The sequence below is a fragment of the Coprococcus sp. HPP0074 genome, assembly GCF_964238105.1.
Lineage (GTDB): Bacteria > Bacillota > Clostridia > Lachnospirales > Lachnospiraceae > Faecalimonas > Faecalimonas umbilicata.
Genome location: NZ_CAXSKS010000010.1, coordinates 1 through 57,671 on the forward strand (window position 1 = coordinate 1; position 57,671 = coordinate 57,671).

Consider the following 57,671-nt stretch of genomic DNA (forward strand, 5'->3'; position numbering starts at 1 on the left):
TTGGCTGTATCCTTCCCACTACTAGGGCGGATTAGGAACTTTCATCCATTAGCGACGTGCGCCGCAAGGCGCACACAAAAGAGGAAACAGACATCTTTGTCCATTTCCTCTCTGCTTTTTAAGCTGTTTCAATCAAAATTTCCTTCTGCCGCAATACCTCTTCTATCATATCCAACGTTTCTTCACTGTCTGCACTTACTTTATGATAATGATAGTTCGAGGTGATATTTTTCAGAGGACTTGATTTTCCACTTTTGATATCACCGATGAATTCCATAACCTTCCTTCTGGAATTAATATGTAATTCTGCTTCCATATGTCCATATACCCTATGATTGATCATTACATTTTCTACACAACCGCCCATATCTACAATCGAACAAAGCTCTTCTTCCAGCTGCTCATCCGTATGATTTACTTTAAACACACGGCTGACTGTTGCCGGTGTCTGCAAAATATATCCTCTGTTTGTAGAAAGAATATCATAACCTGCCGCCCGGATCAACGCAATATCCTGCACGATCACCTGACGGCTCACATTGTAGAGGGCTGCCAGCTTTTTCCCAGATACCGGTGCAGTACTCTCACGGATTTCGTGAATGATCTGTTCTCTTCTCTCTGTCCCTTGCAACCTGTTCCCTCCATCTCCTTCTTAATTCCACTTACGCATTTTCTAACGCGTGAAGATTTTTCAGGGAAATATCCAGAATTGGAGCGGAATGCGTCAATGCTCCACTGGAAATATAGTCAATTCCAAGAGAAGTCAGACGACCGATGTTTTCTTTTGTCACATTTCCGGAACATTCTGTCTCAGCACGTCCGTCGATGATGCTTATTGCCTTCTGCATCTCTTCTGTTGACATATTGTCAAGCATAATGATATCTGCCCCAGCTTCCACTGCTTCCCTCACCATATCAAGATTTTCTACTTCCACTTCTATCTTTCGAACAAACGGAGCGTATTCTTTCGCCATTTTCACTGCCGCAGTCACACTGCCCGCCGCCCCAATATGGTTATCTTTCAACAGCACTCCGTCAGACAAATTGTAGCGGTGATTATACCCTCCTCCGACACGGACTGCATATTTCTCAAAAATTCTCATATTCGGCGTTGTTTTTCTCGTATCAAGCAATTTTGTATCTGTACCTTCTAAAAGATCGGCAACCGAACGTGTATAAGATGCAATCCCACTCATCCTCTGAAGATAATTTAACGCAACACGCTCTCCAGAAAGAAGTACACGGATATCTCCTGTCACTTTTCCCATCAACTGTCCATTTGTCACTTTGTCCCCATCTTTGCAGAAAAATGTTACTTCCGTCTCTGCATCAAGCAATTTAAATACTCTTTCAAAAATTTCCAATCCTGCAATAATCCCATCCTGCTTGCAGATCAATTCTACTTCTCCTTTTACGGCTTCTTTCATCACCGCATTAGTTGTCACATCTTCACTTGAAATATCTTCTTTCAGCGCTTCCAGAATCAGGTGATCCACCTGAAGTGTCATTGTAATCTTATTCATGTCTTTTACCTCCCATATCTATTTCATATCACAACTGCTCTGATTGATTTTCTTATCTTTTGATTCTTTATCGATATCTTTTCTCAGATTCCCCGGAGATCTTTGTCGCTGCCCGCTTGGCAAATACAAGACTTTCCAGCAGCGAATTGCTCGCCAGTCTATTCGCCCCGTGCACACCGTTACAACTTGTCTCCCCTACTGCATAAAGATGTTCCATCGAAGTCTGGCTGTCCAGATCTACCCAGATACCTCCCATGAAGTAGTGCTGTGCAGGCACAACCGGAATACATTCTTTTGTCACATCGTATCCTTCCTCCAGACACCTCTGATAAATATTTGGAAAGTGACCGAGGATCGTTTCTTTTGGAATATGTTCCATCGAAAGCCATACGTAATCTGTTCCATCTTTTTCCATTTCTTCGTGGATCGCCTTTGTCACAACATCCCGCGGAAGCAATTCATTGACAAAACGCTCATGCTTCTTATTGTACAGCACTGCCCCTTCTCCTCTCACTGACTCCGAGATCAGAAAGCGTCTTCCTGGTTTTTTCGAATACAATGTCGTCGGATGGATCTGCACATAGTCCAGATGTTCCAACCGCACTTCGTGTTTCTTTGCGATTCGGATCGCATCTCCGGTCAAATGCGGAAAGTTTGTCGAATGCTGATAAGTCCCGCCGATTCCACCACTTGCAAGAATGGTATCTGCTGCATGGATATGCAATGTCCCTTGTTCATTTTCTGCAAGAATTCCAGTACATTTGCCATCTTCCTCAAGAATATCCGTCATTGTTGTATACTCAAAGATTGTCACATTTTTCCGCTCTTTTACACGTTCCAGCAACTTACTTGTAATTTCTTTTCCGGTAATATCCTTGTGAAATAAAATACGTGGACACGAATGTGCCCCTTCTCTCGTATACTTCAAACAACCGTCTTCCTGTTCAAAATCGACTCCAAATCCAATCAGATCGTCAATAATCTCTCTGGATTTTCGTATCATCAGATCTACGGATTCCTTTCGGTTCTCATAATGCCCTGCTTTCATCGTATCTTCGAAAAAGCTCTCGTAATCCTTTTCATCTCGGAGTACGCAGATTCCTCCCTGTGCAAGAAAAGAATCACTGCTCTCCAAATCCGATTTCGTGATCAGTACGACTTGTTTCTCCTCCGGCAGCCAAAGTGTGCTGAATAAACCTCCTACTCCAGTTCCCACTACAACTATGTCTGCACTTATCTCCATCTCTTTTTCCTCCAGTTCCTCTGTCTTTACTTTTTCCTACGTTCATTTTTTCTTATTTCGCGAGTTCTAACATCCGCTCCAGTGTCTTTCCTGATTCTTTACGCAGATCTTCTGTGATGTGAACTTCATTTTCGCCTGTCTGCAACACATGAAGAATTTTTTCCAGTGTGATCAGCTTCATATCCGGACAAACCGGTTCCGTCTCTGCAAAATAAAATTTCTTATCTGGATTCTGCTTCTCCAATTCATAGCGCACCCCATTTTCTGTACAGACAATAAACTCTTTGCAAGAGCTTTTGGCCGCATATGCAATAATTCCGGATGTACTTCCGATATAATCCGAAATCGCACACACAGCCTCCGGACATTCCGGATGTGTGAGAATCTCCGCCTGCGGATGTTGCTCTTTTACTTTCTTGATCTCCTCTAACTGCATATGCTCATGCACTGGGCAATATCCGTTATTAAATACAAATTCCTTCTCCGGCACCTGTTCTGCCACATATCTCGCCAGATTTTTATCCGGAATAAAGAAAATACGTTTATTTGGCAATGCCTTTACAATCTGCACTGCATTTGCGGAAGTTACGCAGACATCCGAATGTCTCTTTAACTCTGCAGTGGAATTGATATAACATACAACTGCCAGATCCTCATATTTTTCTCTCATCTTCTGAATGGTCTCTGCATCTGCCATATGTGCCATTGCACAATCCGCAGTCAGATCCGGCATCAGCACGGTCTTCTTTGGATTTAATATCTTCGCGCTTTCTCCCATGAAAGAAACGCCGCAAAATACGATTGTCTGTTCTTTTAACCCAACTGCAACTTTACTTAAATAAAATGAATCACCAATATAATCTGCAATCTCCTGTATCTCTGGATTCACATAATAATGGGCAAGGATGACTGCATTTTTCTTTTGTTTCCATTTTTTAATCTCTTCTACTATTTTCATTCTGTCTTCTCCTATCCTCTTCTCCACCTCAGTTCCTACCATTATAGCACCGTCCTTTACAAGTGACAAGACACCTGTTTTGACAAAAATAAATGGTCTGTACGTTATTTTCTTATCAATAATGTGCAAACCATTCTTTTTTAGTTGTCTCTTACTGTATTTCCTCTATTTCTTTGAAAAAATATGTTTCAAAAATACATACATCACAATGAGAAATGCACTGACATACCCAAACGCACCAAGTGCCGGAATCCCCCATATTTTTGGTTTCATATTCGTCGTACAGATAATGCTGGAGCTGATTAAAAGTGCCATCACCCACAACCCCATCACAATATTTCTCACAAGTCTCCGCAGCAATCGCTCCAATTCCCCAGATACATGAAGATCGAGGTTGATCTTTGTCTGTCCTCTCAAATTTCCCTGAATCAAATCTGCCACAAGGGAAGGTAGATCCAGCGCTTTGTGAATGGACCGGTAGAAACTTCTGCCTCCATTTTTCAATTCACTTTTCCAGTCCTTCTCTGTGAAAATTTTCCCTGCCATATGTCTGGAGGCAATCTCTACCATATTGATCTCCGGAGCAATGTCTGCCAGCACCCCCTCCATATGTGTCAGTCCACGCGCCAACATTGTCAGACCATGGGGCATGATGATCCGGTTCTCTTTCATCACTTCCATCAGATCTACCATCACTTCTGCCACATCAATGCTACCCATATCCGTCGTACCATATTTGGCGAGAAGTGCACTGATGTCCTCATAAAGTCTGCTCTGATCCGGCTTATCCCGAAATTCTCCAAGCGCCAAAACTGCCTCCTGAATCATTCCTACATCCCCTAGCGCAACACCTTGTACAGCCTTACCGACCAGTTTTCTGTCACGTTCAGTCAGCCGTCCCATCATCCCCATATCAATCCATACAATTTTACCACCACAAACCTTTACATTTCCAGAGTGAGGATCTGCGTGAAAGAATCCATCATCCATTACTTGTTTGATATAATTATCGATCAGTTTTGTTCCAATTTCTTCCAGATCGTATCCGTTCTCTTTTAATGCTGCTTTATCATCGATGCTCCACCCGTCAATATGTTCCATAACAAGCACATGCTGATTTGTGTACTCCTGATAAAGTTCTGGAACTTTCACAAACAGAATCCCTTTATTTCTCCGGGCAAACTCTTCCATATTGGAAGCCTCTGTCAGAAAATTCATCTCCTCCCTTGTCACAGCCCATAACTCATCGAGCACCATATCAAGATCTACCAGTTCTTTCAGGCTCACCGGGGGAACCAGCTTCACTGCGCGGTGCAGCAATCCAATATCCCTCGCCATCTTCTCATAGATCCCTCTGCGCTGTACTTTGATCACAACTTGCTTACCGTCTTTTAAAACAGCACGGTGCACCTGAGCGATGGATGCTGAACCAAGCGGTTTCTCCTCTATGGATGCAAAAATCTCTTCCCACGGACATCCATAGGCAGACTTTAGTACTTCCTCCACCTCTGCAAAGTTCATCGGAGCTACTTCTGAGCGAAGCTTCATCAGCTCATCACAGTATCTTTTTGGTAAAATATCTGAATGCATGGACATAATTTGTCCTAATTTAATAAAAGTAGGACCAAGATCCTCCAAAATCAAGCGAAGCTTCTCCGGTGAAAATCCTTTGGAAATCTCATGTCGATGCAAAATTGCAGTCATTTCTTTTAATCTTGTCCTGTATTCTCTGGATTCTTCTTTGCTCATCTACAACCTCATTCTGCTCTGTCATCACAGTCGTCTTTCTCACCATCACCTTCTGTAACATACAGTTTCTTTTTCAATTCTTCCAGCTGTTCCAGTGATAATTTTTCCAGCAGATCATCCACTTCTTCTGTGGAAGTCTGCTTTTCTGCTTTATGGACATTCTCCTGTACCGTCTTTTTGAGATTATGTTTTAACTCTTCATTTAACACCTTTCCCTGCTCCACAGTCAGCTCCCCTTTTTTTACCATCTCATCCAGAAGTTCCTTTGATTTCTCTGCTGTCACTGCTGCTGCTCCGATTCCTGCCAACAATAATTTCTTTACATTTTCTCCAAGTTTCTCCATAAAAATTTCCTCCCTATGACTATCTTTTCCAGATATCCTGTCTTATCCTACAAAAAGTTGTGCCGCCTTCGGCAAAAAAATAATCACTCCTGCAAATGCTGCCATGATAGCTGCAATCAGAACTGCACCTGCCGCAGTATCTTTCGCCAGCTTTGCAAGCGGCTTTTTCTCTTCGGTCACAAGATCAACTACTGCCTCCACCGCAGTATTTACAAGTTCCAAACCAAGAATCAGACCAAACAAAATCAGACAGATACACCACTCTGTTGCAGAAATATCAAAGAAAAATCCTGCCGCAGTCACACAGATAACTCCTAGACAATGGATCTTCATATTCCGCTCCTTCCTGATCCCGGTAAAAATGCCTTCAAACGCATACCTGAAACTTTGATACAACGGTTGTTTCTTTCCCATATTTTCACCTTCTTTAGTCCATTTAAAAAACGATTCCCTACGCTCCGAAAATATGATTCCAAAACACAAACAAAGCTATTTCATCTATTTTTATATGGATATTTTATACAAATTATAACACATTTTTCTGTTAATAACGATGTTTTTTATAATTTTTTCTGTTTTTTGTTTGAAGTTTCCTAAAACTTCTTATAACGAAAAAAGAACATGTCTGCAAATACTCACAGACATGCTCTTCTTTTAATAATTCATTTTATCCTGCTTGAAATCCGTTCCGCTATTCTTCAGAATCTTCCGATTTTTTTCTAAGTCCTACTGCTCCTGCAATTCCACTTCCGATTAACATTACTCCTAATCCAAAAATCGAAGCCGGATCTCCTGTTTTTGGAACCTCAGATTTCTTCTTTTTGTCCTCGTTCTTTTCCTCTTCTTTATTCGGTTTCTGCTCTGGCTTCTGTTCCGGCTTCTGCTCTGGTTTCTGTTCCGGATCTACTGTTTCCTCTTTCTCAATCCTCTCCGCCGTTACAAGAAGATTATTCAGTGCTTCCACTCTCTCCTGGAGCACAGCCTTCTCTGTATCCGGATTTGCAAGAAGTTCCTTCAACTCATTGTAAAGCGCCTCCATCTTGTCAAAGTCCTCTTTTGTAAATCCTCCGGCTTTGCCGACATTTTTTCTCTCGGATTCAAGAATCTTTTCCATATCTTCCATGAAATTCTTCATAGAATCTTCCAATTTCATAACAGTACTCTTCGCAAACTCTATCTGCTGTAATGCCTCATACAGTTTCTCCACGTCTGTCTCATTGGATACAGAAAGAGCTTTTGCCTGATCATAGGACTCGACATAAAATCCTGTTGTATTCTTATCATAATTTTCTGGGTGTGCTTTAATATCTTCATACAAATCTTTGTATTCTTTATCTGCAACTTTACTTGCCAATGCCTCTTTTATTTTCTCAGCAGACATTGAGATCTCTGTCATTTTCTGATTTGCCATATTCAGCTTTTCTATTGCTTCATTCCAGTTCGCACTGTCGGCAGCCTTTTGTGCTTCATCAAGCAATGTTTGAATTATAGCCAGATCCTGATCTGCATACAGGCCGGAAACTTTTAACTGTTCCAGCATCTGACGAGATTCCTCTATCAGCTTCATCACTCCACTTTCTGAAACGACCGGCGTCTGTAACAACTGCTTCAACATTGCCACTGCCTGAGCCGTCTCTGCTTGCGTCATCGCTTCTATCTTATTTCTGTCAATCGTTGCAAGTACATTCTTCAAAGCTTGAATATAATCTGGAGCATATACTTCTGTCTGTGATACAACCTGATCTGCCAACGCAATCAATTCATAAAGTTCTGATTTGTCTACCACCTCTGGAATGAGTTCAAGACCATTTACAGCATTGACAAAACGTTCAAAAATTCCATAAATCTGTGCTCCATCTGGATCATAATATTTCATAGGATCTGCGCGAAGTGCCAGCATCTCCGCTTTCGCAGCTTCATATACCTTCCATGACTGTTCCGTATACATCAAAGGTCCAAAAATAACCTCATCTGCATCTGCCAAAAGTCCATCCACTTCTGCCTGCACCATTGCAATAAATTCAGCTTCCGTCATGCTCTCTTTTTCTTCTTTATTCTGTTCGAGCCCCGGCTGCTGTGCTTCCTGACCACTTTCAGTCTCTGGCTGCTGTACCTCTTGTTGTTCTTCCTTCTCCGGCTGTTGTGTCTGAAGTTCTTCTCCCGTTACCGGTTGCTGATCTTGCTCTTCTCCGACCACCGGCTGCTGTGTTTGTTGTTCTTCTTGCTGTGGTGCAGAGAGATCCTCCTGTGTCTGAGACTCAGCTTCAGCATTCTGACTTTCTTTTTCCGCTTCCGTGCCTGCTGTCTGTGCCTCTGCAGCCATAACAGTGATGCCCGATGTACCAACAGTCCCCACTGCCATAACAATTGCCAATCCCAATGCTGCTAATTGCTTTCTCTTCATATCCACTTCCTCCTTTATTCCGGTTTTTCTGATACTGTCAATATAACATTTGTTGTGTATTTTGTCTATTTTTTTATTCTATATATTTCATTTTTATTTATTTTGTATATTTTTTTCTTCTTTTTTCATTCTAAAGCTAATGTTATTTCGACATTTTTACAAAAACATTAACTTTTGTCTTAATTTTTCAAACTTTTTGTATATCTTCTTATTTTTATTTTATATACGCATCCTTCCACTTCTACCTGTCACCTGCTATTTGACTTTTTTTTCTCTCTCCTTTATAATATTTTTATTACATATGTAAGATTTGGAGGATTACTATGAAAAAATTGCCACAAATTTCAGAAGCCGAATATGAAGTTATGAAAATCGTATGGAAATACGCACCGATCAATACAAATGAGATTACTGAAAAACTCACACGTACTACTTCCTGGAGCCCCAAAACAATCCAAACCCTGATTAAGCGCCTTACGACAAAGGGAGCTCTTTCCTACGAAAAGCACGGACGTATTTTTGTCTACTCACCACTGGTAAAGGAAAATGAATACATTTGTCAGGAAAGTTCTTCTTTTTTGAATCGCTATTATAATGGTGATATCACCGCTATGCTGTCTTCCTACATTGAAAATGACCGATTATCAGACAGTGAAATCGCTACTCTTCGTTCTATTCTTTCCAAAGGAAAAGGAGGACAGTAACATGGCTGATTTTATGATTCGTTTTCTTCTGTCAAACTTGTTTCTTGGAATTTTCATCGGGATACTTGCATTCTGCAAATGGATATTTCGCAGGACACTCTCCAGTCAAATGCAGTACCATCTTTGGTTCCTTCTCTTCTTTTTCCTGCTTGTTCCTTTTGTCCCGGTATGCTCTTTTTCTCTGCCCGCACAAATTTCTTCATTTTTCAGTACATTTTCCTCCCAGAAAGGATTTGCCCACCACCCTCTCACAGACAGCCCTCTTTCTTCCACATTTTCAAACACCTCTGAATGGATGAATGATTTTACAATATCTATAAGCAGGCAGGTTCCTTCCATTGCAGGACAGATTCTTTTTTTGCTATGGTGCACAGGGATTGGGATCATGTTCATTTTTTTCATCCGTTCTGTCCGGCAGCTATATCACTTAAGCAGTACAGCACTTCCTCTGGAAAATGCTGAAATTTCTTCTTTGTATATAAGCTGCCTGAAAGAGCTTGGTATTACGCGGAACATCCCCGTCTATACCACTGCCTTTCTTCCATCACCTGCGATTACCGGAATCTTTCAACCTCGCATTTACCTTCCACTTCGTCTGATTTCCGGTTATCCCCACAGTGCCCTCCGCTACATTCTCCTGCACGAATTGCAGCACTATCGCCAAAAAGATGGCCTGTTGAATCTTTTTCTAAATATTTTCTGTGCACTCTACTGGTTCAATCCGGCTGTCTGGTATGTCCTTCATGAAATACGCATCGACCGTGAAATCGCCTGTGATACTTCTGTTTTGGAAACCGTAGGCGAAACTTCCTGTCAGGAGTATGGTTCCGCTTTAATTAATTTTGCTGAGACACTTTCTCACATTCCCCTTTCCTTCTCTGTCGGACTTGGCGGATCGATGCCGCAAATGAAGCGGAGAATCCTTAATATCGCCTCCTATCAAGCTCCCACACCATGGAAAAAGGCGAAAGGCTACGTCCTGGTTCTGGTGATTTCTCTACTGTTGATCAGTATGTCCCCTGTGTTGTCTATGCAGGCCGCAAAGGAAACTTCCTTCCGCCCAGATACCTCGGACAGCATTGTTTCTACCATTGATCTTTCTTCTTATTTCAGAGATTATGAAGGTACTTTTGTCTTATATGATTTGCAAAAGGATCATTACCAAATTTATCATCCCGAACAGGCATACAAAAGAATTTCCCCGGATTCTACCTACAAACTCTATAGTGCTCTGTTCGGATTGGAAGAAAAAATCATTACTCCAAAATATTCCATGATCCCATGGGATCACAATCATTATCCGTTTGATGCCTGGAATAAAAACCATACCTTGCACTCTGCAATGTCTGCTTCGGTCAACTGGTATTTCCAGACAATCGACAAAAAACTGGGGCACGGCAAAATCCGTTCTTACCTACAGCAGATTCATTATGGGAACGAATCGATCGATCAATCTGATTCTTACTGGATGGAGTCTTCCTTAAAAATTTCTGCCTTCGAACAAGTCAGCCTGCTGACAGATTTCTATCAAAATACCTTTGCTTTTAATCCGGAACATATTGCTGCCGTAAAAGATTCCATCCGCCTGATTACACACGGCAAAAACACACTTTATGGAAAAACAGGAACCGGTAATGTCAATGGGCAAAATGTAAATGGTTGGTTCATCGGATATATCGAAAACTCACAAAATACATATTTTTTTGCCACAAATATTCAGGCAGAACAGCAGGCCTCCGGAAGCACTGCATCACAGATTACACTGGATCTATTAGAGGATATGGGAATTTGGAATTGACTATATCCTTGAAACTATAAAAACCCCTTACGCTTTCATTGCGTAAGGGGTTCTGTTATTGAAACTAATGAAGTTTCCACACCTGTTCTATACGGTGTATTACTTGTTATTGATAGCAGCCTGTGCAGCAGCTAATCTTGCGATCGGCACACGGAATGGTGAGCAAGATACATAGTCTAATCCAATCTTATGGCAGAATTCTACGGAACTTGGATCTCCACCGTGCTCTCCACAGATACCTACATGTAAATCTGGATTTGCCGGTCTTCCTAATTTCACAGCTGTCTCCATTAATTTACCTACACCGATCTGGTCTAATTTTGCAAATGGATCGTTCTCGAAGATTTTTGCATCGTAGTATCCTTCTAAGAATTTACCAGCATCATCACGAGAGAATCCGAATGTCATCTGTGTTAAGTCGTTTGTACCGAAGCAGAAGAAATCAGCTTCTTTTGCAATCTCATCAGCTGTAAGAGCAGCTCTTGGAATCTCGATCATTGTACCTACATGGTATTTTAATTCAACACCAGCAGCTTCGATCTCAGCATCTGCTGTCTCTACAACAACTTTCTTCACATATTTTAATTCTTTGATATCTCCGATTAACGGAATCATGATCTCTGGGCAAACATCCCAGTCAGCATGTGCTTTCTGTACATTGATTGCTGCACGGATCACAGCTCTTGTCTGCATTCTTGCGATTTCTGGATAAGTAACTGCAAGACGGCATCCACGATGTCCCATCATTGGGTTGAATTCATGTAAAGAATCAATGATTGCTTTGATCTGTTCAACTGTTTTTCCCTGAGTATCAGCAAGTTTCTTAATATCTTCCTCTGTTGTAGGAACGAATTCGTGTAACGGTGGATCTAAGAAACGGATTGTTACCGGATTACCTTCTAATGCTTCATATAAAGCTTCGAAGTCTCCCTGCTGTTCTGGAAGGATCTTCTCAAGAGCAGCTTCTCTTTCTTCTAATGTCTCAGAACAGATCATTTCACGGAATGCATCAATTCTGTTTCCTTCAAAGAACATATGCTCTGTACGGCAAAGTCCGATACCTTCAGCGCCAAGCTCACGAGCTTTTCTTGCATCTGCCGGAGTATCCGCATTTGTTCTTACTCCTAATGTTCTATATTTATCAGCCCATCCCATGATTCTTCCGAATTCACCAGCGATTGTAGCGTCTACTGTCGGGATGATTCCGTCGTAGATGTTACCTGTAGAACCGTCAAGAGAGATTGGATCTCCTTCATGGTATTCTTTTCCAGCTAATGTAAATTTCTTGTTTGCTTCATCCATTGTGATGTCACCACATCCAGATACACAGCATGTACCCATACCACGAGCAACAACGGCAGCGTGAGATGTCATACCACCACGAACTGTTAAGATACCCTGAGCAGCTTTCATACCTTCAATATCTTCCGGTGATGTCTCAAGACGAACAAGAACAACTTTTTCTCCTCTTGCAGCCCACTCTTTTGCATCTTCTGCTGTGAAGACGATCTTACCGCAAGCAGCTCCTGGAGATGCTCCTAAAGCTTTTCCAACTGGTACAGCTTTCTTTAATTCTGCAGCATCAAACTGTGGGTGAAGTAATGTATCTAAGTTACGAGGATCGATCATTGCAACAGCTTTCTCTTCTGTGATCATTCCTTCGTCTACTAAATCACAAGCGATCTTTAAAGCAGCCTGAGCTGTTCTCTTACCGTTACGTGTCTGTAACATGTAGAGTTTCTTATCTTCGATTGTGAATTCCATATCCTGCATATCTCTGTAGTGATCTTCCAAAGTCTTGCAGATTCCTACGAACTGTTCGTAAACTTCCGGCATAACTTCTTTTAACTGGTCAATCTTCTGTGGTGTACGAACACCTGCAACAACGTCTTCACCCTGAGCGTTCATTAAGAACTCACCCATTAAGTGTTTCTCTCCTGTTGCTGGGTCACGAGTAAATGCAACACCTGTACCAGATGTCTCTCCCATGTTACCGAATGCCATCATCTGTACGTTTACAGCTGTTCCCCAAGAATATGGGATATCGTTGTCACGACGGTAAACGTTAGCACGTGGGTTATCCCAAGAACGGAATACAGCTTTTACAGCACCCATTAACTGTTCTTTTGGATCTGTAGGGAATTCTTCCCCAATCTTTTCTTTATATTCAGCTTTGAACTGTTCAGCAAGTTTCTGTAAATCTTCTGCTGTGAGGTCAACGTCCTGAGTTACACCTTTTTCAGCTTTCATCTCGTCGATCAGTTCTTCAAAATATTTTTTACCGACTTCCATAACTACGTCAGAGTACATCTGGATAAATCTTCTGTAGCAATCCCATGCCCAACGTGGATTTCCTGATTTTTCAGCTAATACTTTGACAACTTCTTCATTTAATCCGAGGTTTAAGATTGTATCCATCATACCTGGCATAGAAGCTCTTGCTCCAGAACGAACAGATACAAGAAGTGGATTTTCTTTGTCACCGAATTTCTTTCCAGTAACTTCTTCCATTTTAACAATTGCGTCCATGATCTGTTCCATGATCTCATCGTTAATTTTTCTTCCATCTTCATAATATTGTGTACAAGCATCTGTTGTGATTGTGAATCCCTGTGGCACTGGAAGACCTAACTTTGTCATCTCTGCAAGGTTAGCACCTTTACCGCCAAGAGTGTTTCTCATGCTTGCGTCACCTTCGGTGAACATATAAACCCATTTTGCCATGTCTAAACGACCTCCTAAAAATATTTTGCTTTAGTATAAAACATGAAAAATACGACTTTTTGCCATGAAGTCGTTCATCTTTTATATATCCAATAACGGTTTCCCCCGCTATCTGTATATCATTTTATCTGTTTTACTTCGGATAGTCAAGGACTTTCTTGGTAAAAACTACTGTTTTGTTACTTTTTTATCAAAGAATCTTCTATCTGTTCTTACTCTCACCCTCGAAGTGTTGCAATCAACCGTTTGGTATATAAAAGCAGGTCCAATCCATCTGTAATATTTCTCACACAGATATCTGCTTTTGCCCCAAGTTTCCCACACATTCCTTCTTCTCCCATCACAGCAACAGACAGCCCTGCAATTTGGCACATTTCCAGATCATTTCTTCCGTTTCCTATGCAGACACAGTAATCAGCGCCAAGCGTTTCCACAATCTTTCGCTTTTCCTCTGCCGCTTCACTTGTCGGAAATGTATGTATTTGTACCGGAAGTTGCTGACACAATTTCCTCACAGTCCCATGTGTATCTGCAGTCACAATGTAGATTTTCAACTGTTCCGAAAGCTGTTGCAAACGCTCAGCAACCCCTTTTTGCAATGTCCCATCCAATGCAATTGTTCCATTATAATCCAGGATCAAATACCTCATCTGCAGTTTCTGATATCCCGGGATTTCCACTGTAATTCCTCGCTGCTGTTTTGGCATAGTTTCTTTCTCTGCCTGCTTTGTCTCTCTCATCGTTTCCTTCCCTCTCCCATTCCCTCTTGCAAGAGATTTAGTCTATCACCTTCACGGATGTCATGACCGGCTGCTCTTCTGTCGGAATCGTGCCGTTATTGTCTGTCGGTTCTGCATCTTCACAGATTCTATCTACAACATCCATGCCTTCTGTCACATATCCAAATGCCGCATAACTTCCGTCCAGATGTTTGCTGTCCTCATGGACGATAAAGAACTGGGAACTTGCGCTGTCGTTTGCGCGAGAACGCGCCATGGAAATCGCACCCCTCGTATGTAAAAGATTGTTTTCCACTCCGTTTTGAGAAAATTCACCTTTGATCGTCTGATCAGATCCTCCGGTGCCATCGCCTCTTGGATCTCCGCCTTGGATCATAAATCCACTCATAATTCTGTGAAAAGTCAGTCCGTCATAAAAACCTTTCTTTGCAAGATTTACAAAATTTGTCACTGTGATCGGCGCTGCATCTGCATCCAGTTCCACTTTAATCGTCCCATAATCCTTCACCTGTATTTCTACATGATGCTTTCCGGTAAGAAGATTCTCTTCACCGCCTTCTGTTTCCTTTTCTGTCTTCGTTGTATCTTTTGAGGCTTCTTCCTTCCCTTTTCCACATCCTGCAAATATACTCATTCCTAAAAGGATTGCAAGCAAGATCGATACTGTCTTCTTCATCTTAATTTTTCTCCTGTCACTCATATTTTTTAAGTTTCCCCTATCATAGCATAGTTTTGCCAGAATGTAATCTCATTTTATCTTCTATCCTTATTATTCTCTGTTACAATTTTTTGTATAATGCTTTCAATATCCTGTCCCGTAATAGAAATATCTACAATCTCTCCATATTTTCCAAGTTCTACCATGATCTCCATTGGATTCTTTTCCTCCGGACGATATATGATTTCTAAATGGTAATCATCTACAACCTTAACATTCATCCCTGCCGCTTTTGAACTTCTAGCCATTTCCACTGCATTTTTCTTTACTTCCACTGTAATCCGCTTAAATTCTGTAAACTCTTTGCGGATGTGCTCCATATCCGAATCCACAACAATTTTTCCTTTATTAATCAGGATAATTCTCTTACAGAGTGCTTCTATATCTTGGAAATCATGAGAAGTAACGATAAACGTTGTCTTTTTTTCCTCATTCATCTGTTTGATAAATGCACGTATCCGCTGTTTTGACTCCGCATCCAATCCAATTGTCGGTTCATCTAAATACACAATTTTAGGATTATGCAAAAATGCTGCCGTAATATTGCAACGCATTCTTTGTCCTAAGGATAATTGCCTCTCCGGCACATTCAAAAGTTTCTCCAGTCCTAAAATATCTCGAAATTTTTCAATATTCTCTTCAAATATCGGTTTCGGAATTTCATAGAGTCTTTGCAGCACACGAAAAGACTCTATAATAGGAACATCCCACCATAACTGGGAACGATTTCCGAACACCACCCCGATCTGCTTATTATTCTGGATCCGCTTCTTGATCGGTTCTATCCCATCTACAATGATTTTTCCGGACGTAGGGGTAAGTACACCTGAAAGCATCTTGATTGTTGTTGATTTTCCACTTCCATTCGGACCTACATATCCCACTGATTCTCCACGTTCTATCTGGAAATTAATATCATCCACCGCACAAAAATTATCAAACTGTGGAGTCAAAAAACCTTTCACTCCGCCAATCAACCCCGGCTGTACGATTTTTCTTTTATATTCCTTACATAAATGCTGCACTTCTATCATCTTCACCGTTCTTAATTCCTCTCATTTATATCACATTTGTATTATAAGCACTGATTCCAATGCTATTCCTTTTAAGTACCTGTACTATCATATTTTTTCATTCCACAACACCAAATGAGCACTGAGGCCAGCGCAAAGAGCAATGTCACTGCCAAAAGCCACATCGGTACACACATCTTTGTTTTCCCAAGTAAATACATTGCCGGATAATATCCAATAAAGCCGAACGGTATCACTACGGTAAAAAGCACTTGAAAAACTGCCGGAAATATATTAATCGGATATTTTGCAAATTCACGAAAAGTCTGTATAAGATCTGCAATCTCATTTCCCTGGACAAGCCAGAAATTAAGCGCATTAAAAATCAAATAGAGGGAAGAATTCAAAATTGTGCCCATCACGAGAAACTCGATTAAAAATGCGATCAAACTAATCGAACACTCTACCCCTGATTTTGCGAGTGACCAAATCATCAAAGAACACGGCAGAAAAAAACTGACTAACGACGCAAATTCCATTCGAAATGTCAGCATTTGAAACAAAACAGAAGCCGGACGTATCAAAAAAATATCCAACTTTCCTTTCCTAACAAAACTCCCAATGCTCCATACATTATCTAAAAGTCCCCGGCTAATAGCCTCCGTCATTGCACCCAGGGAAAATATCAAGCAAACACCATATATACTCCACTCCCCAAGATTACCAACTACATTTGCGATTGCAAATACGCCAAGAAATCCTGCTGCTTCCCTCGCAACAATAGAGATCAAGCGAATAGTACTATCCATCGGATATTGTACAAGGCATAACATCCCTATTCTTAAAAATGCCTGATACAGTCGAAAATAATATTTCAATCTTTTCACTCTTCTATCCTCCTTGGACAATCACTTTCCGAATCACCATATGATACAACAAATGCGCTAATGCTCCCATTACAATACACCAAAATATCTGAAGTCCCATATATCCCATACATTCTTCCAATCCATATTTCCCAAGAAAAATATTTAACGGAACTGATACCATACCCGCAAATGGAAGAAGTCCAAATACCCTTGCAACTCCTTCCGGAAATAGAGCTAATGGTACAACCCCGCCAGATAATATGGACAATACTGCCGTCTTTGTAAATGCCATGCCAAACATACTGAGTGTATAAAAAGAAGCTAGTCCAACCATAAATTCCACATAAAATAAAATTACCAGCGCCAGCAACACACTAATTAAAAACAAAAGAAATTCCCCGGCTCCTGCCGGACCTACTCCTCTCAGTATAAAAAAAGAAATGAAAGAAACCGGAATTCCCTTCCATAAAATAAAATATGCAAACTCTCCACTGCGCCGTGCAAATAATGTATAAAACAAAGTCACCGGACGTAAAAGTTCTGTCCCAATCGTTCCTTCATATACCCACTCTGCAAATTGCATATTAATTCCACCTGCAAACTGTGACGACAAAACCTTGGACAAAATGACATACGTTATCATCTCCCCCATCGTAAATCCAACAAGTTCATTCTCTCCCATAAACACAATTTTCCATAAAAAATAGTAACTGAAAATAGACACAAGTGTACCAATCGTATTAAACCACACTGCTTTCGTGTATGCCATCTTTTCCAAAAATGTCATTCTCACAAGATAATAAAATTTTTTCATTGACATCTCCCCCACTTGGCTTTTTATACTGTTTTTTTGTACAAAAAATGCACGATTATAGAACCGTGCATTTTTTACTTTTCGTCTTCTGATATTTCTATTACATATTCGATTAAATTTTTAGCCTTTGATACCAGACTGTGCAACACCTTCGATAAACTGTTTCTGGAAGATGAAGAACAGTACGATCATCGGAATAACTGCCATTACGGCACCTGCCATCTGTGCCGGGTAGTTTGTAGCATATTGTCCTTTCAGTGTAGAAAGTGCTGGAGCTAATGTCATCTTAGCCGGATCTGTGTTAACGATCAATGGCCACATGAAGTCATTCCATGCAAATTTTGCTGTAAAGATTACCAGCGCTACGATACCTGGCTGTACTAACGGAAGCATGATCTTTCCAAAAATCTGGAATCTGTTACATCCGTCAAGCAATGCTGCTTCTTCCAATTCCTTTGGCAGTGACATAAAGAACTGTCTCAATAAGAACGTACCAAATGCACTGAACAAGTTCGGGAGGAAGAGACCCGGTAAGGTATTGATCAATCCTAAATTCTGAATGATCAAGTACTGTGGGATTAAGAAAATCTGTCCCGGTACCATTAAGATAGATAACAAGATCATGAAAATCGCATTTTTAAATGGAAAATCAATTCTTGCAAACCCATAAGCTGCCATTGTACAAAATGCAACCTGTACCAATACCGTAATGATGGTTACCACAATCGTATTGATATATACTTTTCCGAACGGCAGAATCTCAAGTACATATTTATAAGAGTCGAACTGCCAATGTTCCGGTAAAATTGACGGCGGTATCTGCATAGATTCCGGCAATGTCTTAAATGATGTAAACACCATCCAGAGGAATGGGAATACTGTGACTGCAATACCTGCGATCAAAAGAATGTGTATAAGCAAATGATTTCTTGTAGATGTCTTTTTCATCGTATTTCCTCCTTTCCTCTAATCGTAGTTTACCCATTTCTTCTGTCCGACCAGCTGGATCACTGTGATGATCATGATCACTGCGAACATAAAGATAGAAATTGCTGCTGCATAACCTTTTTCTCCATACATAAACGCATTCTGATAGAACAAAACATTCATGGTCTTTACTTTGTTGAACGCCGGGTTCGTTACTGGATCGACCATCATATAGATGCTGTCGAATACCTGGAACGCACCGATCAGACCTGTGATCATTACGAAAAAGATCGTTGGAGAAAGTAACGGGATTGTAATCTTAAAGAACTGTTTTACTGGTCCTGCTCCGTCGATTGCCGCTGCTTCATAGTAAGATCTTGAAATTCCCTGCATACCCGCAAGAAGAATGATCATATTATAACCGACACTTCCCCAGATTGCCACGATCATTACGCAGAACAATGCGGTATGCGGGTTTGTAAGCCAGCTCTGCCCTTCGATTCCAAAGATTCCAAGAACCGTATTTAAAATACCGAAGTCTCCGTGGAAGATCAGTTTCCATACAAGTGCTACTGCTACTGACATCGTTACTGATGGCAGGAAGTAGATTGTCCGATAAAAAGAAGTTCCTTTGATCTTGGAGTTTAAGAGGGATGCCACTAACAGTGACAGCGCCAGCCCGATCGGCACTGTCACAACGGCATATAAAAGTGTATTTTTCATGGCGAGCATCAGATCTGGTTCTTGGAACAGACGTTGATAGTTGCTGATTCCGCAGAAGGTTGCCATGTTAAATTTGTTTACATCATTAAAACTGAACCAGAAGTTCTGGATAAACGGAAATACATAGAAGATCAGAAGTCCGATCGTAACCGGCGCAATAAATACGTAGCCTGCTACCCAGTCTTTCTTCTCACGTCTGCTCGCTTTCCGCCTTACTTTTTTCTTTCCTTCGCCCATTTGTATCTACCTACTTTACTTTGCGTTCATTTCATCAAGAATTGCATCTGCCTCTGGCTTAATGTTCTTACAAGCCTCTTCTAATGTGATTTCTCCCTGCCAAGCCTGCTCTAAGTAAGTTTTTTCAACCTGAGAAAGTTTTGCAGTCACTTTACAGTGAGGAAGTAATTCTGTGTTCGGTACATTGTCAAGGAATACCTGAAGATTTAAGTCTTTATGTGTATCTAAGAATAATTCCTGGCAGTCATTTCTAGCAGAGATAACTGTACCTGATTTTCCTTGGATTTCCTGAGCTTCTTTGCTTCCTAACCATAATGCGAAGTCTTTTGCTTCTTCTGGATGTTTTGTATTTGCAGATACAGAGAATGCAAGACCATTGATGATATCTTTATCTACACCATTGAAAGAAGGTCTTTTTACGATTCCGTATTTTCCTTCTAATGTTTTATTATAAGAAGGAATCATGTAGTTTCCTGAGAAGTACATTGCTAACTGTCCGCCCTGGAACATACTGTCTGGATCTGTATCTGTCATCTGCTGTAATGTTGGTGAAAGTCCGTCTAATACAAGATCTAACCATGGCTGGATACCTTCGATTGTCTCTTTTTTATCCCATCCTGTTTCTGTGTTATCTTCATTTAAGAAATATCCACCGTTTGCGAATACAGCTGCATCATATGTAGTCTGTCCGGAGTTACGGTTAATTGCTGTCGGATAAACTCCGTCCGGAAGCCCTGCTGCTTGTAAGTCTTCACAAGTTTTTCTGAAATCTTCAAATGTCCATCCATCTGTTGGATAAGCAACTCCTGCCTGATCAAAGATTTCTTTGTTGTAGAATACGGCATTTGTATCGAAATCTTTCGGGATTCCGTATAATTTACCTTCTACTGTATATCCATCTACCAGTGGTGCCGGGAAATTATCATGCACCTTTAAGTCTGACTCTTTCTCTGCATCTGTTAAATCCATTAAAATTCCTGCGTCTGCATATTCTTCTACATGAAGCACGTTCATAGTGATGATATCCGGAGCAGATCCACCTGTTGCGCTCGCCTCTAATTTTGTCCAGTACTCATTCCATGTTGTAAGCTGTGTCTTCACTGTTACATTTGGATTTTCTTTTGAGTATGCCTCTGCCATCTGTTTCATAACCGGCTCTTGGTCAGAATCCCACACACTCATCACAAGCTCAACTTTTCCATCTTTGCTTCCGCCTTTGTCGCTTCCACCACATCCAGCTAACAATGTAGTTCCTGTTGTCGCAACTAATCCTAAAGCGACTAATTTTTTCAGATTCTTTTTCATTGAAATCATCCTCCTTTTGGTTTATATCATGCGGCAGTTATTTGCCGCCTGGTAACAAATTTGTATTATATACTATCTTCTATAAGTATCCAGTTCGATTACTGCTCCACCATTTAATCTGGACTCCTCAGCAGCCAATGCACAATAATGACTCTCCACAGATTGTTCCACAGAAGTTGTGCTCTTTGTCGGGCCTGACTCATTGATCAACATATCAAGAAATTCTTCGATCATCCGGTTGTCGCCGCCGCCGTGTCCTGAAAAATCAGTTGCCAATGTGCGTACATCTATCACTTCCGGTTCTTTTCCAAACACATTGACTTGAATGGTATTTTCTCCCATATCGGCGATAATCTCACCTAAAGTTCCCATGATCTTCGCATATCGATTTCCGGCAGCTGTATATGCCGTAAACGCACACATTGTATGGCTGATCGTCGATCCATCTGTCATGTTTAAATTAACAACTTGATGGTCTACTACATTATTGTCACAGTGATATACACATCGTCCATACGGTCCCGTCTGAAGTGCTTCGCGTACACTTTCCACTGTTGGGTGAAGTGCCACCACATTGACCGGCCAGTCTGTATTTCCATTTTGAACACCTGTCACAGGATCTGTAATATAAATTTTCTCTGCATCATACGGACACTGATCTTTCACTTTACATCCGTCCATGCATCTGTGCGCCGCTCCTTCCGGTGCTTTATCTTCCCGGAACAAATAGGTATTTCCGAAAGAAGATACCGATTTACAAGTCTTTCCTGTCAGCCATAATAAAATATCCATATCATGACAGCACTTCTGAAGAATCATTGGACTTGTCGTATTAGAATTTCTCCAGTTTCCTCTGACAAAGCTGTGTGCCTGATGCCAATACCCTACATTTTCTACCGAATTCACAGATACTATTTCACCAATCGTTCCTTCATCGATCAGACCTTTGATCTTCGTATAAAATGGAGTATATCTGAGAACGTGACAGACAATTACCTTTCTATCACATTCCTGTGCAACCTTCACAATCTCTCTGCATTCATCCAGATCCGGCGAAATCGGTTTTTCCAGTAATAGGTGATATCCTTTTCTCAATGCCGGAATTGCCTGTCCTACATGTTGTCTGTCCTGTGTTGTAATAAACATCACATCTGCAAGTTTTTCTCTGGCGATCATCTCCTCCGCACTCTGAAAGCACATCTCCTCCGGAATCTGATATTCTGCTGCAACCGCTTTTACTTTCTCTGGATCAATATCTGCAATTGCCACAATCTCCATCTTTTCTGGAAACAGCTTTGCCGTTGGTGCATATGTATCTTTCCCTCGGCTTCCAAGCCCTGCCAGCGCAACTTTTATTCTCTTACTCATCTTTCTTCTCCTCTGTTATAAGTTTGTTTGAATACTCGATTCTTGGTTGTCTGTTGTCTATATTCGTTCTTTATTTATTCTTATTATATATTTTATTGCACATAAATGCTTACAAGATAATCTCCTAAACTTGTCTTATTGTCCTGTATTTGTCATTTAGGATATTTTATATTCCTTTTTCTGTTCTCCTCTGTCCATTTTGACGAGAAATGTTTTCAAAATCCGTCTTACTTTTCTCTGCTCCTGCTCATCCTTAGTCTTTCCTGCATTCGTCAAATTCAACAGACAGATTTTTCTCTGCACAGCAAAGCAGCCTTTTTGTAAAAATTGAATCAAAAAAGACAAGGAATCCCTTCGATCTTTTTTGATCTATTTCCTTGTCTTTTCTCATTCTGTACTTATCTGTCTCTGTTTTTATCGAATCTGGTATGTCTGTGCCTGGAAATCTACCGTAACAACTGTTCCGTCAGCAAATGTTGTTCTCTGTACTTCTGGATTTCCATCTACCATCTCATGGCGCACCATCTCACATTTCGCAACTTTCTCATGCAGATCCGATACGACTTTACATCTCTTAATCTGATCTTCGATGCTAATTTCCACTCCTCCTGCGAAAGAACCGTCTGTATTCTGATATGCACCATCTCTCACAAGATATGGAGCACCTCCATTTAATACTGCATACAGCATGTAGTCTTCTTCCTCACTTACCTTGTCCATCATCCATGGCTCGATCAGACAGTCATGATAAACAAGATTAAATAACGGCACCGGAATTCCTTTCTTTGGACTTCCCGGTCGATCCAGCATGAAGTCATATGGCGCATAATGGCAAAATACGAGACTTGGGATTGCCCAGTCGTTCACTTCCTCAGAACTTGGAAGAATTCCTTTTGACAGAAGATACTCAAAGCATGCATTTCTGTATTCGTAACATTCTCTTCTTGTCATCTTATGCCATGGATGAGAACACTCATCCCCTTCATTACATGTGAATACATCCAGGTAAGCACAATCCAGTTTAATTCCATTGTCCATGATTTCTGTAAAGTTTCGTTTCACGTAAAACGGAGCCTGTGTCGCACAGAGATATGTCTGCGGACCTCCTGCCCAGCGCGCATGACTTGGAATTGTCCCATCTGCGAGACGTGTCGCAAAATTCTCATCAAATGTTTTTGCTGCGTAGTAGTAATCTCTGTACTGGTCGTGGATTCCAAATAAATATCCGCATTCATGCATCGTGTCGGACAGTTCTTTCATCGCTTTCCATCCGCCTGCTTTCTCACATGCTGGAAGGTAATCCGGGTGCTGATTATCATATCCTGGTTCTGCCCATCCATCTAGATGCAGGTATAATTTTTCCACACCAAGTTCATGGAATTTTTTAATCTCTTCTGTTCTCACGGAGAATGGCGTCAGATGATTGTTCTTATCCGGATTCTCTGCATCATAGAAATCAGAGTTTGTCATTACCTGTGTCTTAATTCCCTTATGTAAAAATGCAGATCCGATCAGTTGATCAATAGAAGGAGTCTTCACTGCCTTCTCTGCCAGAGATTTGAATCTTCCCTTTTCGATCACATAGTTTCTGTAAATCTTGCAGAGATCATTGTAATCACAATCCTTGACAAAGCTGTATTTCATCACGCGGCGGTAATCCATCTTGCCCAGACTTGGCTCCCAGCGGATTCCCACATGAGTGTATGGTCCTTCTGCCGGATGTTCTGTATAATATGCTGCATTCCACGGCTGTTCACAAATTGCAATATATCCTGCGCGATCCTTCACCTGTCCAAACCATGGCATATATGCACCTGCAGTTCCCATAAAACCATCAAATACAACTTTATCCACTGCTGTTTTCCATGTATTTGGCACCAGCAATCCCTGTTGCCAGTTCAAAAGTGTATACCAGCTGTCTTTCTTCTCATCAAACTCCATGTATCCCGGCCAGTACACGGATTTTACTTTAACTGTCTCTGTGGAAAGTGGTACCCACTCAAAAAATACATCTCCTGACACCTCTTCGATCCATACGATTGTGTCAAATGCGATGCCTGCATCTGCTCCATTTAGCTCAAATCCCTCAAAATGGCTTAAGATTCCATGTCCGATTCCTGTCTTCCACTCCTCGTGTGAAATCTTCTTCGCATCTGCAAAATAGATTGTTCCTTCCTCACATTCCATGCGTGGACGGAATCCTTCTCCCCAGTTCCAGCTATCTCCTTCATGTGTGATCGTAAATGACAATCTGCTCTCGTCAAAGCGGATCTCCGTTCCTTTTGTATAAATGTTCTCCAACTTTTATACCCTCTCTTTCTTTATGATTCCTGCTGCCGTTCACACAGCGAACAATAACAACATCTCTTCTATCTATTATATATTGTTCTGTGGAAAACCGCTTATTTTATCATCTATGCTTATTGTCTTATTATCCAATTTCTGATAGAATACCAAGTAAAAAACAGAACCTATTTCAAAAAAACAATCACTGAGAATCATTTGCAACCGGCAAATGATCACACTGGAGGAAAGATACAATGGGATATGTCAGTACACGCATGAAAAAAGAAATCAATATCGAGAGCATTGTCACCATACACTATTTTGAATATATGAAAAATTTCGTCTTTCAAGGAGAATCTCACGATTTTTGGGAACTACTCTATGTAGATAAAGGAGAAGTATCTGTTCGCGCAGAAAATGAATGGCTCACACTCCACGCAGGGGATATTATCTTTCATCGACCAAATGAATTTCATGCCTTTGAGTCCATTGGCGAAAAAGCTCCAAACCTTGTCGCGATCTCCTTCTACTGCTTTTCACCCGCCATGCACTTGTTCCAGAAACTACACACCACTCTGACTTTAGAAGAACGTACGATCATCTCACAGATCATTGCTGAGGCAAGACTTGCATTTTCTACCCCGCTTCATGAGCCGCGCATCGAACAAGTTCATATTTCCGAGGAAGCTCCTTTTGGCGCACAGCAATTGATCACCCTTTACCTCGAACTGTTTCTGATCACAATCCAGCGAAACAGATCCTCCTCCGGTCAGTTAGAACATTCTCCTGAACCACCGCTCATGGAATCTCCCGCCAATATTACGGCAAAACAGAACCAGTTTCAACAGATTTCGACTTATATGGAAGAACATATCTGCGACCACCTGACAGTTCCACTAATCTGCTCCCAATTCTCGATCAGCCGTTCTGCCTTACAGGCACTGTTCCACAAAGAAAAAAACTGCGGTGCGATCGAATATTTCAGTCAGATGAAGATTGAATACGCAAAAGAAATCATTCGGATCGGAACAATGAACTTCACAGAGATTGCTCATTACCTGTCTTATAGTTCCCTCCAGTATTTCTCCAAACAATTCAAGAAAGCAACCGGGATGTCCCCACTGGAATATTCTTCTTCGGTAAAAGGAATCTCCAATGCATTCTCGCATTCAACAAAAGAAAAGCTGCATCCATAAGTTCTTCGCCTAATGTAAAATCCCCCCTTTTTAGAATTTACCGCTTTCACAGTGCTTCTAAAAAGAGGGGATTTCTATTTTCTATTCTATTTTAGCAATCTCTGCCTTTGCTTCCTGATCTTATGCATCTTTTAAGAATGCTTTGTATCCTTTTACAGCTTCGTATACGTCTACCTTACTTGTAATCTCCCATGGAGCGTGCATGCAAAGTACAGCCACACCACTATCGATCACGTTCATGACATGTCTTGCAAGAACGTATGCGATTGTTCCGCCGCCTCCGACGTCTACTGCACCGAGTTCTGCTGTCTGGAATGCAACGTTGTTGTCATCCATGATCTTGCGAAGTTCTGCAACATATTCTGCGTTGGCATCGTTAGATCCACCTTTTCCGCCGCTTCCTGTATATTTATTAAACACAAGACCGTGTGCAAAGAATGCAGAATTTTTCTTCTCGAAGCTTGCTGCATATAACGGATCAAATGCAGCACTTACATCTGAAGAAAGCATCTTAGAATTTGCCATTGCACGGCGGAACTTCACTTCTGAGTATCCTTCCACAACATCCATCAGTTCTACGACTGCATTCTCAAAGAATTTAGATGTCATACCAGTTGCTCCGACACTTCCGATTTCTTCTTTGTCCACAAGGATACAGCATGCTGTTCTCTTCACATCTTTTGTCTCTAACATTGCGAGTAAAGATGTAAATGCACAAACTCTGTCATCCTGTCCGTATGCCATAATCATACTTCTGTCAATTCCACATTCTCTTGCCTTTCCAGCCGGAACGATCTCAAGCTCTGCTGAGAGGAAATCTTCTTCTTCGATGTTATAGTTCTCTTTTAATAACTTTAATACGCCTGCTTTGACAGCGTCTTTTTCTTCTCCTTCTAATGGCTTGTTGGCAATCAAAAGATCTAATTTTTCACCTTCGATCACAGTTCTTGCCGGTTTATCCAGCTGTTCTCTTGATAAATGTACAAGAAGATCTGTAATCACAAGTACCGGATCATCTTCTTTTTCACCGATTACGATCTCAACTTTTGTTCCATCTTTTCTCACTACGACTCCGTGAAGTGCAAGTGGTGTTGCTACCCACTGGTATTTTTTGATTCCGCCATAGTAATGTGTATCTAAATAAGCAAACTCATTGTCTTCACATAATGGGTTCTGTTTTACATCAATACGTGGAGAGTCGATATGTGCTCCTAAAATATTCATACCTTTTTCTAAAGGCTCTTCTCCGAGCTGGAACAATACGATAGATTTTCCCATGCACTGGCTGTAAACTTTTGAGCCCTTCTGTAATTTTACTCCACTTGCAATCGCAGATTCAAGACTCTGATATCCAGCTTCTTCTGCAAGGCGGATACACTCTGTCACACATTCTCTCTCTGTCTTTCCTGCATCAAGGTATTCTCTGTATGCAGCATTCACTTTTTCAAGCACTTCTAATTCAGCTGCATCATAGTTATTCCACTGATTTTCTCTTTTCATTTTGTCGTCGCTCCTTTTTGTTTTCTCTATATGCAATGTATGGTAAAATTTACTTTTCACCATACATCTCATAGCATTCTGAGTATCGCGTACTCCTATTAAAATTCAAATTTCTTTTCAAAATATGCTTTCAGATCTTCGATCTTGATTCGCTCCTGTTCCATCGTATCACGATCTCTGACTGTAACCGCTCCGTCTTCTTCAGACTCAAAGTCGTATGTAACACAGAACGGAGTTCCGATCTCATCCTGACGGCGATAGCGCTTTCCGATATTTCCACGGTCATCAAACTCACAATTGTAAGTCTTTGACAGCTCTGCAAATACTTTCTCTGCGCCTTCATTTAATTTCTTAGAAAGCGGAAGCACACCAATCTTGATCGGTGCAAGCGCCGGATGGAAATGCATCACTGTACGGGTATCTCCACCTTCCAACTCTTCTTCATCATATGCGCTGCAAAGGAATGCAAGAACCATACGATCTGCTCCCAGTGACGGCTCGATGACATACGGAATATATTTTTCTTTCTTCTCATCATCAAAGTAAGTCAGATCCTGTTTGGAGACTTCCTGATGCTGTGACAAGTCATAGTCCGTTCTGTCTGCGATTCCCCAGAGTTCTCCCCATCCAAATGGGAATAAGAATTCTACGTCGGATGTCGCCTTACTATAGAAGCATAACTCTTCCGGCGAATGGTCTCTGACTCTGATCTCCTCCTCTTTCAATCCAAGAGAGCTCAACCAGTCAAGACAGAATTTCTTCCAATATGCAAACCACTCTAAATCTGTACCCGGCTCACAGAAAAATTCTAATTCCATCTGTTCAAATTCTCTTGTACGGAATGTGAAGTTCCCTGGTGTGATCTCATTTCGGAAAGATTTCCCAACTTGTGCAATTCCAAACGGAATTTTCTTTCTGGATGTACGCTGTACATTTTTAAAGTTTACAAAGATTCCCTGCGCAGTCTCCGGTCTTAAATATACTGTGTTTTTCGCATCCTCTGTCACTCCCTGGAAGGTCTTGAACATCAGGTTAAACTGTCTGATATCTGTAAAATTATGTTTTCCGCAGGACGGACATGGTACGTTATGTTCTTCAATCCATGCTGCCATCTCTTCCTGTGACCATGCATCTACACTGTCTTTTAATTCAATCCCATGCTCCTGAGCGAAATCTTCGATCAGCTTATCTGCACGGAATCTTTCTTTACATTCTTTACAATCCATAAGCGGATCACTGAATCCCCCGAGATGTCCGGATGCCACCCATGTCTGAGGGTTCATCAGAATCGCACAGTCTACACCAACATTATATTTTGATTCCTGAACAAATTTTTTCCACCAGGCTCTTTTTACATTGTTCTTAAGTTCTACACCGAGATTTCCATAATCCCATGTATTCGCAAGCCCACCGTAGATCTCAGATCCCGGATATACAAAACCTCTTGATTTTGCCAAGGCCACGATTTTGTCCATTGTCTTCTCCATAACTATCTACCTCACTCTCTTCTCTTCATCCATGACAGTTTCCACCCACAGATAAATAAGATATTAATGTCTGTTATTATACCCTTTCCCGTTTGTTTTTTCAAGCAATCTGGGATAGTTTTTCCTAATGGCAGTATGGAATAGCATTCCTTTTATCGAATACAGACTTCCAGTACTTCCAGTGATTTAAAATTCTTGTCAATATGATGCCGGATATACTGCCTCATCAGCTGTTTCAGTTCTTTCTGCACCTGAGCACTTACCGTAAAGGTATAAAGCTTCTCGATACTGCTGCTGATAATATACTGCATCGCATAAACTGTGGATGGATGCAGTCTTTTCCCATCCTTGACCTCGTGGCAGCACTCGCTGCACAGCATCCCCTGCCCAGACTCACTGAACACTTCCAGTTCCTCCGTCGAGCCACAGACCACACATGCAAACACTTCCGGCGCCTCCCCATTGATACTGATCGACTTCAGTTCAAATATGTAACGGATCAATTCATAAGGTATGGTCTTTCTTACAAGCGCACGCAGCGACTGGTACAGAAGTTTCAGCATTTCCCGCTCATCATTATTCTCTTTTGTATAATAGTCCGCAAATTCCATGAAATAAAACCCATAGTAGGCTCCCTCCATATCTGTGCGCAGCTCTGAAAAATAATTAGAGATATCTGCCTGCACCAGATTGTAGGAGCTTTTCCCTTCATACAACGTCATCTCCCCGAAAGCAAACGGCGTTGTCACACCTACAAGGGAGCTGTTTGGACGTCTCGCTCCCCTTGCAAATGCAGAAATCTTGCCTCGTTCTTTTGTCAGAATCACAACTCTCTTATCGTAGTCCCCCACCGGGGCCGCCGATAAAATCATTCCTGTCACTGTCACTGCCTGATTCACTTGTCTGTTCTCCTGCCCATCCTAAACTTTTTTCTCTGTCTTTATACAATTCCATTGTCTGCTGACAAATCTCCATCCCTTTGTAACAGAGATAATCTTCTACTTTTCCTGTCTCCACAAAATGGTCCCAATATGCATTCTTCATCCAATCATCCCTTCGTATTTCTTTACTTCTAGGATGTCCATTCTGAATGAAACTATACAACTGGTCTTGTACCTCATGTTGTATTCTTATTTAATCTTCCTTTGTATATCCAAAGTTCCTGATCAGGAAATCACTGTCTCTCCAGTCTTTTTTGACTTTCACCCAAAGCTGCAGGTTCACTTTGCACTCCAGCATCTGCTCAATCTCATAGCGCGCCGTGCTTCCGATTTTCTTTAACATCGCCCCCTGCTTTCCGATGATGATCCCTTTGTGCGAATCTCGCTCACAGATGATCGTCGCATCGATATCTACAATCTTCTTACGCATCTTCATCCTGTCGATTGCCACTGCAATCCCATGCGGAATCTCTTCGTTCAGACTATGAAGCGCTTTCTCACGGATAATTTCCGCTACAATCTGGCGCTGTGGCTGATCTGTGATCGTATCCTCATCATAGAACTGAGGTCCGTATGGAAGGTGCTGCATGATCACACGGATCAATTCATCTGTATTTTCTCCGCTTCGCGCCGAAACCGGAACAATCGCCGCGAAGTCATAGATATTCTTGTAGGCATCAATAAATGTAAACACTTCTTCTTTCTTAACTTTATCTGTCTTATTGATTACAAGGATCACAGGTGTCTTTACCTTTTTCAGCTGTTCTGCAATATGCCGTTCTCCCGCTCCGATAAATGTCGACGGCTCTACGAGCCAGAGCACCACATCTACTTCGTTCAATGTGCGCTCTGCCACATTTACCATATATTCTCCAAGCTTATTTTTCGCCTTGTGGATTCCCGGGGTGTCTACGAAAACAATCTGTCCTTCCTCTGTTGTCAGAACTGTCTGAATCCGGTTCCTCGTCGTCTGTGGCTTGTTCGATGTGATCGCTATCTTCTGTCCGATCAGATAATTCATCAGTGTTGATTTTCCCACATTCGGTCTTCCGATCAATGTGACAAAACCTGATCTGTAATCTGCTCTCATTCGTTCTCCTTCCTATGCAAGATTTTTAATCTCCATAAATAATTCTTTCTGTGCTTCAATCTTCTCTTCACTTCCGACTACGCACAAATCTCCTGCCTTCAACACTGCCTCCACAATATCGGCAAGTGCACGGATGTCTGATACTTTTGCATCTAATACTTCTTTTCTCTCCTGCTCGATCATCTCTTTTGACACATGATTCATATAGAGGTTCATAGATCGTTCTCCCTTTGTAGCAGGTGTCATCGGCACATCCATATTGCTGATCGTTCCGATGATGTATTTTTTCATATCTCTGTCATCGACGTCAAAGTTTCTGAGGTATTCTGTAATTCCCTCGTATACTTCATTGGTCTTTTCCAGATTCGGATCCCGATAAGAAACAAAATATCCATCTCCAATCCGGTTAAAGTTACTCATACATCCGTATGCGCCGCCTTTTACACGGATATTCTGCCAGAGATAATCATAGCTTAAAATTACTTTCAAAATCTGCAGCGCTCCGGTGTAATCAAGACCTTCCTCCATAAAATTTCCGGTACGGGCTACATACTGCACTTTTGATGCTGTCTGAAACCCTTCGTTCTTCTTCTCACAGTGAAGAATGCACGGAGTGTGGTCTGCTGTTCCCTGATAAATTCCGTTCTTCAGCTCTCTGATCAATTTCTCCAATTCTTCCAATCCTTCTTTTCTGGATGTACAACTGATGATCATGTTATCTGCGCGGAAGATTTGTTCGGATAATTTCTTCAAATTCATGATCAGTGCTGCCTTCTCTTCCTCAAAATGATCTGCAATCTTGCACACTTTTTCGTAGAATGCGATTCCATTTGTCAAATCTTTAAATTGTGACATCGGCGAGCGGTAGGACATCGCACGCAACACTGCGGTCATATGTCCGGAAGATTGGAATTTCATCTGAAGTCTTGATTTCAACAATGCCAAAATTTCTTCCAAACGCTTCTCATCTTCGAATTTTGACTCCATCAAAAGTTCACGGATCATCTGGAATGCAACTGGAAGTTTATCATAGAGTGCTTTTGTCTTCACCTCAAAAGCAGCCTTAAATTCCTTCTCAGAAACTTTCGTCACATTCGGATACACTTCAAGGCTTGTCCCGATTCCCCCAGTGCTCATATTGATCTCATTGAACAATTCTCCATAGGCATAGTTGTTCGTGTCGATCATTCCAATTACAGACTGTAAAATTCCCACGTATGGGAGCTGTTCTTCCGGCACATCTGACAGATCAAACATCAATGACAGATAGCTGATTCCGTTTGTCTCTACATCATGATGTACGACAAGTGTATCTGCCAGATGCAGTTCCTCATTATAAATCGGTGCAATTTCCTTTGAAATATCCTCAATCTCCAGCACCGGAATTGCTTCCAGTTCTTCTTTCGTCGATGGCTCTTCCTGATATGCGATCAGCTCTTTCGTATCTGCCACAATCTTCTCCACTTCTGCTTCCGAAAGACTCTTCTTATATTCCTGAAGACGTTCTGCCAATTCTTTGTCTAACCGTGCGGTGCGCCCTTTCTCCGGCTTAATCACGACAATTGCTCCGTGCGGATTGTCCAAAATGTACTTCTGAATCAATTCTTCAAAATACCCTGAACCGATCTGTTCTTTTAAGAATGCAAATGTTTTCAGCTCTTCCACATGGATAAATGGTTTTTCATCGTCATAAAGCCAGCTGTCAAACATCTGCAGTCCATACATCAATCCTTTCGGGAAATTTCCAAAATCGGCTTCCCGGTAGCGGAACTCATGATAATTGATTCCTGCTTCCAGCGCTTTCTGATCCATTCCATTTTTCACGATTTCTTTCAACGTATCTTCTACGACCTGAATAAACGCTTCCTTCTGTTCCAGATTGGCATTCTTTGCAATGATCGAGAAAATCGGCTGATAAATCCCATTGTCGTAAGATCCCATAATATCTTTTCCGATGCCCGCATCCACAAGTGCCTTCTTCAACGGCGCACCTGGTGCAGACAGAAGTGCATAGTCAAGAATCTGAAATGCGAGATACAACTTCTCATCCAGACTTGTCCCGATCACCTTGTTGTAGGATAGATATGTGTTATCTTCCTCTGACTCACTGCTTGTGATCGAATATGCCATCTCTACTTCCTTCATCTGCTCAAACGGCTTTTGGAAACGAATCTCTGAGTCGATTGCAAGATAATCAAACTTACTTAAGTATTCCTGATCCAGCCAGTTTAATTTTTCCTCCATGTCCATATCCCCATACAGATAGATATAACTGTTGGACGGATGATAATACTTCTTGTGGAAGTTTAAAAATTGTTCGTACGTCAGTTCCGGGATTACATCCGGATCCCCTCCGGACTCATTGCGGTAAGAAGTATCCGGGAACAGCGTGTTTAAGATGACACGATCCAAAACACCTTCCGGTGAGGAGAATGCTCCTTTCATCTCATTGTATACTACTCCGTTATACTCCAGATCACTTTCCTTTTCATCCAGCTTATAACTCCAGCCTTCCTGCCGGAAAATCTCATCTCGCTCATAGATATTTGGATAAAAAACCGCATCCATATAAACATGCATCAGATTCTGGAAATCCTTGTCATTGCAGCTTGCGATCGGATACAATGTCTTGTCCGGATATGTCATCGCATTCAAAAATGTATTCAAAGAGCCCTTCACCAGCTCCACAAACGGATCTTTTGCCGGAAATTTCTTCGATCCACAGAGAACAGAATGCTCCAAAATATGCGGAAGTCCTGTGCTGTCTTCCGGCGGTGTACGAAAACCAATTGTAAATACCTTATTCTCATCATCGTTCTCTAAAAGGAGCACCCTCGCTCCCGTCTTTTTATGTCTGAATAAATAGCCGACAGACTGTAAATCTGATACGTCCTGTTTCCGTACAAGTTCGTATGCAGATAATTGTGTATGCTTCATACTATCACTCTCCACTCTGTATTTTCCTATCATAGCAGCGGCTCAAACAGACCGCTCCGATTTATACATTATATCATTATTTTCTATATTAAGAAAGTAAAAAGAATCTGATCTCTTTGATTTCATAAACAATGTGTTCTTTCAAACACAAATAGGAGACCGTATTTTTACGATCTCCCGTTTGTTTTCTTTTTATTCTTGATTTTCTGTTTTCTTCTTGATCACCATCAATGTAACGATCATCAATCCGATTCCAACCGGGAGTGCTATCCATGCACTCTGTACAAATCCGGCAATGATATACGTCACAAAAGAGACCAGTGCCGCCGTAATGACATACGGAAGCTGTGTCGATACATGGGTAACATGATCACACTGCGCACCGGCAGATGCCATGATCGTCGTATCTGAAATCGGAGAACAGTGATCCCCGCATACCGCTCCTGCCATACATGCAGAGATGGAAATGATCATCAAAGTCTCGTTTGTCTCTGCAAAAATCGCAACGACAATCGGAATCAAAATTCCAAAAGTTCCCCAGGAAGTTCCCGTGGCAAATGCCAAAAAGCATCCGATCAGGAAAATGATCGCCGGAAGGAAGTTCATCAATCCTTCCGCAAACTGATTCACACCCATTGCAACAAACGCTGCCGCTCCGAGACTGTCTGTCATCGCTTTCAAGGTCCATGCAAATGTCAGGATCATAATTGCCGGAACCATCGCCTTAAATCCTTCCGGAATGCATTCCATACACTCTTTAAAAGTCAAAACCTTCCGGACACAGTACAGCCCAATCGTAAGAACGAGGCCAAAGAAGCTTCCGAGGACAAGTCCCACCGACGCGTCACTGTTCGAGAACGCTGTTACAAAATCAACCCCGTCAAAAAATCCTCCGGTATAGATCATCCCAATTACACAGCAAACGATCAGGGATGCAATCGGAATCAGAAGATCTGTCACTTTCCCATTTTCATTGACAGGAATTTCCTCCCCACTCTCGTAAGGTCTGTTCGCAGTTGTAAAGATATCTCCTTTTACTGCATTTTTCTCATGTGTCCGCATTGTCCCAAAATCAAATTTCATCACAACAATCGCAATCATCATCAGAATCGTCAATAGTGCATAAAAATTGTACGGAATTGCCCTCATAAAGATGGAAAAACCATCTTCTCCCTCTACAAATCCCGTCACCGCTGCTGCCCAGGAAGAAATCGGAGCAATAATACAGATCGGAGCTGCAGTTGCATCAATCAGATAAGATAACTTTGCTCTCGACACCTGATGTCTGTCTGTCACAGGCTGCATCACGCTTCCGACTGTAAGACAATTAAAATAATCATCGATAAATATCAACATTCCCAGCGCAATCGTTGCAAGTTGTGCACCGACACGAGTTTTTATTCTCTTTCCAGCCCACTTTCCAAATGCCGCAGATCCTCCTGCCCGGTTCATCAGGCTGACCATCGCTCCCAGTATGATCAGGAATACAAGAATTCCTACATTATAACTGTTCGACAGCACACTGATGATTCCTCCCTTGAAAATGTGGACAATTGTTCCCTCAAATGAAAAGTCTGAATAAAACATCGCCCCCACAAGAATTCCTACAAACAGTGAACTATAAACTTCTTTCGTGATCAAAGCCAATGCAATGGCCACCACCGGGGGAATCAATGCCCAAAATGTTGCATACATCTTCGGCTGTACCGCCTCCCCATCCGCTGCAAATACCGTCATTGACAGCAATAGTGTAAACATAAACACAAACGCCGCCACACTCCATATTTTTTTCTTTGAAATGTGCATAAAAGTTCTCCTTTCTCTCTAATCCTTTAAAATAATTTCAAATTTGTTTTTAGAAAAAGAAAACCATGAACGACAACTTGCTAAAGCGCGTTCATGGCAAAAACCTTCTAACTCATCTCTGTTTTATTTCAGCCAACGATAGCACTCCACATGTCTGTGACAGTCCACTGCATATTCTGCAGTGACCCAGATCCTGCTCCCCGGACGAAAGAACAGTTCTTCGGCAATTCATCCTTTCCGGTACATCGGTTGTCCACCGTGTTCTCATGTACCGTACTGATAATCCTTGCACCTCTATCTCTTGTCATTCAATTCTTTTTTCAAACAGAATTTAGTATACCACAATTTTCCTAAAATAGGAATTGCTACTTTTACTATTTTTTCTTCTGTCCTTTTTCTTTTTTTGTATACTTTCTGCAAAAAGGGATACTCCATTTCTGAAGTATCCCTTTTCCATGACTTTATTCTCTTTCGAAAAACATTATTGTCTGTTCTATTCAGCGTCGCTTCCATAGAGAGTTACAAGTTTGTTCAAGTATGCATATCTCTCTTTTGCTGCTTCTTCTGATTTCGCAAATAATTCTTCTGCTCTTTCTGGGTTCATTCTTGCCAATGCATTGTAACGAACTTCTCCATTTAAGAATTCTCTGTAATCTTCTGTTGGAGCCTTGCTGTCGAGAGTGAATTTATTTCCTTCTGCAGCTGGGTTGAAGCGGAAGTTGTGCCAGTATCCTGATTTTACTGCTAACTCTTCTTCTGTCTGAGCTTTGTTCATACCCTTCTTAATACCATGGTTGATACATGGAGCGTAAGCAATAATTAAAGATGGTCCTGGATAAGCTTCTGCTTCTGCAATCGCTTTTACAGTCTGATTGAAATCAGCTCCCATAGCAATCTGTGCTACATATACATATCCGTAGCTCATTGCAATGCTTGCCATATCTTTCTTCTTCACTTCTTTACCGCCTGCTGCGAACTGAGCAATCGCACCTGTCGGTGTAGATTTTGAAGATTGTCCACCTGTATTAGAGTAAACTTCTGTATCGAATACCATAATGTTGATATCCTGTCCGGAAGCTAATACATGGTCAACTCCACCGAATCCGATATCGTAAGCCCATCCGTCTCCACCGAAGATCCACTGTGATTTCTTAGCTAAGAAGTCTTTGTTCTGTAAGATTTCTTTTCTCAATTCACATCCACAGTCACAAGCTTCTAATGCTGCAACAAGGTTATCTGTTGCTGTTCCGTTTGTAGCTCCACAGTTAAATGTCTCTAACCATTCTTTTCCTGCTGCAACAACTGCTTCATTGTCTCCGCTCTCTACTAACTTCTCAACTTTTGCTTTTAAGCCGTTTCTTAAAGCTTTCTGAGCTAATAACATACCGTAACCGAACTCTGCATTATCCTCAAATAAAGAGTTAGACCATGCAGGACCCTGTCCTTTTTCGTTTACTGTGTATGGTGTAGACGGTGAAGAGTTACCCCAGATTGAAGAACATCCAGTTGCATTCGCGATGTACATTCTGTCACCGAATAACTGTGTGATTAATTTTGCATAAGGAGTCTCTCCACAACCTGCACAAGCTCCTGAGAACTCAAGTAATGGCTGTTTGAACTGGCTTCCTTTTACTGTTGTTTCTTTAAATTTAGCAACTACTTCTGGTTTTACCGGAATCTCTCTTCCGAAATCGAAGTATTCCTGTTTTCCAGCATTTGCTTCCATGTTTTCCATTACAAGAGCTTTCTCACCCTTCTTACCTGGACATACATTTGCACAAGAGCCACATCCTGTACAGTCATAAGCAGATACTGTCATTGTAAATTTCATTCCCGGCATACCGATCATATCGATTGTCTCGATTCCTTCCGGAGCTTTTGAAAGTTCCTCTTCTGTAAGAGCAACCGGACGGATAACTGCATGTGGACATACATATGCACAACGGTTACACTGGATACAGTTTTCTGGTTTCCATACCGGAATATCTACTGCAATACCACGTTTCTCGTATGCAGAAGAACCTGATGGTGTAGAACCATCTACGTATTCTGTGAATGCAGATACCGGAAGTGTATTTCCTTCCTGAGCATTTACTTTTGCCTGGATATTCTTAACGAAGTCAACAACTTCTTTTCTTCCACCTTTTACTTCTGGTGTAAATAAGCCTTCGTCCTCTGCGTTCTTCCAGCTTTCTGGAACCTGAACTTCTACAACCTGTTTTGCACCTGCATCGATCGCATCGTAGTTCATCTGTACTATCTTGTCACCTTTCTTACCGTAAGATGCTTTTGCAGCTGCTTTCATTAATTCGATTGCATGTTCTTCCGGAATGATATTAGCAAGTTTGAAGAATGCTGACTGGAGAACTGTGTTGATACGTCCGCCAAGTCCGATTTCTTTACCAATCTTGATACCATCGATCACATAGAACTTAATGTTGTGATTTGCGATAAATGCTTTCACCTGTCCTGGAAGATGTTTCTCAAGTCCTTCCATATCCCATGGACAGTTCAGTAAGAATGTACCACCGTCAACTAATTCCTGTACCATGTTGTACTTATTCACATAAGATGGATTGTGACATGCTACAAAGTTAGCCTGTTTGATCAGGTATGTAGATTTGATCGGGCTCTTACCAAAACGTAAGTGAGACATTGTCACACCGCCTGATTTCTTAGAGTCGTAATCAAAATATGCCTGTGCGTACATATCTGTGTTGTCACCGATGATCTTGATAGAGTTTTTGTTTGCTCCAACAGTACCATCTGCTCCAAGTCCCCAGAACTTACAGTTGATTGTTCCTTCTGGTGTTGTGACTAACGGAGCACCTACTTCTAATGATAAGTTTGTAACGTCATCCACGATACCGATTGTGAATTTCTGTTTTTCTGTGTTGTCATATACAGCAACGATCTGAGCAGGTGTTGTATCTTTGGAACCTAATCCATAACGTCCTGTAAATACAGGTACTGCATCAAATTTTGTTCCTTTTAAAGATGCAACTACGTCTAAGTATAATGGTTCTCCAAGCGCTCCCGGCTCTTTTGTTCTATCTAATACTGTGATCTGTTTTACAGATTCTGGAATTGCATTGATCAGAGCTTCTGCAGAGAATGGTCTGTAAAGACGAACTTTTACAACACCAACTTTTCTTCCTGCTGCTAATAAGTAATCAACTGTCTCATCGATTGTATCACATACAGATCCCATAGCGATGATTACATGTTCTGCATCTTCTGCTCCATGGTAGTTGAATAATTTGTAGTTTGTACCAATCTTCTCATTGACTTTGTCCATGTATTCCTGAACGATTGCCGGCATAGCATCGTAGAATGGGTTACATGCCTCTCTTGCCTGGAAGAAGATATCCGGGTTCTGAGCAGAACCTCTCTGGCATGGGTGATTTGGGTTCAGTGCATGTGCTCTGAATTCAGCAATTGCATCCATGTCTGCCATATCTTTTAAGTCTTCATAATCCCATGTCTCAATCTTCTGAATCTCGTGAGATGTTCTAAATCCATCGAAGAAGTTGATAAACGGAATCTTTCCTTTGATTGCTGCAAGGTGAGCAACCGGTGTCAAGTCCATAACTTCCTGTACACTTGATTCACAAAGCATCGCACATCCTGTCTGACGACATGCATAAACGTCTGAGTGATCACCAAAGATTGATAATGCATGGCTTGCTAAAGCACGGGCAGAAACATTGAATACACCCGGTAACTGCTCACCAGCGATTTTGTATAAGTTAGGAATCATAAGTAATAATCCCTGAGATGCTGTGTATGTAGTTGTCAAAGCACCTGCTGCGAGGGAACCGTGTACTGTACCTGCTGCACCTGCCTCTGATTGCATTTCTGTTACCTGAACTGTCTGTCCAAAAATATTCGTTCTACCTTGAGTAGCCCATTCATCTGTAGCTTCCGCCATAACTGATGAAGGTGTGATAGGATAAATAGCTGCAACATCTGTAAATGCATAAGAAGCATGAGCTGCTGCGTGATTACCATCCATGGTCTTCATTTTTCTTGCCATTGGTTTTTTCCTCCTTCAAATTCTAGGTTTTTTCCTATTTATTCATATTATATTCCTCTTGTATACAAAAGTCCAGTAGGAATTTGTTCCTTTTAAAATACAAGAGAATTTTCCCAAAAAACTCCCCACCTTCCACAGCTTTTCTTTGCCGTTTCCGGTGAGGAGTTTTTCTCTCACAATCTATTCTGTTAATGTCTCTCTGTCTCACACTCTCTGCGGAGCTGTCTTCTTTTTTCCATCTGTTTCTTTCGCTCGACTTCTTTTCTAAAATGTATGATCAGCACAATGCTTACTGCCGCTGAAACAACTGCAAAAATCAGTGAAACCGGAAGATTTCCAAAAGGAAGATGGAGTTTGTCCACACGGAGTGCCTCAATCCATGTACGCCCGATTCCATATAATGCTATGTAGATTAAAAACAGTTCCCCTTCAAACATTTTTTTCTTATAATAGAGAAGCACAAGTACAAGAATCAGAAGGTTCCATACCATCTCATACAAAAATGCAGGATGTACCTGAATATAAGAAATCCCTTCCAGTTCTACGATATGTTCCCGCATCTTTTCTGTAATATCGGCGGTCCGCACAGCATCGACCGGAAGCTGCATTGCAAAAAGTCCATCTGTATATCCGCCAAAAGATTCTCTGTTAAAGAAATTACCGAATCGCCCGATAATCTGTCCTGCAATCAGACCAACAGTTGCCGTATCTAACAGACGCATCGGTTTTTCCCGCTTCCGTTTCGCATAGAAAACTGTAAAAAGTACCGCTGCCATCAAGGCACCATAAAATGCAAGTCCTCCCTGCCTCAAATTGAAAATACGAAAGAAATGTCCTTGATACCTGTCCCACGAAAACAGAACATAATAGAGTCTTGCCCCGACAACACCCCAAAGCACCGTCCCAATCACAAGATCTAAATAATGCTCAATATTTTGTCTGCTCTTTACTGCAAAATAAATCGTAATAAAAATCCCCGCGACAAGCGCCAGACCTATCAGTATTCCATAGTATGTAATATGAAACCCCAAAATGGATATGGACCGACCCACATGTTCCAGTTCGATTCCCAAATGCGGAAAATTGATATTCATATTCATACTACCTCTCCCTTCTCTGGCTTTCTACACGTTGAAACGGAATAAAATAATGTCACCGTCCTGAACAACATATTCTTTTCCTTCCAGACGGACAAGCCCTTTCTCTTTCGCGTTCGTATAAGTACCACATGCCATCAGATCATCATAGCTTACGATCTCCGCACGGATGAATCCACGTTCAAAATCTGAATGAATCTTTCCTGCTGCTTGTGGAGCTTTAGTTCCTTTTGTGATCGTCCATGCTTTGACTTCCTGTTCTCCAGCTGTCAGGTAACTTAAAAGTCCAAGGAGGCTATAGCTTGCACGAATTAATTTTTCCAAACCTGATTCGCTCAGTCCAAGATCTTCTAAAAACATTTTCTTCTCATCGTCATCCAACTCTGCGATTTCCTGCTCGATCTGTGCACATACAACAAACACTTCACAGTGCTCTTTCTCTGCATATGCTCTGACCTCTGCCACACCGGAATTGTCTGCACCGTCATTTGCAAGATCATCTTCTGTCACATTTGCCGCAAAAATTACTGGTTTATAAGTCAACAGATTATAACTTTCCAGCCATTCCTGCTCTTCCTCATCTTCAGTCGTAAAGCTGCGTGCCATATTTCCTTCTTCGAGATATCCTTTCAGCCGCTCTAACAATACAAGTTCTTTTGCCGCTGACTTGTCATTTCTCGCAACTTTTGTCGTCTTTGCGATACGTCTCTCTAAAATCTCAATGTCTGAGAAAATCAACTCTAGATTGATCGTCTCAATATCTCGAAGCGGAGCAATACTTCCATCTACATGTACAATATTCTCGTCTTCAAAACATCTCACAACATGAACGATTGCATCTACCTCACGGATATTTGCAAGAAACTGATTTCCAAGACCTTCTCCTTTGGAAGCTCCCTTCACCAAACCTGCAATGTCTACAAATTCAATCGTTGCCGGAACAATCTTCTTTGTATGGTACATCTCCCCAAGCACTTCCAGACGCTCATCCGGCACTGCAACAACGCCGACATTCGGATCGATCGTGCAGAATGGGTAGTTTGCTGACTCTGCCCCTGCCTTTGTCAATGAGTTAAATAATGTACTTTTCCCTACGTTCGGCAATCCAACGATACCTAATTTCATTTCTGTCCTTCCCTATTCAGAAATCTTCGTCTGATAAAGATTTCTGCCTTTCTCTATTTTCTTTCACAGAGTTGCATCTCTTTTCTGCTGTCAGATGCAGTTCTGTGAACATGCATTCTTACATCTTAGTCTATCATATCTGTGCAGGTTTGCCAATAGACACCCTGCGTTCCTTTTTCTTTTTTTCTTCTTTTTGTGACTTTTTACTTTTTTCACTTATTGATACATTTCTTCTCTTGTTTCCATTAAAATGACCATCCCTTCACCAAAAGCAATGACCGCTTCCTCCCCGTCAATCTGATTACTCACACAAAGGCTGTCGTAAGGAACAAGAGTGTGATCTGTCAATGGGTATTTTGCTCCACGAATATAGAGATGTCGGACTTCTCCTCCGAGTGGAAATAAAGAGAAATATTCCCCATAGGTCTCTGATTTTTTCAACCGTACTTCTCGTTCCACGACCTGGATCCGATTGTGTCCGTCAATGATCTCTGCCGGAATTCCTGACCGTGCAGGAATTGAAAGAACCTGAATGTTCGCCATCACATGATCCAGCCTCGTTCCGGTTCCTCCGAGAATCGTGATATTTCCGTATCCACTCTCCACTGCATATCGCACGGCAATCTCTGTATCTGACGCATCCTTGACCGGATTAAACTCCCGGATAGGAATCTCTGTCCACTCCTTGTACCAGACGATAATCTCAGGTGCAATACTGTCAAAATCTCCTACAATATAATCCGGCTTGATTTTGTGCTTATAAAAAAATTCCAGTCCCCGGTCAACCGCGATCAGAAATGCAGACGATTGTTTTTTTAAAATGTCCAGTGCAAGATTTTCTTCCACTGTGCCGCCGCTGATGATCACAACATGTTGTCTATTCATAACCTCTTAAGATCTCCATCATATTTTTTGTGTTTTCTGCAGCATCTCCACGGAAAATAGCAGAACCTGCCACAATCACATTTGCCCCTGCTTCCAGCACTTCTCTTACATTCGTTGTATAGATTCCACCATCCACTTCAATATCTGCGGTTGAGTTGACACGATCAAGCAGTGCTCTCGTCTCTCGAATCTTCTCCAGAGAAGATGGGATGAAAGACTGACCTCCAAATCCAGGATGTACACTCATGATCAATACCATATCTACCAATTCCACATATGGCTCCAGTTCTGCCACCGGTGTGTCCGGGCAGATTGAGATTGCCGCTTTCGCCCCACATGCTTTGATTTTCTCCAGTGTCGCTTTCACATCACTGCACGCCTCCAGGTGAACGGTGATAATATCTGCCCCTGCTTTCTGAAATTCTTCTACATAGCGAATTGGCTCTTCAATCATCAAATGCACATCAAAAATCTGATCCACTGCGTTTCTGATGGATGCCAGTACCGGCATTCCAAAAGAAATACTTGGCACAAACTTTCCGTCCATCACATCAAAATGAATGTACTGTGCTCCTTCCCGCTCTGTCTCTTTCATCTGTTCCCCTAATTTTGTAAAATCTGCCGCCAATATAGACGGAGCCAAAATCATTTCCATGTTAGTATCTCCTCTTCTCCTGTAATTCCTTATACATCTCTAAATAATTCTGATACCGCACTTTGTGGATCTCTCCAGCTTCCACCGCTTCCTTGACCGCACACTTCGGCTCATGAATATGGTCACATCCCTGGAATTTGCACATTCCTTCATAATATGTAAATTCCGGAAAATAATATTTCAATTCTTCTTTTTCAAATTCATTCACATACAGCGAACTAAATCCCGGAGTATCCATAATATAGGAATCCTCATCAATCGGAATCAGTTCCGAATGTCTTGTTGTATGCTTTCCGCGGGCAATCTTCTTGCTGATTTCCCCTGTCTCCATCTTCGCCTCCGGCTGAAGAATATTGATCAAGGAAGACTTGCCCACTCCGGAAGGTCCTGCTACCGTTGTTGTCTTTCCTTTTAAAACCTCTTTTACAAGCGCAATATTTTCCTCTTTTTTTGCACTCGTAAAAAGGATCTGATAGCCACACCTTCTGTAAATTTCCTGCAATTCCTGAATCTCTTTTTCTGTTGCAATATCCTGCTTATTGAAACATAACACCGCCGGAATCCCTTTTGTCTCCATCATGATCAAAAATCTGTCTAACAGATTGAAGTGTGGCTTTGGATCCGTCACTGCAAAGACAACAAGTGCTTGATCGATATTTGCTACTGCCGGACGGATCAATTCGTTTTTCCTTGGAAAAATCTGAATAATATTTCCCGTCTTCTCTTCCTCACTCAGGCAGTCGATCTCTACATTATCTCCGACGAGTGGTTTTCTCTTCTCTTTTCTGAAACTTCCTTTTGCCTTACATTCATAAATACCGAATCCTACTACATGAACGTAGTAGAATCCGGCAATTCCTTTTACAATCTTTCCCTGCATGAATTTTCCCTTATCCATTTATTTGTCTGGCTTCCGGGCACAAATACACAGTACTGTACCGCTTTTGTTCCTTCAAACTAATGCCCGGAATTTCCTTCCTGACCAGTGGTATTTCCATCCGTGCTGCCGCTATTGTTATCTCCGCTGCCATTATGATCTGTGTTTCCATTGTTATTTCCATCGGTAGGCGGCTGTTCTGCCGGACCGTCACTGATCCAGATTTCAACCGTTGCTCCTTTTTCCAGTTCATCCCCGGTATTCGCACTGGCATAAAATACAGATCCTTTTTGATTTTCATTTGGCTCATGATAGATGACCGGTGTCAATCCGGCTGCCTGAAGTTGTGCCTTTGCATCCGCCTCTGAAAGACCGATCACTGCCGGCATTTTTGCTTTTTCTTTTCCTTTGCTGACTGTATAACCGACACTTCCTCCGACTTCAATCTTATTTCCACCTGCAATATCCTGGGAGATCACAGTCCCTGGCGGTTCATCGCTGTACTCTTCCTTCCTGTCCCCGGCATATAATCCAACTGCTTCTAAAGCTGCAATCGCATCAACTTCTGTCTTTCCTGTAATTTCCGGTACGGCCACTTTCTCAATTGGCTCTTCGCCTTTACTTACCTGCATGCCTACTTCTGTACCTTTTGCCACCTTGGTTCCCGGCTCGTAAGTTGTGGAAATAACCTCTCCCTCGGTATACATCGAACTATACTCATAGGTGACAGAAACTTTCAGTCCCAGCTTTTCCAGTTCTTTCTGTGCTTTATCCTGGTTCAGTCCCTTCACATCCGGCATGGTCACTTCTTCTTTTTTCTTCCCACTGCTTACAACAATCTTGACTCTTGTATTTTTCGCTATTTTTGTACCTGCTTTTGTTCCCTGTTCCATGACATAGCCTTTTTCATATTTATCAGACTCTCCGCCATCCACAAGTTCATATCCAAGATTTACTTTGTTCAGAGCCTCAATCGCATCTGCCTGTGTCTTACCGACAACATTTGGCACTTTTACTTTATCTTTTGAATCTTCTGTGACAAATCCCAGACCAGATCCAAAGATTCCTGCCGCCTTTCCTGCCATCATGATCACGAAAAATGCAATCAGAACTGCAACGACAATCATCAGAATCTTGATCAGCTTGTTCATCCGCGGATTGACATCTCCATTTCTTTTCCGAGATGTTCCTCTTCCATAGTCATCCTCGTCATAATCATCGTCCTGATCATACTCATCATCGTAGTCATCGTCATAGTCATCATCATAGTCATTGTCATAATCATCATACTGCTCTTCATCATAATCATCATCGTCATAATCGTCATATCGTCTTGCAGATATATTATTCATCTGAAGTTTCTGAAGTTCTCCTTCTGATAACATGACCGTATCGGAACCCGGTACTCTTCTGATCCGCACAAAGTCTCCTTCCGGATCCACGAGCGAACGTTTTAAATCAAGTACCAGTGATGCCACATCTGGATAACGGAATTCGGGCCGTTTCTGTGTACATTTCAAGATAATCTGCTCCAAACTATACGGCAGCTCTGGCACATACTCCGCCGGAGATACGATCTCTTCCTGAAGATGCTTTACCGCAACTGCAACTGCAGTATCCCCGTCAAATGGAAGTCGACCCGTCACCATCTCATACATTGTAATACCAAGTGAATAAATGTCACTTCTTGCATCGCTTGCAGCTCCTCTTGCCTGTTCCGGCGATGTATAGTGCACCGATCCAAGTACGGTAGAACTCATAGTGTTTGAGTTCGCTGCTTTTGCAATACCAAAGTCAGTCACTTTCACTTTGCCTTCTTTGGAAATGATCACATTCTGCGGCTTAATATCTCTGTGGATAATATTCTTATTATGCGCCGCCTGAATTCCATTTGCCATCTGAATTGTAATGCTGATTGCCTCTTTTGCGGAAAGTCGTCCCTTTTTCTGGATGTACTGTTTCAGTGTAATTCCTTCCACAAGTTCCATGACCATATAATTGGCACCTTGATCTTCCCCAACATCGTACACATTTACTACATTTGGATGCATAAGACCGCCTGCCGCCTGCGCTTCACTTGTAAATTTCTGAATAAATGAATCATCCTCATGAAATTCTTTCTTTAACACTTTTATCGCAATAAAGCGATTCAATTTATGGTCTTTTCCTTTATAAACATCTGCCATTCCCCCGGCGCCGATCTTGCCGAGGATCTCATACCTGCCATTTAACATGGTTCCTTCATTTAACATATACTCACCTCATCTGCCAATGGCTCAATCACAACAACCCCTATATTATCTTTTCCGCCATTTTCATTTGCTGTTTCGATCAGATCCTCTGTAATCTCCACAACATCCCTTCCACTCTTTACAATCTGGAATATTTCTTCATCTTCTATCATATTGCTGAGTCCATCCGAGCACATCAAAATGATGTCCCCTTTTTTCAGACTGTGTTCGAAAAAATCTGGTTCCACTCCCTCTTTTGCTCCGATTGCACGCGTAATAATATTCTTATCCGGATGATTCCTTGCCTCCTCCGGCTTGATTCCCCCAAGGCGCACCATCTCTTCTACAAGGGAGTGATCTTTAGTCAACTGTGTGATTGTATGATTGATCAGATAAAGTCGACTGTCCCCCACATTTGCGAAATAAATCATGTTATGTACAATCGTGGCAACAACAAGCGTCGTCCCCATTCCTTCTAACTTGCTGTCCCTTTCTGCCATCTCAATGATCTTCTCGTTTGCTTTATATATTGCCTGTCGGATAATGTCCTTGATATTGGTCTCCGTGCTCTCCTCTATTTCACGTTCCAATATCTCAACGGTACACTTGGATGCACGATCTCCGGCATTATGTCCCCCCATACCATCAGCCACTGCAAATAAATTTGGAAGTTTTCCTACCGGTTTCGTTCTGGCATAGACATAATCCTGGTTCGTCTCCCTTTTTCTCCCCACGTCTGTCTTAGAAAATGTTTTCATGATGTTCTCCTTTACTTCCATTTGTTTCAACATAACGCTTTCTTAGTTGTCCACAGGCTCCATCAATGTCAGAACCCATTTCTCTTCTTATAGTAACATTTATTCCGCTTTTTTCAAGTTTATTTTTAAATTTCTCAGCCGCCTCCCTTGTCGGTCGCTCAAAATCACGTTCTTTGATCGGGTTGACCGGAATCAGATTGATATGGCAGTTTTTATGAGAAAGAAGTGCACTTAATTCTTTTGCATCTTCCTCGGTATCATTCACTCCATGAACAAGACTATACTCGAAAGTCATTCTTCTTCCTGTCTTCGCAAAATATATATCACACGCTTCCAGCACTTCAGAAAGTTCATACTTATTCGCCACAGGCATCAGTTTCTTTCTTTTTTCCTGCGTGGATCCATGAAGGGATAATGCCAATGTAATCTGCAAATGCTCTTCTGCCAGCTCCAGCATCTTTGGCACAATTCCACAAGTAGAAACCGTCACATTTCTCTGACTGATATGAAGTCCGTGCTCATCAGTCAGCATCTGAATAAACTTTAATAAATTTTCATAATTATCCAACGGTTCCCCAGTTCCCATCACTACAACATTTGCAACACGCTCACCGGAAATTCTCTGAATCTGATAGATCTGTCCAAGCATTTCTGACGGCGTGAGATTTCGCTCAAGTCCTCCGATCGTCGAGGCACAAAACCGACATCCCATCCTGCAGCCAACCTGGGAGGAGATACAAACAGAATTGCCATGCTTATATTTCATGAGCACGCTCTCTACCACATGTCCATCACTTAATCGGAACAAAAACTTATTTGTCCCATCCATTGCAGACACCTGTCTGTCAAGCATCTCCACCTCCCGGATCTCATACTGGCGTGCAAGCTTTTCTCTGAGTGGTTTGGATAGGTTTGTCATCTCATCGAAAGACCGCACAAGCTTTACATGCAGCCATTCATAAACCTGTTTTGCGCGAAATGCTTTCTCTCCAATCGATGTCATCTCTTCCTTCAACTCTTCAAACCGGAAAGATCCGATATCCTTTTTCTCCTGTTTCATAACTACCTCTTACTTTCTCTTCCTTCTGAACTTTGCAATAAAAAATCCGTCACTGTCATGGACTCCTGGAAGAAGCTGAAGACATCCTTCTTTGACATCCTTTTGAAGTTCTCCACAGAGAAATGGTGTAATATCCTCTGCTTCAAATTCTGGACTATTGTCAAGAAACCATCTCACATTTTCCAGATTCTCTGCCGGATTGATCGTACATGTACTATATACGAGCGCTCCGCCCTCCTTCACATAATTTTTCACTACTCCAAGAATCTCCCTCTGGAGCTTTGCAAGACTTTCTGTCCCTTCCTTTGTCATCTTATATTTCAGATCTGTCTTTTTTGCCAGAACCCCTAATCCAGAACATGGAAGATCTGCGATTACAATATCCGCTATCCGCTCAGAATCTTTATCAAAAACGGTAGCGTCCTTCTGCTCTGCCCTTATATTTTGGAATCCAGTCCGGCAGATGTTTTCCTCGATGAGTCCTACTTTATATTCTGTAAGATCTCTCGCTGCTACCATCCCACTGCCATCAAGCAAATCTGCAATGTGCATAGACTTCCCTCCCGGAGCCGCACAGACATCTATCACCTGATCGCCTCTCTGTGGAGCTGCAATCTCTGCAACAAGCATAGAACTGATATCCTGCACCTGAAATGCTCCGTCCCGGAAACTCTCCAGCCCGCCAAGATGATCATATCCGCTAATTTTCTTTGCATAGGAAAGATATGGATGTGCTTCCACCTTCACACCTTCTTTCCGGAGTCTCTCTGTCAGCTCCTTTTCGGACTGTTTCCGAAGATTGCAGCGGATCACTGTCGGATGTTCCTCCAGAAATCCTTTCAGCATCTTCTCAACAGTCTCCGCACCATACTCGGAAAGCCACAGTTTTACCATCCATTCCGGTATAGAATAATGAATGGAAAGCCATGATACAGGATTTTTTTCTTTCTCCGGATAACGGATCTGATCCATATTTCTTGCACTTGTGCGCAACACCCCATTGACAAATCCCTTTAGGCTACGAAACCCTTTTTTCTCCGCCAGCTTGACTGCCTCATTGCAGACAGCAGAATCAGGAACGCCGTCCATATATTTTAATTGATAGACTGCGCTCCTAAGAATCGTCCGGATGACCGGCTTCATTTTATTTACTTTCACATTTGAGAACTGATTGATAATATAATCGATCTCAATCATTCTCTCCAGCGTTCCTTCCACAACTCTCGTGATAAAGGCACGCTCTTTTTTATCTAAATACTGGTATTTCTCCAGCACATTTCGAATGGCGATATGGCTGTACACTCCATCCCTTGTAATTTCAAGAAGAACACCGAGTATCAATTCCCTATCATCTGTCATTTTCGCCATTTCCTCTTCCTCCTGTGATCAATATGATACGGATCAGCTGTAAGATTGCTGACGCAGCACTCGCGACATACGTCAAAGCTGCTGCACCAAGTACTCTCTTTGTACCGCTGATCTCATCCGGATAGAGCATTCCGCTCTCTCCTAAAATCCGAATTGCCCTGCCAGATGCATTAAACTCCACCGGCAGTGTAACAATCTGAAACAATACGGATAATGAAAATGCCAAAATTCCGATCTGGATCAGAAGACTAGAAGAATTTCCGGAAATAAAAAGTCCAAGAACGATCAACGGCCATGCGATAGTCGATCCAAAGTTTGCCACTGGAACAAGTGCACTTCGGATGTTAAGAGGTGCATATCCGACCGCGTGCTGGATAGCATGTCCGCACTCGTGCGCTGCCACACCAACTGCAGCAACCGATGCTGAACTATACGTACTGTCCGACAGCCGTAACACTTTATTCCTCGGATCATAGTGATCCGTCAGATGCCCGCTTACCCGTTCAATTCGTACATCAAAAATTCCTGCTCCCCTTAAAATCCTTTCTGCCGCATCTCTCCCGGTCATCCCGGAATGATTTCTCACCCGCTCATATTTGGCGTAAGTTGTCCGCACCCTTGCAGATGCAAGCATGCAGAGCAATACTCCTACAATCACAAGCAGGTATGTTGGATCAAAATACATTGGATAATATGCTCTATACATTTTCTCGCTCCTATCTGATAAAGACTTCTTCGTGTAAACTGCTGCTTTTTACAGCTGTCAGAATCATTATATACGAATTTCCCTTAGAAATACTTTATTTTATAGTTTTTTAAGAGAATCTTTATCGATTTCTCAAGTTCCTCTCTCCAAGATCTTCCTATCCTAAGATTTCTCCCGCTTTGATCTGATATCCTCTTAAAAATGCTCCTGCATCCATTCTCTTTTTCCCCGGAATCTGTAATTCCAAAACAGTCAGAAGTCCTTCTCCTGTCTGCACGGAAAACCTGTCTTTTGCGACTGCTGTGATGGTACCAGGTTCTGGATGTTTTGCTTCCTCTGACGCCATTTTCTCTTTTTCGCCGCTTTCATCCGCCTCAGTATCTGCAAGCCAGATTTTCATAACTTTCTGGTTCCAGTATGTATAGGCGCTTGGCCACGGATTCAACCCTCGAATCAGACGTTCAATCTTCTCTGCCGGCTGCTTCCAGTCAATCTCTCCCATCTGTTTTGTCAGCATCTTTGCGTAATCTGTCGTCGTTTCCCCTTGCTTTTCAGCCGGAGCTGTTCCTTCTTCCAGCCTTTTCAGTGTTTCTACGCACAACGCCGCCCCCGCTTCTGCAAGTTTGTCATGCAGGCTTCCACCTGTCTCTTTTTCATCCAAAATGACTTCTTTTTTCAAGATCATATCACCAGTATCAAGTCCCTCATCCATCTGCATCGTTGTCACACCTGACACCTTCTCTCCGTCAATGACTGCCCACTGGATTGGCGCTGCCCCACGGTATTTTGGAAGCAGTGATGCATGTACGTTAATACACCCATAAGGTGTCAACTCCAGGATGCTCTTTGGAAGGATCTGTCCGAATGCAATGACAACAATGACATCTGCCTCATACGATTTCAACACTTCCACACACGCTTTCTCACGGACTTTCACCGGCTGATACACTGGGATCTGATGGCGGATAGCCGCCTCTTTTACCGGAGTAAACTGCATCTCTTTTCCTCGTCCTTTTGGCTTATCTGGCTGCGTGACCGCAAGCACGACTTCATGACCTGCTTCTACAAGTGTCTCCAATGTCCCCACCGAGAATTCCGGTGTTCCCATAAAAATGACTCTCATCACATTTCCTCCTAGTCTTCTTCGTAATACATATCTTCCAGTTCGCCTTCTACTTTTTCTACATACAAATGCCCATCCAGATGATCGATCTCATGACAGAATGCACGGGCAAGAAGTCCTTCTCCCTCAAGTACAATTTCTTTCATATCTTCGTCAAATGCACGCACTTTGACATAATTCGGCCTTGTCACCACACCGGATTTTCCTGGCACACTTAAGCATCCTTCTTCCCCGGTCTGCTCTCCGGAAGTCTCAATGATCTCCGGATTGATCAGGAGAATCGGTCCTTCTCCCACATCGATCGTAACGATTCTCTTTAACACTCCAACCTGTGGTGCGGCAAGTCCAACTCCCATCGCATCATACATTGTATCAAACATATCATCGATCAGCACTTTTGTACGAGGGGTTACTTTTTCTACTTCCTTGCAGACTTTTGTCAGCACGTCATCTCCCATTTCACGAATCTTTCTAATTGCCATTTTCTTTCTCGTATGGTGTATTTCCTATAAAACTACGCCATACTCTCCTTTCTTTCCATTTTTATTCTTATATATTTTATCATGCTGTAATTGAGCTCACTAAAACACACTCATCGGATTCAGATCAAACTGTATCCAAAGATTTTGAAATCCACTGTTGATCTCTATATATTGTTCCAGCTGATCCTTCAGGAACACAAGTACTGCTTCCTGCTCCGATTTCAGATAAATCACTCTGCGATAAGTATCCCTGACCTTCCCGACATACGGACTTGCCGGTCCGATCAGCTGCACAGAGGTCCCTGCCCGCTCACACTTTTTGCAGCATGTTTCCGCATAAGCCTTCAGATAGTGACATGCTGTCTCAAGAAGTTCTTCCTCCTTACAGGAAACGAGAACTGCCATAAGCTGACTTGCCGGAGGGTATCCCATCAATGCGCGATAAGTCATTTCTTCCTGAAAAAACTGTTCATAATCCTGCTTTGCCGCTGCTACAATACTATAGTGTTCCGGACTGTATGTCTGGATCACAACTTCTCCGGCCTTCTCTCCTCTCCCCGCTCGGCCTGCCGCCTGCGTCAGAAGCTGAAAGGTTCTCTCTCCGGCTCGGTAATCGTCCGCATAGAGCGACAAGTCCGCCGCAAGAACTCCGACCAGTGTCACATTTCCAAAGTCATGTCCTTTTACGATCATCTGTGTTCCCACAAGAATATCTGCCTCCCCGCTTGAAAATGCAGCAAGGATCTTCTCATGTCCGTCTTTCTGTTTCGTCGTATCCATATCCATTCGAAGGACTTTCGCCTGCGGAAACTCCCGCAGAAGCAGTTCTTCGATCTGCTGGGTTCCCGCACGGAATCCTCCGACATGGCTGGATCCACATTCCGGGCAGGATGTCACCATCGGCTGTTCATACCCACAGTAATGACATACAAGTTTCCCATTCCTGTGAGAAGAAAGCGACACATCACAGTGCGGACATTTCACGACATGACCGCAGGAACGGCAAGAGATAAATCCCGCGTACCCACGGCGGTTCAAAAACAGCATAATCTGTTCCTTTTTCTTTAACCGGTCTTCCATCAGACTGCGAAGTGCATCACTGAAAATAGACCGATTCCCCTTTTCCAGCTCTTTTCGCATATCTGCCACTGTCACATGCGCCATCGCTCTTTGCTTTGTCCGTTCCGGAAGTCTGAGCAAACGAAATTCCCCAGTCACCGCTTTATAAAACGCCTCCATCGACGGCGTTGCGGAGCCAAGCACAACACTTGCCCCCTCCATCGCGGCACGCGCGATCGCAGTCTCTCTCGCATGATAACGTGGTGTCTGTTCACTCTTATACGTTCCTTCATGTTCCTCATCGATGATGATCAGTCCCAGTCTCTCAAATGGAGTAAACAGCGCCGAGCGGGGACCGATCATCACATTGATCTCTCCCCTCTTCGCCCGGATCATCTGATCATACCGCTCCCCTTTCGACAGCCTGGAATTGATGATTGACACCCGGTCGCCAAATCTCTGGTAAAACCGCATGACCGTCTGATAGGTCAAGGCAATCTCCGGGATTAAAACGATCGCCTGCTTTCCTTCCGCGATCACATGCTCGATCATTTCCATGTAGACTTCTGTCTTTCCACTCCCAGTCACACCATACACGAGATAAGTTCCCCGTTTTCCCCGGCGATACTCTTCACAAAATGTATGGATTGCCGCCTGCTGTGCCTCAGTATAGCAAAACGACTGTTGCTTTGTTCGCTTCGCAGTCACCGGATTGCGGTACACAACCTCGGCTTCTATCTGAAGAATTCTCTGCTCTTCCATCGCCCGCAGCACCGCCGCTGTAACTTTCAGCTGTCTTGTGACATACTCATACGGAAGAATAGGACAATCTAACAGCGCTGCAACAACCCTTGCTCTGGCAGTTTGATTTTTTGAGAGAAAATACGAAAGCCTTTCTTTTGCTTCCCTTCTGTCAAGAAGCAATCGAATGCTTCTCTGCTCTTTTTGTTTCTCCTGCTGCTTGATCGGAAGAACCGTCTTTAACGCCTGTATCATTGTTCCACCATAATGTTCCTTCATCCATGCCGCAAGCGCCACCAGCTTTGCCTCAATCGCAATATGATTCTGGATGATCTGTGTGATCTCTTTAATCTTCTCCGGATCGTAATTACATTTTTCAGAGAATCCAATCACATATCCCTTTGTCTCACGATTTGCTCTGCCGAACGGGATCAAAACTTCCATCCCAGTCTGCAGCCTTCCTTCCATCTCTTTTGGAATCCGGTATTGAAAGATCTTATCTAATTTTTCATGGGTAATATCTACAATGATATCTGCGTACATTTACTGCTCCCGTTCTCTTTCTTCTGCCAGAATATCCGCAATCAAGTCCCGCTCATCCATCGCATACTTGACTCCTTTGATCTCCTGGTAATCTTCATGTCCCTTTCCTGCCAGTACGATCACATCTCCCGGCTGTCCGTTGACGATCGCATAGCGGATTGCCTCCTTCCGGTCACAGATCTCCACATATGCTCCATCTGTCTTCTTCATTCCAATCTTAATATCATCAATAATTTCCTGTGGCTCCTCAAACCTTGGATTATCTGATGTAATGATCGTCAGATCTGCCAGACGACCAGACACCTCTCCCATCTCATAGCGGCGCGTTTTGGAGCGGTTTCCTCCACATCCAAACAGACATACCAGACGCTTTGGATGATATTCCTTCAAGGTGGTCAGAAGGCTCTCAAGACTCATCGCATTGTGCGCATAGTCGATCATCAACGTAAATTCATCTGAAACTTTGACCATCTCAATGCGCCCTTTCACTTTCGCTACTTTCAGCGCTTTTTGAATCTTCTCTGACGGTACATTAAAGTGTCTGCACACTGCAATGGCTGTCAGCGAATTATACACGCTGAACGTCCCTGGAATATCAATCTCCACATCAAAATCCATCAGACCTGCTACGTGATAGGCTACCCCGAGGTACCCCGGTCTTGTCACCAGTTCTGCATGTTCGGCGCGAAGATCTGCCTTCTCGGAAAATCCAAATGTTTCTATCTCACAGGTAGCCTCTCGGAATACATCTTTAAAATAGGGATCATCTACATTTGCAATCCCAATCTTACACTGTCTGAAAAGCAATCCCTTACATCTCTTATAGTCTTCAAAATCCTTATGCTCATTCGGTCCAATATGATCTTCCCCCAGATTTGTAAAAATTCCGATTTCAAATGGAATTCCTGCCGTCCGATGCAGCATCAGCCCTTGTGAGGATACTTCCATCACAACTGCATCACACCCTGCATCGACCATCTTCCGAAAATATTGATGAATTGTAAAAGACTCCGGAGTCGTATTGACCGCTGGGATCACCTCATCCCCAATGATTGCCTCAATCGTTCCGATCAGACCTACTTTATGTCCGACCTCTTCCAGAATGGATTTGACCATATAAGTTGTTGTTGTCTTCCCCTTTGTTCCTGTAATTCCGATTACTTTCAACTGTTCTGCCGGATATCCGAAATATGCAGCCGATGCAAGTGCCAGTGCATATCTCGTATCTTCCACACGGATGACGGTCATATGCTTTGGTGCCTCCACATCCTTCTCCACAATGACTGCTGCCGCACCTTTCTTTCCTACTTCTTCAATATACTGATGTCCGTCTGATACAGCTCCACTGATGCAGACAAAGACACTGCCTTCTGTTACTTTTCTGGAATCATTTGTCAATTCCGTAATTTCTATCTCTTTTGTTCCCTGCACAACTTCATATTGTAAACGTTCTAACAATGCTGTTAATTTCATGCGGTTTCCCTCCTGACTTTCTACATACCGCTTTGCGATATGGATAACAGTTATAGAATAACACACTCGGATATAGTTGTAAAACAGTCTTCCTCTATTTCCTTTATTTTAAGAAGATTCCCAATGGGGAATTTTGTCCTCCTTTACAAATATCTGAAAAAATGATATAGTTGCGTAATAATAAAAAGGAGGGATAAGCATTATGAAAGAACTGATCACCTTTGTATTAAAACCACTGTCTTTTCTGCCGGCACTGGCAATTATGTATATGATCTATTCTTTTTCCGGTCAGACCGGGGAGGAATCAGGAAATTTAAGTTATGAAGTAAGTGTAAAAATTGTAGAAATCGGAAATCAGGTTCTGGATAAAGGACTTCAGGACTGGGAAATTTCTGAAGTTGCCGCCAGCATCGAATATCCGGTCCGCAAACTTGCACATATGAGCGAATATTTCATCCTCGCTGTCGCAGTGTCCTTCCCGTTTTACGTCTACGGTTTGCGCGGTTTTCCGCTTATGGTCGTCGCCGGACTGATCTGTGTCGGATTTGCCGCAGGGGATGAATATCATCAATCCTTCGTAGATGGACGAGGACCTTCTGTGATTGATGTAGGCATCGACAGTATCGGTGTATTCTTCGGAATTTTAACTGTGCGGATCGTCTGCTTTATCTTTCTTGTACCTGCACGCATGTTGGAACGGAGACGGCGCCGCCTGGAACGAAAAAATGCCAGACGCAGCCGCACTCCTCGAAGATCTTACGGCTCCTACGAGTGCCGTTCTGCTCCGGCAAATCATTACCGATACAACTCTCCAGAACCTCGGGAATATTCCTCTTCCAGAAAGCGCCGTCGCTATGATGATGTGCTCGATGATGAATATGATGATACATTCGATGACAATGATTATTATGAGGACGATTACGAAGAGGAAGATTATCGAGAAGCCATGCGCTCCTCCAGGCAACGAAGAACAAACTCTTCTTCCTCAAGAAACATCTCTTTGGAAAACGAATGGTTTGGAGACCATTTTGAAGAGCAGCTTGGCAATGAAGTAAAAAAATTTACAGAAAAGCATTGATCTTTTGTTTTCCTTTTTCTACTATTCTTTTTCTGGCGGGAGCAGCACTCCTCTCATCACTGCATGCTCCCCATATTTTTTCCGAATCTCATCTACCGCCTTTTCAAGCTTTTCATATTTTGTATTGCGGGCATCCTTCTTTTTTCTCTGAATCTCCTGCTCCATCTGATAATCAAACAGATTCATCTGCCGCGGCGCACTCTCATCTACCAGCTTTGATGTACGGACTCCTAACAGCCGAATCGGTCTTCCATCCCACAATTCTCGGAAAAGACTGCAGGCATTCTCATACAGAATACTATCTGAACTGGTCGGCATCCTAAGCTGCTTCTGATGAGAAACACTTTGAAATGTAGCATATTTGATTTCCACATTGACCATCCCCGCCTGCTGCTTTGCTTTTCTGAGTCTTGCGCCGACACTTTCCGCCAACATCAGAAGTACTTTCTGAGCCTCTTCCTCACTTACCACATCCTGGGACAATGTCGTTGAATTGCCGATTCCTTTTGCCTGTGTCTGCTCCTTTTCCACCTTGGAATGCGTAATCCCATTTGCAAATTCCCACAGCATCCTCCCATGACTTTTCATGTGCAGCTCCAAAAGTTGTGGATTCATTCTGGCAAGATCCCCAATCGTGCGGATCTCAAGCTTTTCCAACACCTCAACGCTTGCTCTTCCCGCCATATAAAGTTCTGAAACCGGAAGTGGCCACATTTTTTCTTTCACCTCATCTGGAAACAACGTATGCACCTTATCAGGCTTCTCGAAATCCGATGCCATCTTCGCAAGAAGTTTATTCGAGGAGATTCCAATATTCACTGTAAATCCAAAGGTCTTTCGTACCCGCTCTTTGATTTCCTCTGCCGCCGCAACCGGACCGGAAAATCGATAAGCAATCCCTGTAAAATCCATATAGCATTCATCAACACTGACCTGCTCAATCTCTGGTGTATAGCCCTTCAAGAATTCC

At 42.3% G+C, this 57,671-nt stretch carries 47 protein-coding genes and 1 riboswitch (1 of these 48 running past the window's edge); of the genes, 4 read left to right on the forward strand and 43 right to left on the reverse strand.

Annotation, left to right across the window (positions count from 1 at the left end; genetic code table 11):
* Positions 1–118: 118 nt before the first annotated feature.
* The 8 genes from ACESPO_RS12020 to ACESPO_RS12055 form a co-directional block, all read right to left on the reverse strand.
* Positions 119–631, reverse strand: coding sequence for a transcription repressor NadR (locus ACESPO_RS12020; protein WP_008976318.1), 513 nt, complete (start codon positions 629–631; stop codon positions 119–121).
* 31 nt (positions 632–662) lie between these two features.
* Positions 663–1,523 (reverse strand): carboxylating nicotinate-nucleotide diphosphorylase, encoded by an 861-nt coding sequence (gene nadC, locus ACESPO_RS12025; RefSeq protein ID WP_016440133.1) that lies wholly within the window; start codon positions 1,521–1,523, stop codon positions 663–665.
* Positions 1,524–1,590: 67 nt separating this feature from the next.
* Positions 1,591–2,766 carry an L-aspartate oxidase gene (locus ACESPO_RS12030; RefSeq protein ID WP_009262815.1) on the reverse strand — a complete coding sequence of 392 codons (1,176 nt, stop codon included), beginning with the start codon at positions 2,764–2,766 and terminating at the stop codon, positions 1,591–1,593.
* A 52-nt stretch (positions 2,767–2,818) separates the two neighbouring features.
* Positions 2,819–3,724, reverse strand: a complete 906-nt coding sequence (gene nadA, locus ACESPO_RS12035; RefSeq protein WP_016439286.1) for a quinolinate synthase NadA — start codon at positions 3,722–3,724, stop codon at positions 2,819–2,821.
* A gap of 165 nt (positions 3,725–3,889) precedes the next feature.
* Positions 3,890–5,473: an ABC1 kinase family protein gene (locus ACESPO_RS12040; protein WP_336304737.1), complete on the reverse strand. Its 1,584-nt coding sequence runs from the start codon at positions 5,471–5,473 to the stop codon at positions 3,890–3,892.
* Positions 5,474–5,481: 8 nt separating this feature from the next.
* On the reverse strand, positions 5,482–5,817 hold the full coding sequence (locus tag ACESPO_RS12045) for a phasin family protein (protein ID WP_336304736.1): 336 nt from the start codon (positions 5,815–5,817) through the stop codon (positions 5,482–5,484).
* Between the two features lie 42 nt (positions 5,818–5,859).
* Positions 5,860–6,231, reverse strand: a complete 372-nt coding sequence (locus ACESPO_RS12050) for a diacylglycerol kinase family protein (RefSeq protein ID WP_008976324.1) — start codon at positions 6,229–6,231, stop codon at positions 5,860–5,862.
* 277 nt (positions 6,232–6,508) lie between these two features.
* Complete coding sequence (locus ACESPO_RS12055) at positions 6,509–8,221, reverse strand: coiled-coil domain-containing protein (RefSeq protein WP_009262819.1); 1,713 nt, start codon at positions 8,219–8,221, stop codon at positions 6,509–6,511.
* Positions 8,222–8,544: 323 nt separating this feature from the next.
* On the opposite strand from ACESPO_RS12055, the gene ACESPO_RS12060 reads away from it, so the two are divergent.
* Positions 8,545–8,925, forward strand: a complete 381-nt coding sequence (locus tag ACESPO_RS12060; protein ID WP_009262820.1) for a BlaI/MecI/CopY family transcriptional regulator — start codon at positions 8,545–8,547, stop codon at positions 8,923–8,925.
* Position 8,926: 1 nt separating this feature from the next.
* Positions 8,927–10,723 carry a BlaR1 family beta-lactam sensor/signal transducer gene (locus ACESPO_RS12065; protein WP_336304735.1) on the forward strand — a complete coding sequence of 599 codons (1,797 nt, stop codon included), beginning with the start codon at positions 8,927–8,929 and terminating at the stop codon, positions 10,721–10,723.
* A gap of 99 nt (positions 10,724–10,822) precedes the next feature.
* On the opposite strand, the gene ppdK is transcribed toward ACESPO_RS12065, so the two are convergent.
* The 12 genes from ppdK to ACESPO_RS12125 form a co-directional block, all read right to left on the reverse strand.
* On the reverse strand, positions 10,823–13,447 hold the full coding sequence (gene ppdK, locus ACESPO_RS12070) for a pyruvate, phosphate dikinase (protein ID WP_009262822.1): 2,625 nt from the start codon (positions 13,445–13,447) through the stop codon (positions 10,823–10,825).
* 218 nt (positions 13,448–13,665) lie between these two features.
* Positions 13,666–14,187: an HAD family hydrolase gene (locus ACESPO_RS12075; protein ID WP_016439291.1), complete on the reverse strand. Its 522-nt coding sequence runs from the start codon at positions 14,185–14,187 to the stop codon at positions 13,666–13,668.
* Positions 14,188–14,224: 37 nt separating this feature from the next.
* Positions 14,225–14,863 (reverse strand): peptidylprolyl isomerase, encoded by a 639-nt coding sequence (locus ACESPO_RS12080; RefSeq protein WP_336304733.1) that lies wholly within the window; start codon positions 14,861–14,863, stop codon positions 14,225–14,227.
* 77 nt (positions 14,864–14,940) lie between these two features.
* Complete coding sequence (locus ACESPO_RS12085; RefSeq protein ID WP_120105236.1) at positions 14,941–15,939, reverse strand: ABC transporter ATP-binding protein; 999 nt, start codon at positions 15,937–15,939, stop codon at positions 14,941–14,943.
* A 71-nt stretch (positions 15,940–16,010) separates the two neighbouring features.
* On the reverse strand, positions 16,011–16,805 hold the full coding sequence (locus tag ACESPO_RS12090; RefSeq protein WP_120105099.1) for an ABC transporter permease: 795 nt from the start codon (positions 16,803–16,805) through the stop codon (positions 16,011–16,013).
* Between the two features lie 4 nt (positions 16,806–16,809).
* Entirely contained in the window at positions 16,810–17,601 is a 792-nt protein-coding gene (locus ACESPO_RS12095; RefSeq protein WP_120105098.1) for an ABC transporter permease, read from the reverse strand.
* Positions 17,602–17,721: 120 nt separating this feature from the next.
* A complete protein-coding gene (locus ACESPO_RS12100; protein WP_008976335.1) occupies positions 17,722–18,549 on the reverse strand; it encodes a carbohydrate ABC transporter permease in 828 nt (275 codons plus the stop codon).
* 18 nt (positions 18,550–18,567) lie between these two features.
* Positions 18,568–19,488: a carbohydrate ABC transporter permease gene (locus ACESPO_RS12105; RefSeq protein WP_008976336.1), complete on the reverse strand. Its 921-nt coding sequence runs from the start codon at positions 19,486–19,488 to the stop codon at positions 18,568–18,570.
* 15 nt (positions 19,489–19,503) lie between these two features.
* On the reverse strand, positions 19,504–20,793 hold the full coding sequence (locus tag ACESPO_RS12110) for an ABC transporter substrate-binding protein (RefSeq protein ID WP_009262830.1): 1,290 nt from the start codon (positions 20,791–20,793) through the stop codon (positions 19,504–19,506).
* A gap of 72 nt (positions 20,794–20,865) precedes the next feature.
* A complete protein-coding gene (locus ACESPO_RS12115; RefSeq protein WP_499788890.1) occupies positions 20,866–22,161 on the reverse strand; it encodes a Gfo/Idh/MocA family protein in 1,296 nt (431 codons plus the stop codon).
* A 156-nt stretch (positions 22,162–22,317) separates the two neighbouring features.
* On the reverse strand, positions 22,318–22,497 hold the full coding sequence (locus tag ACESPO_RS12120; protein WP_270472591.1) for a hypothetical protein: 180 nt from the start codon (positions 22,495–22,497) through the stop codon (positions 22,318–22,320).
* Between the two features lie 78 nt (positions 22,498–22,575).
* Positions 22,576–24,462 carry a DUF5696 domain-containing protein gene (locus ACESPO_RS12125; RefSeq protein ID WP_270456692.1) on the reverse strand — a complete coding sequence of 629 codons (1,887 nt, stop codon included), beginning with the start codon at positions 24,460–24,462 and terminating at the stop codon, positions 22,576–22,578.
* A 239-nt stretch (positions 24,463–24,701) separates the two neighbouring features.
* On the opposite strand from ACESPO_RS12125, the gene ACESPO_RS12130 reads away from it, so the two are divergent.
* Positions 24,702–25,643, forward strand: coding sequence for an AraC family transcriptional regulator (locus tag ACESPO_RS12130; protein WP_016439296.1), 942 nt, complete (start codon positions 24,702–24,704; stop codon positions 25,641–25,643).
* Positions 25,644–25,763: 120 nt separating this feature from the next.
* Here ACESPO_RS12130 and ACESPO_RS12135 read toward each other — a convergent pair whose 3' ends face one another.
* The 22 genes from ACESPO_RS12135 to ACESPO_RS12240 all read right to left on the reverse strand — a co-directional run bounded on the left by ACESPO_RS12135 (position 25,764) and on the right by ACESPO_RS12240 (position 55,623).
* Positions 25,764–27,143, reverse strand: coding sequence for an aminopeptidase (locus tag ACESPO_RS12135; RefSeq protein WP_008976341.1), 1,380 nt, complete (start codon positions 27,141–27,143; stop codon positions 25,764–25,766).
* Positions 27,144–27,241: 98 nt separating this feature from the next.
* Positions 27,242–28,630 carry a glycine--tRNA ligase gene (locus ACESPO_RS12140; RefSeq protein ID WP_008976342.1) on the reverse strand — a complete coding sequence of 463 codons (1,389 nt, stop codon included), beginning with the start codon at positions 28,628–28,630 and terminating at the stop codon, positions 27,242–27,244.
* 152 nt (positions 28,631–28,782) lie between these two features.
* Positions 28,783–29,529, reverse strand: a complete 747-nt coding sequence (gene recO / locus ACESPO_RS12145) for a DNA repair protein RecO (RefSeq protein ID WP_320852923.1) — start codon at positions 29,527–29,529, stop codon at positions 28,783–28,785.
* A complete protein-coding gene (locus ACESPO_RS12150) occupies positions 29,465–29,674 on the reverse strand; it encodes a hypothetical protein (protein ID WP_008976344.1) in 210 nt (69 codons plus the stop codon). The genes recO and ACESPO_RS12150 overlap by 65 nt, the downstream gene beginning before the upstream one ends.
* Positions 29,675–29,764: 90 nt before the next feature.
* Positions 29,765–30,661 (reverse strand): GTPase Era, encoded by an 897-nt coding sequence (gene era, locus ACESPO_RS12155; protein ID WP_008976345.1) that lies wholly within the window; start codon positions 30,659–30,661, stop codon positions 29,765–29,767.
* A gap of 12 nt (positions 30,662–30,673) precedes the next feature.
* Entirely contained in the window at positions 30,674–33,598 is a 2,925-nt protein-coding gene (locus ACESPO_RS12160) for an insulinase family protein (RefSeq protein WP_117576363.1), read from the reverse strand.
* Between the two features lie 192 nt (positions 33,599–33,790).
* Positions 33,791–35,404, reverse strand: a complete 1,614-nt coding sequence (locus ACESPO_RS12165) for a Na+/H+ antiporter NhaC family protein (RefSeq protein WP_499788893.1) — start codon at positions 35,402–35,404, stop codon at positions 33,791–33,793.
* A gap of 131 nt (positions 35,405–35,535) precedes the next feature.
* Positions 35,536–35,709, reverse strand: a riboswitch (Lysine riboswitch).
* A 188-nt stretch (positions 35,710–35,897) separates the two neighbouring features.
* Positions 35,898–39,440 (reverse strand): pyruvate:ferredoxin (flavodoxin) oxidoreductase, encoded by a 3,543-nt coding sequence (gene nifJ / locus ACESPO_RS12170; protein ID WP_008976349.1) that lies wholly within the window; start codon positions 39,438–39,440, stop codon positions 35,898–35,900.
* Positions 39,441–39,628: 188 nt separating this feature from the next.
* Positions 39,629–40,540 carry a prolipoprotein diacylglyceryl transferase gene (lgt, locus tag ACESPO_RS12175; protein WP_320852204.1) on the reverse strand — a complete coding sequence of 304 codons (912 nt, stop codon included), beginning with the start codon at positions 40,538–40,540 and terminating at the stop codon, positions 39,629–39,631.
* A gap of 24 nt (positions 40,541–40,564) precedes the next feature.
* Complete coding sequence (gene ychF, locus ACESPO_RS12180) at positions 40,565–41,662, reverse strand: redox-regulated ATPase YchF (protein WP_016439301.1); 1,098 nt, start codon at positions 41,660–41,662, stop codon at positions 40,565–40,567.
* A gap of 216 nt (positions 41,663–41,878) precedes the next feature.
* The gene (locus ACESPO_RS12185; RefSeq protein WP_499788895.1) at positions 41,879–42,547 is read right to left on the reverse strand and encodes a thiamine diphosphokinase; all 669 of its coding nucleotides are present in this window, start codon (positions 42,545–42,547) and stop codon (positions 41,879–41,881) included.
* Positions 42,540–43,202, reverse strand: a complete 663-nt coding sequence (gene rpe, locus ACESPO_RS12190) for a ribulose-phosphate 3-epimerase (RefSeq protein WP_117576373.1) — start codon at positions 43,200–43,202, stop codon at positions 42,540–42,542. Before rpe ends, ACESPO_RS12185 begins: the two co-directional genes overlap by 8 nt.
* 1 nt (position 43,203) lies before the next feature.
* Positions 43,204–44,082 carry a ribosome small subunit-dependent GTPase A gene (gene rsgA, locus ACESPO_RS12195; RefSeq protein WP_016439303.1) on the reverse strand — a complete coding sequence of 293 codons (879 nt, stop codon included), beginning with the start codon at positions 44,080–44,082 and terminating at the stop codon, positions 43,204–43,206.
* Between the two features lie 77 nt (positions 44,083–44,159).
* On the reverse strand, positions 44,160–46,331 hold the full coding sequence (gene pknB, locus ACESPO_RS12200) for a Stk1 family PASTA domain-containing Ser/Thr kinase (RefSeq protein ID WP_499788897.1): 2,172 nt from the start codon (positions 46,329–46,331) through the stop codon (positions 44,160–44,162).
* Entirely contained in the window at positions 46,325–47,068 is a 744-nt protein-coding gene (locus tag ACESPO_RS12205; RefSeq protein WP_009262850.1) for a Stp1/IreP family PP2C-type Ser/Thr phosphatase, read from the reverse strand. The genes pknB and ACESPO_RS12205 overlap by 7 nt, the downstream gene beginning before the upstream one ends.
* A complete protein-coding gene (rlmN, locus tag ACESPO_RS12210) occupies positions 47,052–48,128 on the reverse strand; it encodes a dual-specificity RNA methyltransferase RlmN (protein ID WP_008976357.1) in 1,077 nt (358 codons plus the stop codon). Before rlmN ends, ACESPO_RS12205 begins: the two co-directional genes overlap by 17 nt.
* Positions 48,129–48,137: 9 nt before the next feature.
* Positions 48,138–49,496, reverse strand: coding sequence for a 16S rRNA (cytosine(967)-C(5))-methyltransferase RsmB (gene rsmB, locus ACESPO_RS12215; RefSeq protein WP_499788899.1), 1,359 nt, complete (start codon positions 49,494–49,496; stop codon positions 48,138–48,140).
* Entirely contained in the window at positions 49,477–50,202 is a 726-nt protein-coding gene (locus tag ACESPO_RS12220) for a zinc metallopeptidase (RefSeq protein WP_009262853.1), read from the reverse strand. Before ACESPO_RS12220 ends, rsmB begins: the two co-directional genes overlap by 20 nt.
* Before the next feature lie 157 nt (positions 50,203–50,359).
* On the reverse strand, positions 50,360–51,325 hold the full coding sequence (gene fmt, locus ACESPO_RS12225; protein ID WP_009262854.1) for a methionyl-tRNA formyltransferase: 966 nt from the start codon (positions 51,323–51,325) through the stop codon (positions 50,360–50,362).
* 11 nt (positions 51,326–51,336) lie between these two features.
* On the reverse strand, positions 51,337–51,807 hold the full coding sequence (gene def / locus ACESPO_RS12230) for a peptide deformylase (RefSeq protein WP_008976361.1): 471 nt from the start codon (positions 51,805–51,807) through the stop codon (positions 51,337–51,339).
* A gap of 99 nt (positions 51,808–51,906) precedes the next feature.
* Complete coding sequence (gene priA, locus ACESPO_RS12235; protein WP_499788900.1) at positions 51,907–54,150, reverse strand: replication restart helicase PriA; 2,244 nt, start codon at positions 54,148–54,150, stop codon at positions 51,907–51,909.
* Positions 54,151–55,623 (reverse strand): UDP-N-acetylmuramoyl-L-alanyl-D-glutamate--2,6-diaminopimelate ligase, encoded by a 1,473-nt coding sequence (locus tag ACESPO_RS12240; protein WP_008976363.1) that lies wholly within the window; start codon positions 55,621–55,623, stop codon positions 54,151–54,153. It lies immediately after the preceding gene.
* Between the two features lie 202 nt (positions 55,624–55,825).
* Between ACESPO_RS12240 and ACESPO_RS12245 the strand changes: the two genes are divergently transcribed.
* Positions 55,826–56,701, forward strand: coding sequence for a VanZ family protein (locus tag ACESPO_RS12245; RefSeq protein ID WP_499788902.1), 876 nt, complete (start codon positions 55,826–55,828; stop codon positions 56,699–56,701).
* A 21-nt stretch (positions 56,702–56,722) separates the two neighbouring features.
* Here ACESPO_RS12245 and ACESPO_RS12250 read toward each other — a convergent pair whose 3' ends face one another.
* Positions 56,723–57,671: the 3' portion of a DNA polymerase Y family protein gene (locus tag ACESPO_RS12250; protein ID WP_009262857.1), read on the reverse strand. It continues 284 nt past the right edge of the window; the window shows 949 of its 1,233 coding nt (coding positions 285–1,233); the start codon falls outside the window, past its right edge; it ends in the stop codon at positions 56,723–56,725.

Coding starts and splice junctions, on each gene's coding strand:
- nadC (WP_016440133.1), bottom strand. CDS start 1,523: ATGAATAAGATTACAATGACACTTCAGGTGGATCACCTGATTCTGGAA.
- ACESPO_RS12030 (WP_009262815.1), bottom strand. CDS start 2,766: ATGGAGATAAGTGCAGACATAGTTGTAGTGGGAACTGGAGTAGGAGGT.
- nadA (WP_016439286.1), bottom strand. CDS start 3,724: ATGAAAATAGTAGAAGAGATTAAAAAATGGAAACAAAAGAAAAATGCA.
- ACESPO_RS12040 (WP_336304737.1), bottom strand. CDS start 5,473: ATGAGCAAAGAAGAATCCAGAGAATACAGGACAAGATTAAAAGAAATG.
- ACESPO_RS12045 (WP_336304736.1), bottom strand. CDS start 5,817: ATGGAGAAACTTGGAGAAAATGTAAAGAAATTATTGTTGGCAGGAATC.
- ACESPO_RS12050 (WP_008976324.1), bottom strand. CDS start 6,231: ATGGGAAAGAAACAACCGTTGTATCAAAGTTTCAGGTATGCGTTTGAA.
- ACESPO_RS12055 (WP_009262819.1), bottom strand. CDS start 8,221: ATGAAGAGAAAGCAATTAGCAGCATTGGGATTGGCAATTGTTATGGCA.
- ACESPO_RS12060 (WP_009262820.1), top strand. CDS start 8,545: ATGAAAAAATTGCCACAAATTTCAGAAGCCGAATATGAAGTTATGAAA.
- ACESPO_RS12065 (WP_336304735.1), top strand. CDS start 8,927: ATGGCTGATTTTATGATTCGTTTTCTTCTGTCAAACTTGTTTCTTGGA.
- ppdK (WP_009262822.1), bottom strand. CDS start 13,447: ATGGCAAAATGGGTTTATATGTTCACCGAAGGTGACGCAAGCATGAGA.
- ACESPO_RS12075 (WP_016439291.1), bottom strand. CDS start 14,187: ATGAGAGAGACAAAGCAGGCAGAGAAAGAAACTATGCCAAAACAGCAG.
- ACESPO_RS12080 (WP_336304733.1), bottom strand. CDS start 14,863: ATGAAGAAGACAGTATCGATCTTGCTTGCAATCCTTTTAGGAATGAGT.
- ACESPO_RS12085 (WP_120105236.1), bottom strand. CDS start 15,939: ATGATAGAAGTGCAGCATTTATGTAAGGAATATAAAAGAAAAATCGTA.
- ACESPO_RS12095 (WP_120105098.1), bottom strand. CDS start 17,601: ATGAAAAAATTTTATTATCTTGTGAGAATGACATTTTTGGAAAAGATG.
- ACESPO_RS12100 (WP_008976335.1), bottom strand. CDS start 18,549: ATGAAAAAGACATCTACAAGAAATCATTTGCTTATACACATTCTTTTG.
- ACESPO_RS12105 (WP_008976336.1), bottom strand. CDS start 19,488: ATGGGCGAAGGAAAGAAAAAAGTAAGGCGGAAAGCGAGCAGACGTGAG.
- ACESPO_RS12110 (WP_009262830.1), bottom strand. CDS start 20,793: ATGAAAAAGAATCTGAAAAAATTAGTCGCTTTAGGATTAGTTGCGACA.
- ACESPO_RS12115 (WP_499788890.1), bottom strand. CDS start 22,161: ATGAGTAAGAGAATAAAAGTTGCGCTGGCAGGGCTTGGAAGCCGAGGG.
- ACESPO_RS12130 (WP_016439296.1), top strand. CDS start 24,702: ATGGGATATGTCAGTACACGCATGAAAAAAGAAATCAATATCGAGAGC.
- ACESPO_RS12135 (WP_008976341.1), bottom strand. CDS start 27,143: ATGAAAAGAGAAAATCAGTGGAATAACTATGATGCAGCTGAATTAGAA.
- ACESPO_RS12140 (WP_008976342.1), bottom strand. CDS start 28,630: ATGGAGAAGACAATGGACAAAATCGTGGCCTTGGCAAAATCAAGAGGT.
- ACESPO_RS12150 (WP_008976344.1), bottom strand. CDS start 29,674: ATGAAGAATGCATATTGGGACCATTTTGTGGAGACAGGAAAAGTAGAA.
- era (WP_008976345.1), bottom strand. CDS start 30,661: ATGAGAGCAGATTACAGATCAGGTTTTGTCACATTGATCGGAAGACCG.
- ACESPO_RS12160 (WP_117576363.1), bottom strand. CDS start 33,598: ATGAAGCATACACAATTATCTGCATACGAACTTGTACGGAAACAGGAC.
- ACESPO_RS12165 (WP_499788893.1), bottom strand. CDS start 35,404: ATGCACATTTCAAAGAAAAAAATATGGAGTGTGGCGGCGTTTGTGTTT.
- nifJ (WP_008976349.1), bottom strand. CDS start 39,440: ATGGCAAGAAAAATGAAGACCATGGATGGTAATCACGCAGCAGCTCAT.
- lgt (WP_320852204.1), bottom strand. CDS start 40,540: ATGAATATGAATATCAATTTTCCGCATTTGGGAATCGAACTGGAACAT.
- ychF (WP_016439301.1), bottom strand. CDS start 41,662: ATGAAATTAGGTATCGTTGGATTGCCGAACGTAGGGAAAAGTACATTA.
- ACESPO_RS12185 (WP_499788895.1), bottom strand. CDS start 42,547: ATGAATAGACAACATGTTGTGATCATCAGCGGCGGCACAGTGGAAGAA.
- rpe (WP_117576373.1), bottom strand. CDS start 43,202: ATGGAAATGATTTTGGCTCCGTCTATATTGGCGGCAGATTTTACAAAA.
- rsgA (WP_016439303.1), bottom strand. CDS start 44,082: ATGCAGGGAAAGATTGTAAAAGGAATTGCCGGATTCTACTACGTTCAT.
- pknB (WP_499788897.1), bottom strand. CDS start 46,331: ATGTTAAATGAAGGAACCATGTTAAATGGCAGGTATGAGATCCTCGGC.
- ACESPO_RS12205 (WP_009262850.1), bottom strand. CDS start 47,068: ATGAAAACATTTTCTAAGACAGACGTGGGGAGAAAAAGGGAGACGAAC.
- rlmN (WP_008976357.1), bottom strand. CDS start 48,128: ATGAAACAGGAGAAAAAGGATATCGGATCTTTCCGGTTTGAAGAGTTG.
- rsmB (WP_499788899.1), bottom strand. CDS start 49,496: ATGGCGAAAATGACAGATGATAGGGAATTGATACTCGGTGTTCTTCTT.
- ACESPO_RS12220 (WP_009262853.1), bottom strand. CDS start 50,202: ATGTATAGAGCATATTATCCAATGTATTTTGATCCAACATACCTGCTT.
- fmt (WP_009262854.1), bottom strand. CDS start 51,325: ATGAGAGTCATTTTTATGGGAACACCGGAATTCTCGGTGGGGACATTG.
- def (WP_008976361.1), bottom strand. CDS start 51,807: ATGGCAATTAGAAAGATTCGTGAAATGGGAGATGACGTGCTGACAAAA.
- priA (WP_499788900.1), bottom strand. CDS start 54,150: ATGTACGCAGATATCATTGTAGATATTACCCATGAAAAATTAGATAAG.
- ACESPO_RS12240 (WP_008976363.1), bottom strand. CDS start 55,623: ATGAAATTAACAGCATTGTTAGAACGTTTACAATATGAAGTTGTGCAG.
- ACESPO_RS12245 (WP_499788902.1), top strand. CDS start 55,826: ATGAAAGAACTGATCACCTTTGTATTAAAACCACTGTCTTTTCTGCCG.